General features: G+C 70.1%; 35 protein-coding genes. 20 read left to right on the top strand and 15 right to left on the bottom strand.

Annotated elements, in window-relative coordinates; all coding sequences use genetic code 11:
* The 3 genes from GOHSU_RS14065 to GOHSU_RS14055 form a co-directional block, all read right to left on the bottom strand.
* On the bottom strand, nucleotides 1–1,915 hold a 1,915-nt coding region (locus GOHSU_RS14065), incomplete at its 3' end, for a condensation domain-containing protein (protein ID WP_162138719.1).
* 5 nt (nucleotides 1,916–1,920) lie between these two features.
* Nucleotides 1,921–2,970: an ABC transporter substrate-binding protein gene (locus GOHSU_RS14060; protein ID WP_005943141.1), complete on the bottom strand. Its 1,050-nt coding sequence runs from the start codon at nucleotides 2,968–2,970 to the stop codon at nucleotides 1,921–1,923.
* 89 nt (nucleotides 2,971–3,059) lie between these two features.
* Entirely contained in the window at nucleotides 3,060–10,709 is a 7,650-nt protein-coding gene (locus tag GOHSU_RS14055) for a non-ribosomal peptide synthetase (protein WP_005943139.1), read from the bottom strand.
* A gap of 194 nt (nucleotides 10,710–10,903) precedes the next feature.
* Between GOHSU_RS14055 and GOHSU_RS14050 the strand changes: the two genes are divergently transcribed.
* The 3 genes from GOHSU_RS14050 to GOHSU_RS14040 are packed head-to-tail and all read left to right on the top strand — an operon-like array spanning nucleotide 10,904 to nucleotide 13,898.
* The gene (locus GOHSU_RS14050) at nucleotides 10,904–12,004 is read left to right on the top strand and encodes a FecCD family ABC transporter permease (protein ID WP_005943138.1); all 1,101 of its coding nucleotides are present in this window, start codon (nucleotides 10,904–10,906) and stop codon (nucleotides 12,002–12,004) included.
* Entirely contained in the window at nucleotides 12,001–13,065 is a 1,065-nt protein-coding gene (locus GOHSU_RS14045; RefSeq protein WP_005943136.1) for a FecCD family ABC transporter permease, read from the top strand. The genes GOHSU_RS14050 and GOHSU_RS14045 overlap by 4 nt, the downstream gene beginning before the upstream one ends.
* Nucleotides 13,065–13,898: an ABC transporter ATP-binding protein gene (locus tag GOHSU_RS14040; RefSeq protein WP_005943134.1), complete on the top strand. Its 834-nt coding sequence runs from the start codon at nucleotides 13,065–13,067 to the stop codon at nucleotides 13,896–13,898. Before GOHSU_RS14045 ends, GOHSU_RS14040 begins: the two co-directional genes overlap by 1 nt.
* Nucleotides 13,899–13,903: 5 nt before the next feature.
* Here the strand turns inward: GOHSU_RS14040 and GOHSU_RS14035 are convergent, their stop codons facing one another.
* Nucleotides 13,904–15,064, bottom strand: coding sequence for a lipase family protein (locus GOHSU_RS14035; RefSeq protein WP_005943132.1), 1,161 nt, complete (start codon nucleotides 15,062–15,064; stop codon nucleotides 13,904–13,906).
* A gap of 71 nt (nucleotides 15,065–15,135) precedes the next feature.
* Nucleotides 15,136–16,479: an MFS transporter gene (locus GOHSU_RS14030; RefSeq protein WP_005943130.1), complete on the bottom strand. Its 1,344-nt coding sequence runs from the start codon at nucleotides 16,477–16,479 to the stop codon at nucleotides 15,136–15,138.
* Nucleotides 16,480–16,545: 66 nt separating this feature from the next.
* On the opposite strand from GOHSU_RS14030, the gene GOHSU_RS14025 reads away from it, so the two are divergent.
* Nucleotides 16,546–16,779 (top strand): phosphopantetheine-binding protein, encoded by a 234-nt coding sequence (locus GOHSU_RS14025; protein ID WP_005943128.1) that lies wholly within the window; start codon nucleotides 16,546–16,548, stop codon nucleotides 16,777–16,779.
* 31 nt (nucleotides 16,780–16,810) lie between these two features.
* Here GOHSU_RS14025 and GOHSU_RS14020 read toward each other — a convergent pair whose 3' ends face one another.
* A complete protein-coding gene (locus GOHSU_RS14020; protein WP_005943126.1) occupies nucleotides 16,811–17,980 on the bottom strand; it encodes an isochorismate synthase in 1,170 nt (389 codons plus the stop codon).
* A 149-nt stretch (nucleotides 17,981–18,129) separates the two neighbouring features.
* Between GOHSU_RS14020 and GOHSU_RS14015 the strand changes: the two genes are divergently transcribed.
* Together GOHSU_RS14015 and nucS are read left to right on the top strand one after the other, a co-directional pair.
* On the top strand, nucleotides 18,130–19,416 hold the full coding sequence (locus GOHSU_RS14015) for a lysine N(6)-hydroxylase/L-ornithine N(5)-oxygenase family protein (RefSeq protein ID WP_005943125.1): 1,287 nt from the start codon (nucleotides 18,130–18,132) through the stop codon (nucleotides 19,414–19,416).
* Nucleotides 19,417–19,476: 60 nt separating this feature from the next.
* Nucleotides 19,477–20,160: an endonuclease NucS gene (gene nucS, locus GOHSU_RS14010; RefSeq protein WP_024332980.1), complete on the top strand. Its 684-nt coding sequence runs from the start codon at nucleotides 19,477–19,479 to the stop codon at nucleotides 20,158–20,160.
* Between the two features lie 55 nt (nucleotides 20,161–20,215).
* Here nucS and GOHSU_RS14005 read toward each other — a convergent pair whose 3' ends face one another.
* Both GOHSU_RS14005 and mce read right to left on the bottom strand, forming a co-directional pair.
* Nucleotides 20,216–21,187, bottom strand: coding sequence for a hypothetical protein (locus GOHSU_RS14005; protein ID WP_155821282.1), 972 nt, complete (start codon nucleotides 21,185–21,187; stop codon nucleotides 20,216–20,218).
* A 90-nt stretch (nucleotides 21,188–21,277) separates the two neighbouring features.
* Nucleotides 21,278–21,757 (bottom strand): methylmalonyl-CoA epimerase, encoded by a 480-nt coding sequence (gene mce / locus GOHSU_RS14000; RefSeq protein ID WP_005943116.1) that lies wholly within the window; start codon nucleotides 21,755–21,757, stop codon nucleotides 21,278–21,280.
* Nucleotides 21,758–21,884: 127 nt separating this feature from the next.
* Here mce and GOHSU_RS13995 point away from each other — a divergent pair, with 127 nt between their 5' ends.
* From GOHSU_RS13995 to GOHSU_RS13985, 3 genes are all read left to right on the top strand, one after another.
* On the top strand, nucleotides 21,885–23,078 hold the full coding sequence (locus GOHSU_RS13995) for an acetyl-CoA C-acetyltransferase (RefSeq protein ID WP_005943113.1): 1,194 nt from the start codon (nucleotides 21,885–21,887) through the stop codon (nucleotides 23,076–23,078).
* 77 nt (nucleotides 23,079–23,155) lie between these two features.
* A complete protein-coding gene (locus tag GOHSU_RS13990; RefSeq protein WP_005943111.1) occupies nucleotides 23,156–23,557 on the top strand; it encodes a DUF3817 domain-containing protein in 402 nt (133 codons plus the stop codon).
* Between the two features lie 53 nt (nucleotides 23,558–23,610).
* Nucleotides 23,611–24,483: a tetratricopeptide repeat protein gene (locus tag GOHSU_RS13985; protein ID WP_024332979.1), complete on the top strand. Its 873-nt coding sequence runs from the start codon at nucleotides 23,611–23,613 to the stop codon at nucleotides 24,481–24,483.
* Between the two features lie 45 nt (nucleotides 24,484–24,528).
* Here the strand turns inward: GOHSU_RS13985 and glgB are convergent, their stop codons facing one another.
* The 4 genes from glgB to GOHSU_RS13965 are packed head-to-tail and all read right to left on the bottom strand — an operon-like array spanning nucleotide 24,529 to nucleotide 30,393.
* Nucleotides 24,529–26,400 carry a 1,4-alpha-glucan branching protein GlgB gene (glgB, locus tag GOHSU_RS13980; protein WP_005943107.1) on the bottom strand — a complete coding sequence of 624 codons (1,872 nt, stop codon included), beginning with the start codon at nucleotides 26,398–26,400 and terminating at the stop codon, nucleotides 24,529–24,531.
* Entirely contained in the window at nucleotides 26,397–28,439 is a 2,043-nt protein-coding gene (locus GOHSU_RS13975; RefSeq protein WP_005943105.1) for an ATP-dependent DNA helicase, read from the bottom strand. Before GOHSU_RS13975 ends, glgB begins: the two co-directional genes overlap by 4 nt.
* Nucleotides 28,436–29,026 carry an isochorismatase family protein gene (locus tag GOHSU_RS13970; RefSeq protein WP_005943104.1) on the bottom strand — a complete coding sequence of 197 codons (591 nt, stop codon included), beginning with the start codon at nucleotides 29,024–29,026 and terminating at the stop codon, nucleotides 28,436–28,438. Before GOHSU_RS13970 ends, GOHSU_RS13975 begins: the two co-directional genes overlap by 4 nt.
* 35 nt (nucleotides 29,027–29,061) lie before the next feature.
* Complete coding sequence (locus tag GOHSU_RS13965; RefSeq protein WP_169317535.1) at nucleotides 29,062–30,393, bottom strand: nicotinate phosphoribosyltransferase; 1,332 nt, start codon at nucleotides 30,391–30,393, stop codon at nucleotides 29,062–29,064.
* Between GOHSU_RS13965 and clpS the strand changes: the two genes are divergently transcribed.
* From clpS to murD, 6 genes are read left to right on the top strand one after another with little or no spacing between them, the layout of a single operon-like run.
* Nucleotides 30,392–30,694 carry an ATP-dependent Clp protease adapter ClpS gene (gene clpS, locus GOHSU_RS13960; RefSeq protein ID WP_005943100.1) on the top strand — a complete coding sequence of 101 codons (303 nt, stop codon included), beginning with the start codon at nucleotides 30,392–30,394 and terminating at the stop codon, nucleotides 30,692–30,694. The two genes, GOHSU_RS13965 and clpS, sit on opposite strands and share 2 nt — an antisense overlap.
* Nucleotides 30,694–31,275 carry an oxidative stress transcriptional regulator AosR gene (gene aosR / locus GOHSU_RS13955; protein WP_024332978.1) on the top strand — a complete coding sequence of 194 codons (582 nt, stop codon included), beginning with the start codon at nucleotides 30,694–30,696 and terminating at the stop codon, nucleotides 31,273–31,275. Before clpS ends, aosR begins: the two co-directional genes overlap by 1 nt.
* Nucleotides 31,272–32,381, top strand: coding sequence for a P1 family peptidase (locus tag GOHSU_RS13950; protein ID WP_005943097.1), 1,110 nt, complete (start codon nucleotides 31,272–31,274; stop codon nucleotides 32,379–32,381). The genes aosR and GOHSU_RS13950 overlap by 4 nt, the downstream gene beginning before the upstream one ends.
* Nucleotides 32,378–33,016, top strand: a complete 639-nt coding sequence (locus GOHSU_RS13945; protein ID WP_005943095.1) for a rhomboid family intramembrane serine protease — start codon at nucleotides 32,378–32,380, stop codon at nucleotides 33,014–33,016. The genes GOHSU_RS13950 and GOHSU_RS13945 overlap by 4 nt, the downstream gene beginning before the upstream one ends.
* An 8-nt stretch (nucleotides 33,017–33,024) precedes the next feature.
* Nucleotides 33,025–34,398 (top strand): MurL-like N-terminal domain-containing, encoded by a 1,374-nt coding sequence (locus GOHSU_RS13940; protein WP_005943094.1) that lies wholly within the window; start codon nucleotides 33,025–33,027, stop codon nucleotides 34,396–34,398.
* Complete coding sequence (gene murD, locus GOHSU_RS13935) at nucleotides 34,379–35,731, top strand: UDP-N-acetylmuramoyl-L-alanine--D-glutamate ligase (protein WP_005943092.1); 1,353 nt, start codon at nucleotides 34,379–34,381, stop codon at nucleotides 35,729–35,731. Before GOHSU_RS13940 ends, murD begins: the two co-directional genes overlap by 20 nt.
* Before the next feature lie 25 nt (nucleotides 35,732–35,756).
* Here murD and GOHSU_RS13930 read toward each other — a convergent pair whose 3' ends face one another.
* The gene (locus GOHSU_RS13930) at nucleotides 35,757–36,842 is read right to left on the bottom strand and encodes a GNAT family N-acetyltransferase (RefSeq protein WP_005943089.1); all 1,086 of its coding nucleotides are present in this window, start codon (nucleotides 36,840–36,842) and stop codon (nucleotides 35,757–35,759) included.
* 119 nt (nucleotides 36,843–36,961) lie between these two features.
* On the opposite strand from GOHSU_RS13930, the gene GOHSU_RS13925 reads away from it, so the two are divergent.
* From GOHSU_RS13925 to rdgB, 3 genes are all read left to right on the top strand, one after another.
* Nucleotides 36,962–37,774 carry a cyclic nucleotide-degrading phosphodiesterase gene (locus GOHSU_RS13925; RefSeq protein ID WP_024332977.1) on the top strand — a complete coding sequence of 271 codons (813 nt, stop codon included), beginning with the start codon at nucleotides 36,962–36,964 and terminating at the stop codon, nucleotides 37,772–37,774.
* A gap of 69 nt (nucleotides 37,775–37,843) precedes the next feature.
* Complete coding sequence (gene rph / locus GOHSU_RS13920) at nucleotides 37,844–38,599, top strand: ribonuclease PH (RefSeq protein ID WP_005943085.1); 756 nt, start codon at nucleotides 37,844–37,846, stop codon at nucleotides 38,597–38,599.
* A gap of 7 nt (nucleotides 38,600–38,606) precedes the next feature.
* Nucleotides 38,607–39,221: an RdgB/HAM1 family non-canonical purine NTP pyrophosphatase gene (gene rdgB, locus GOHSU_RS13915; RefSeq protein WP_005943083.1), complete on the top strand. Its 615-nt coding sequence runs from the start codon at nucleotides 38,607–38,609 to the stop codon at nucleotides 39,219–39,221.
* 22 nt (nucleotides 39,222–39,243) lie between these two features.
* On the opposite strand, the gene GOHSU_RS16825 is transcribed toward rdgB, so the two are convergent.
* Both GOHSU_RS16825 and GOHSU_RS16820 read right to left on the bottom strand, forming a co-directional pair.
* Complete coding sequence (locus GOHSU_RS16825) at nucleotides 39,244–39,552, bottom strand: DUF3817 domain-containing protein (RefSeq protein ID WP_035740334.1); 309 nt, start codon at nucleotides 39,550–39,552, stop codon at nucleotides 39,244–39,246.
* Between the two features lie 92 nt (nucleotides 39,553–39,644).
* On the bottom strand, nucleotides 39,645–40,061 hold the full coding sequence (locus tag GOHSU_RS16820; RefSeq protein ID WP_005943079.1) for a hypothetical protein: 417 nt from the start codon (nucleotides 40,059–40,061) through the stop codon (nucleotides 39,645–39,647).
* 87 nt (nucleotides 40,062–40,148) lie between these two features.
* Between GOHSU_RS16820 and GOHSU_RS13900 the strand changes: the two genes are divergently transcribed.
* Together GOHSU_RS13900 and GOHSU_RS13895 are read left to right on the top strand one after the other, a co-directional pair.
* The gene (locus GOHSU_RS13900) at nucleotides 40,149–42,716 is read left to right on the top strand and encodes an ABC transporter ATP-binding protein/permease (protein WP_005943077.1); all 2,568 of its coding nucleotides are present in this window, start codon (nucleotides 40,149–40,151) and stop codon (nucleotides 42,714–42,716) included.
* Nucleotides 42,713–44,437, top strand: coding sequence for an ABC transporter ATP-binding protein (locus GOHSU_RS13895; RefSeq protein WP_005943075.1), 1,725 nt, complete (start codon nucleotides 42,713–42,715; stop codon nucleotides 44,435–44,437). Before GOHSU_RS13900 ends, GOHSU_RS13895 begins: the two co-directional genes overlap by 4 nt.
* Nucleotides 44,438–44,484: the final 47 nt, after the last annotated feature.

Genomic DNA, 44,484 nt, shown 5'->3' with positions numbered 1-44,484 from the left:
CGCGGTCGGCGCAGCGGTCGAGCACGTCCTGCGGGTCGTGGGCCGGCGGCAGGACCGGCTGCCCACCGTCGGCGACGGTCGTGAACGCGGCCGCCAGATCGTCGGCCAGCAGGGCGCTGCCGGCCGCATCGAGCAGCAGCGGATGGGCGCTGATGGTCAGGACACCGGGGTCCTGGCGACGACCGGGCAGCCAGGTCATCGACACCGCGCCGGGCACGCCGCCGGCGCCGGCAGCCGAGCCGGGGGCGAGCACCGTCAGCGCCTGCCCGTCGGGCGTCGGACCGGGGACGTACTCCCACAGTCCGGGAACGGTCCGCCCCACGCGCAGCGCCAGTTCGGGATGGGCTGCAGCGAGCGCATCGACGATCGCGCGGACCTGCGCCGCGTCGGTGCGCGGCGGTGTCGGGACGGTCAGGACCCGGGCCGCCGCCAGCAGGCTCGCCTCGTGGGCCGGATCGTCTGCTGCCGGGTCCTCGGCTCCCGGATCGGCTGTTGCCGGGTCGTCGTGGGCCAGGACCCATTCCTGCGCGCCCGGCACCGTCCCGGTCAGCGGGAGTGCGGCCGGATCGGCGTCTGCGTCGTCGTCGCCGGATCTGGAGGGCTCGGTTCCCGCTCGCAGCGGCGGTCCGAGCACCGTGTGCGGATCGGCCAGCAGGGCACGCAGGTAGTCGGCGTACTCCTGGGCGAGGGCGGTCATCGCGGGGCGCTGGCCGGCCGGACCGTGAAAGGACAGGGCCGCCTCGCCGGTGGCGGCGTCGACCTCGAAGAAGACGTCGATATCGCCGGTCGGTCCGGAGGAGAGGATCTCCAGGCGGGCCTGCAGACCAGCGGCGCTGAAGGCCCGGGTGGTCATCGGCAGGACGTTGGCTCCCACGCCGAGCAGCCGGCGCGGCGCACCGGCCTCGCGCAGACTGCGGCGCAGGTCCTCGCCGCGGAACCGGCTGTGCGGATGCACCGCGCGCAGGGTGGCGTCGATGTCGCCGGCCAGCTGCCGCCAGGTGGTGCCCGAACGCAGTCGTACGCGCAGCGGCAGCACGGTGGCCAGGGTGCCCAGCTGGGTGCGCAGCTCCCCGGTGATCCGCCCCGACATCGGGGTGGCCAGCAGCAGATCATGCCGGCCGGTGCGGCGGTACAGGAAACCGGCCAGGGTGGCCAGCAGCAGACCGGCCGTGCGCACACCGAGTTCGCGGCCGCAGCCGTAGAGGCGGACGCGCTCGTCCGCGGTCAACGGGACCGGCACGATGATGGCCCGGCGGGCCACCGGTTGCAGGTCGTCGAGCAGGCGGGGCGGCGGCGGTGCGCCGGCGATCTGTTCGAGCCAGAAACGTTCGTCGGCGACGAACTGCGGCGAGGTCCGGTACCGCTCATCTGCGGTGGCCAGGGTCGCCGCCTCCCAGGTCTGTTCGCCGGGTTCGGGGTCGCCGGCCAGGGTCCGGCCGTACCGGGTGAGGGCGGCCGAGAGCATCAGGCCCACGGCGGTGCCGTCGAGCACCAGGTGGTGGGCGCTGAGGTAGGCCAGCGTGTGCTCGTCGCCCACGCGCAGCAGGCTGGTGCGCAGCAGCGGTCCGGTGCTGGTGTCGTAGGGCCGCGCCAGCGCGGCATCGATCCAGGCGCGTGCGGCCGCCGGTGGATCGGTCTCCCCCCGCAGATCGACCACCTCGCACGGAGGCAACTGGTCGATCGTCTCCTGGAACACCTGACCGTCGGCGGTGACGAACCGGACACGGGTGGCCTGCGACCGGGACATGGTGTCCTCGATCGCCGACCGCAGGGCCGGGAAGTCCACCGGACCGTGGGCGTGCGCCACCAGGGCGGTGGTGTACGCGGTCGCGTCGTCGGTGGCTCTATCGGCCATCCAGATCTCGCGCTGGGCCGCGGTCAGCGGGGTGCGCAGGGCGGGGGGAGAGGTCTGCACGTGCATCAGGAGACGGGCTTGGCGGCCTTCACCGCGGCGGCGATGTTCTCGGCCTGACGCTCGACGGCGGCGGTGGTGTACGCGTACGGGGTCCGCAGCGGGAACAGGTTACCGGCCTTGACCGCGGGCAGCTGGGCGAAGGCGGGGTTGTCCAGCAGTGCCTGGGTGCGGGCGGTCGCGTTGCCCTCGTAGTCGGCCTCGTAGAACAGGATGTTCGCCGAGGAGAGCCGGTTGATGTCTTCCAGCGAGATCTGCTGGTTGTAGCGCTTCGGGTTGGCGTCGACGCCGCTGAAGTACTTCAGGCCGGCCAGGGTGAGCCGCTGGTACATCAGCGACTTGTTGGTGGCGATCTGGTACTGGCCCGGCTCGTCGGAGCCTTCGACGAAGGCGACGGTGCCGAGCTTGGCGATCGCATCCTTGTTGTCGGTGGCGATGGACTTGAGCTGATCGTCCAGCCCGGCCAGACGGTCCTTGGCGAACTGTCCGCAGCCGATCGCATCGGCGACGTTCTGGTAGTTCTTCCAGACGTCGGTGGGCTCCTGGATCTCGAAGGCGACGGTCGGTGCCGCGACCTCGTTGACCTCGTCGACGGCCAGGGTCTTGGCCATGTCCTGGCGGACGAAGGTGATCATCAGATCCGGGTCCAGTGCCAGGACCTGCTCCTTGTTGACCCCGCTGGTGACCGAGCCGATATCGGGGACGCCCTCGACCACGGTGAGCTCTTGCGGGGTGGCGTTGCGCTTGTAGTCGTCGAGCATGCCGACCGGGCGCACACCCATATCGATCAGCTGAGTGCCCACCAGCCAGCCGGAGATGATGCGCTGCGGGGCGGCGGGGACCTCGACGTCGCCGAGGAAGGTGCCGGTCACGGTGCGCTCGCCGGTCAGGTCGCCGGCGGCGCAGGGCACGGCCGGGTTGTCGCCGGCGGGGGCGGCGTTCTGGGTGTCGGTGTTGCTGCCGCAGGCGGCCAGCAGGGTGCCGGTCGCCAGGAGTGCGGCGGCCAGGCGGATGCGGCGACGAGGCAGCCGAGTCGCGGCCGGAGCGGTGGGAAGCATGGTGGGGTTCCTTCACATGATCGGTGCCGACGGGGCGGCGGTTCGGTGGCGGGGGAACGCAAGCGCTCCACAAGTGAGGTTAGGGTAACCTACGTCATTGTTCCGGTGCGGTCGGCCCCCGGGCAGGTCAGTTCCCGGTGCAGAGCCGAGGTGAGTGCGGCCAGGTCGTCGGTGCTCAGCACCGTCGACGACCAGGTCAGTTCCACGGTCAGGAGCGCAGTGCCGTCGGCGTCTCGCTGGACCCGGCCGTCGACGGTCAGCGGATGATCCACCGACAGATCGGGCTCGGGCGTGGTGCGGGTCCAGCGGGAGGCCGGCGCCGGGCGCCAGGGGCCGGCATCACCGGACAGATCGAGGACTCCCAGGTAGTTCACCAGCACCTGCGCGCGTGGTGAGCGAGACAGCACGCGAGCGGTGCGCGGGTTGGCGTAACGGGCCAGCCCGTAGCCGTAGCCCGGTTGCGCCAGCTGCGGGAGCAGCGCCGCCGGACCGGGATCGGCCGGGTCGTAGCGCACCGGCCACAGCGCCGTCAGCCAGCCGACAGTCTCGGACAGATCGTCGTCGAGTAGATCCCGGCCGTGGCCTTCGACATCGATCAGGAACGGCTCCGGCGCGTGACCGGTGGCGGTGCGCCAGCGGTCGATCGCACCGGCGACCGCGGCGACGAAGTGCGCGGTGACCGATTCTGCGGTCAGGAACCCGGTGGTCTCGGGCGCGGTCAGGGTGACCGTCGTACTGCGCAGCTCGTCCTGAACACCGGGTACGGCGTCCGGCCACAGCGGCGCCGCACCGGCCAGGGTGGTGCGCCAGCGGGTGGCCTCGGCGATCATCTCGCGGCCATTGGCCTTGGCGTGGACGGCATCGGTGTAGGCGGCGTAGCCGGTGGCCGGCGGCGGCAGAGCCGGGTCGGAGCCGGCGCTCAGGGCGGCATCGGCTTCGGCGAGGTCGTCGAGCAGGATCCGCCAGGACACCACATCGACGGCCAGATGATGAGCCACCAGGATCAGCCAGCCGGCCGCCGGGGTGAGGACGGCGACGGCCTGCAGGCAGCGGCCGGTGGCCGGGTCGAGCCGGGCCTGAGCCGATGCGGCCAGGTCCGCGAACTCGTCGGGCGTGGGCGTATCGGTACGACGCTGCACGGTGAGTACGTCGGCGGCGGCCGGGCTGCCCGGCGGGGCGCAGTGCACGGTCCACATGCCGGCGGCATTCCGGTCGACTTCGACCTGTTGCCGCAGCGCTTCGTGGCGGCGCAGGACGGTGTCGAGGACCGCGGTGACCCGCGCGGGATCGATCGCATCCGGCAGGACGACGGTCATCGATTGGGTCAGCGACTGCCAGCGGCCGCTGCGGGCGGCCAGCCGTGCGGTGATGGGGGTCAACGGCAGCGGACGGGTGCGCTCGATGGACGCGGCGGGCGCCGGCGCGACCGCCACCGGGCGTGCGGCGGCGGCCAGGGCGGCGACCGTGCGGTCGGTGAAGATCTGCGCGATGTCCACCTCCAGCCCGCGCCGGCGCAGCCGGTTGATCACGGTGATCGCCACGATGCTGTCGCCGCCGAGCGCGAAGAAGTCGTCTTCGCGATGCACGCCCATGGCCTCGGGGAGATGGAGCACCTGGCCGAAAACCTCGGCGACGGTCTGTTCGGCGGCGGATTCTTGGGCGGCGGATTCTTCGGCGGCACCGTCGACGGCAGCGCCGCTGCGCACGGTCACCGGATCGGGCAGCCGGCTGCGGTCGAGTTTGCCGTTGACGGTCACCGGCAGCGCATCGAGCATCGTGACGGTGGCCGGCACCAGATGCGCCGGCAGCGTCGCCGCCGCCTCGGCCAGCAGCGCGGGCACGTCCACCGCAGCGTGCGGATCGGCGGCCACACCGTAGGCGGCCAGGACCGTCCGCCCGTCGGCGGTCGTGTGCCCGATCGCCACGGCCTGGGCCAGCCGGCCGGTGGCCAGCAGGGCCTGCTCGATCTCCCCGGGTTCGACGCGCTGGCCGCGGAGTTTGAGTTGCCCGTCGCTGCGACCGGCGTATTCCACCACCCCCGCGGCGGTCCACCGGGCGATGTCGCCGGTGCGGTACATCCGGTCACCGGTCCCGGAGAACGGCGAGGCGACGAAGGCGCTCGCGGTGAGTCCGGGCCGGCCCGCGTAGCCGCGAGCCAGCTGGACACCCGACAGATACAGGTCGCCCCACATGCCCAGGGGCCGCTCCCGCAGGTCGGGGCCCAGCACGTGCAGTCCGGTGTTCCAGACCGGGCGGCCGATCGGGATCTGGGGGCCGGAGGTTCCGGTGAGATCGATCTCGGTGACATCGACCGCCGCCTCGGTCGGGCCGTACAGATTGTGCAGGGCGGCGGTGGGGAAGCGATCGCGCACACCGTCGCGCAGCGGTGCGGTCAGAGCCTCACCCGAGCACAGGATGCGCCGCAGCTGCGGCAGCGGCTGGGCGGTCTCGGCCAGGAACGCCCGCAGCATCGACGGAACGAAATGCACCGTGGTGATCCGGTGTTCGGTCAGCAGTTGCGCGAGCCGAACCGGATCCCGGTGCGCACCGGGATCGGCCATCACCACGGTGGCACCGGCCAGCACCGGCCACAGCAGTTCCCAGACCGAGACGTCGAAACCGGTCGGCGTCTTGTGCAGGACCGGCTCCCCGGGCACCAGGGCGAAGCGGTCCTGCATCCACTCCAGCCGGTTGACGATCGCTCGCTGATCGACGACGACGGCCTTGGGGGTGCCGGTGGAGCCGGAGGTGTACAGCAGATAGGCGGCGCGGCCGGAGGGCAGTGAGCCGGGGGCCGGCAGCGCCGCCGGACCGCTGGCCAAGGACGGGCCGCCGACCGGGGTGCCGCGGGTGTCGACGCGCACGGCCGGGATGCCTTCGTCGGGCAGATCCGTCCGGTCGGTCACGAGCACCGCCGGTGCGGCATCCTCGAGCAGGAACCGCCGGCGGGCCGGGGGAAGGTCGCGGTCCAGCGGCAGATAGGCGGCACCGATGCGGTGGGCGGCCAGGACCGTGACCAGCAGGGCCGCCGACCGGGGCAGGTCCACCGCGACCAGCCCGTCCACGCCGGCGCCGACAGCGCGCAGGCGGCGGCCCAGCCGGTCGACCGCGGCAGCCATTTGCGCGTAGGTCAGGCGATCGGTTCCGGCGATCACCGCGGGGACCTGCGGATGGGCGGCGACGGTGCGGGCGAAAAGGTCCGGCAGGTCGGTGTCGGCGACGGTCCGGGCGGTGTCGTTGAAACCGGCGATCTGCAGCCGGTCGGCGGGCGGGGTCAGGTCCAGGCCGGCCAGGGGTGCCTGCGGGGCCGCAGCCATCTGCTCCAGGGCCGTCACCAGCATCGCGGCGATACGTTCGACAGTCTCGCGCTGGAAAAGGTCGGAGGAGAATTCGATCCGCCCGGACAGCCCCGGGCCGCCGGTGTGCTCGAGCAGTTCGACGGTCAGATCGAACTTCGCCCAGCTGGGCACGCTCGGCTCGACCCCGGCCGTCAGGCCCGCGAACTCCGGCTCGGGCACCGGACCGCGGTACTGCAGCATGGTCTGGAAGAGCGGATTGCGGCCGTAGCGGCGCGGTGGATCGACGGCCTCGACGATCTCGGCGAACGGCAGGAGTTGATGTTCCAGGGCGGCCAGGTCCACCTCGCGGACCTGTGCGATCAGCTCGGCCACCGTCGGATCGTCGTCGAGGACGGTGCGCAGCACCACCGTGTTGGTGAACATGCCGACTACCCCCTGCAGATCGGGGTGGGTGCGATTGGCTACCGGCGTGCCCACCGGCAGATCCCGCGATCCGGTGAGCTGGTGCAGGACGGTGACGAGTGCGGCGTGGGCGATCATGAAACCGGTGGCGCGGTGCGCGAGCGCCAGCGCCTGCAGGGCTGCGCCGAGCCGTGCGTCGACGGTGAAGTCGACGGTGCCGCCGCGACCGGTGGGGTGTTCGGGCCGCCGGTGATCGTAGGGCAGGGCCAGCTCGTCCGGGGCTGCGCGCAGGGTCTGCGCCCAGAAGGCGCGTTCGCGGTCGCGAAGCGTGATGCCGTCGGGCCCGGGCCGATCGAGTTCACCGGTCTGCCAGGCCACCGCGTCGGCGTACTGCACCGCGGGGTCGGGCCCGGCCGGCGCGCCGCCGGCCAGCCGGTGCCGGTAGTGCTCGGCCAGGTCGTCGAACAGCAGGGGAGCGCACCACTCGTCGGCGGCGGTGTGATGCACCGTCAATTGCAGCAGATGCTCGTGTGCGGTGAGCTCGGCCACGTCGACGCGGAGGGGCAGGTCGGTGGCCGGTGCGAACGGCCGTCCGGCGGCCTCGTTCAGTGCGGCCGGGGCCTGCGGGCCGCGATGGACGGCGAACTCGGGGACGGTCCCGGCCGGCTGGATGCGCATGTGCAGCCGGCCGTCGTCGGCGGTGAACAGTACGGTGCGCAGGGCCTCGTGTCGGTCGACGAGATCGGCCGCCGCCGCGCGCAGCGCCGCAGCGTCGAGAGGGCCGTGCAGCCGCAGACGGAAAGGCAGGTGATAGGCGGCCCCATGCCGTCCGCTGCCGGCGGCGGTGAGCTGCTCGGCCGACCACACACCCTGCTGCGCCGGTGAGGCCGGCAGTGGATCGGGCCGGGTCAGCGGTACCGGCCGGGAACGGTCGGGTTCGGCACGCAGCCGATCGATCTCGGCGGCCAGCAGCGCCGGACTCGGCTGGTCGAAGACACTCCGGATCGGCAGTTCCACCCCCCATTCGGTGGCCGCGCGATGCGCCAGCCGGGTGGCCAGCAGCGAGTGGCCGCCCAGGGCGAAGAAATCGTCGTCCGCGCCGACCGCTCCGACGCCGAGCAGATCGGCGAAGATCTGTGCCAGCGTGTGCTCGGTCGGAGTGACCGGGCTGCGTCCGGGGGTGGGCGCCAGCGTCTGCGGATCGGGCAGGGCCCGGCGGTTCACCTTCCCGTTGGGCAGGCTCGGCAGCTCCTCGAGCAGCAGCACCGCGGGGACCTGCGGTGCCGGGACCCGCTCGGCGAGGGCGCGCTGGATGTCCGCGGCGGTCGGGGCGCCGGGGCCGCCGGCGACGGTGACGTAGGCCCACAACCCCTGGGTGCCGGCCGCATCGGTCCTGCCCGCCACCGCCGCCGCGGTGACTCCGGGAATCTGCTGCAGGGAGGCTTCGATCCCGGCTGTCTCGACCCGGTGGCCGCGGATCTTCACCTGCCCGTCGGTGCGGCCGTGGAACTCCAGGCGGCCGTCGCGGCGCCACCGGCCCAGATCCCCGGTGCGGTACAGCCGTCCCGGACCGAACGGGTTGGCGACAAACCGTTCGGCCGTCAGGGCCGGCCGGTGCAGATAGCCGCGCACCACCTGGCGCCCGGCCAGGTAGATCTCGCCCATGGTCCCCCGCGGGACCGGGCGCAGCAGGTCGTCGAGCAGTACGACGGAGGTACCCGGAACCGGACGGCCGATCGAGGCCGATTCAGCCGCGGTGACGTCTTCGGTGGCCAGCTCGGCGACGGTGACGTCCCCGACCACCTCGGAGGATCCGTACGAGTTCACCAACTGGGCGTGCGGAGAGACGCGGGCGAGATCGGCGACCACGCCGGCCCGCAGCGGTTCGCCGGACAGGATCCAGCGGGTCAGCCCGGCGCAGGCCGCCGGGGCGATACCTGCCAGGGTGGCGGCCAGCGAGGGCACCGCGGTCAGCTGGTTGATTCCCGCGTCGGTGAGCAGCAGGGCCTGGGCGGCCGGATCGGTGCGCTGCGCATCGTCGGCCATCACGATCGTCGCGCCGGCGGTGAACGCGCCGAGCAGTTCGGTCAGACCGTCGATGAACGCCAGGGAACTCTTGGCCAACCGGATCTCACCGGGCCGGGCCGGCCAGAGGCGTCCGGCCCAAGACAGGCGCACGGCCAGCCCGTCGCGGGTGCCGGCCACGGCTTTGGGCAGCCCGGTGGAACCGGAGGTGTAGACCAGATAGGCCAGATCGCCGGCCCGGTAGACCGGCGGCGCCGATACCGGCTGTGTGGGCGACATGTCGACGGACCGCAGCTCATCGACCCTGATCACCGCCGCATCGTGGTCGGGCAGTCGGGTCTGCGCCGTGGTGAGCACGACTGCCGGGCGGGCATCGGCCAGGGTGTAGGCGAGCAAGTCGCGGGGATACTCCAGGTCCAGCGGCAGGACGGCGGCTCCGGCCCGCAGGACGGCCAGGACGGCGGTCAGCGAGTCGACGCTGCGGGGCAGGGCGATCGCCACCACCGCATCGGCGCCGGCCCCGGCCTCGCGCAGCCGTGTGCTCAGTGCGGTGACCCGCTGTTCCAGTGCGTCGGCGGTCAGCGCGCGGTGGTCGTCGCGGACGATGAGTCGATCGGCCGCTGCACCGGCCGGCTGCAGCAGCGCCGCCAGCTCGGTGCTCTCCGGTTTCGGCCCGGTGCCCTGCTGCAGCAGCGCCGCCACCTCATCGGGTCCGTCGGCACGCAGCGCCGCTGCGGTGGCGGCGGGATCGTCGGCCAACCGCGTGAGCACCTCGATCAGGGTCCGGGCCAGCCGGCCGGCCCGATGCTCGGAGACGGCCGCGGGCAGATGGTGCAGCCGGATCTGCAGTTCGGGTTCGACGATGGCCTGCACGGTGAGCGGATAGTGCGTCGAATCGCGCGGGGAGATGCCGTCCGGGGTCAGCCCGGCGGCGGCGAAGGCCTGGTTCAGGGCGGCGGAGGAGGCCGGATGATTCTCTACCACCAGAAGGGTGTCGAACAGTGCGCTCATCCCCGCCGCACCGGCGATGGCCGGCAGCCCCACCCAGTGGTCGTTGAGGACCTGCGCCTGATCGTGCTGGACGGTGGCGGCGATCTCGAGCAGCGAGTGGTCCCCGTGCGCCCGCACCCGCACCGGGATGGCGCCGATGGTCATGCCGATCACCGTCTCGGCGCCGCTGAACTCGGGGCTGCGGCCCGAGACCGTTGCGCCGAACAGCACATCGCTGAGCCCGGTGTGCAGGCCCAGGGTCAGACCCCAGGCGGTCTGCAGCAGCGAGCCCAGGGTGAGTCCGGCGGTGCGGGCACGGGCGGCGAGGCGATCGCCGAGGTCGCCCAGGCCGTCGCACCGCACCTCCCGGGGGCGTCCGCCCAGCCCGGCGCCGTCGTCGTGGGCGATCATGGTCGCCGTGGCGGTGCCGTCGAGCAGTTGCGTCCACCGCGCCAGGGCGGCGGCGGTGTCCTGCTGATCGAGCCAGGCCAGATAGTCGCGGAACTGGCGGACCGCCGGCAGCGCCGCAGTCGATCCGCCGTCGGCGTAGGTGAGCACGATTTCGCGCAGCAGCAGCGGCGAGGACCAGCCGTCGAGCAGCAGGTGGTGGTGGGTGAACAAAAGCCGCCAACGGTCCTCGCCGAATCGGCCCAGCGTCAACCGCAGCAGCGGGGGGCTGGCAAGATCGAAACGGCGGTCCCGCTCGGCATCGCCGAGTGCGGCCCAGTAGCGGTGGGCTTGGGGTGAGCCGCTCAGATCGTGTTCGGTCCAGCCGATACGGGCGCCGTCGAGGATCAGCGCGACCGGTTCGCCGTTCTTGCGGCGGCGGAAGGCGGCCCGCAGATTCGGATGCCGATCGAAGACCGCCTGGGCGCTGCGCTGCAGTAATACCGGATCCAGTGCACCGTGCAGACCGATATCGGCCTGCACGATGTACGGGTCGGCGTCTGCGGGATCGAGCGAGGACGCGTAGAGGAGACCGTCCTGGACCGGAGTCAGCGGCATGATCTCGGCGAGTTTCATCGGGGTGTCCTCATCGGCTCGGGGCGGGGGACCGCACCGGACTCCGAAGACCCGGGCGGGGACGGCACTGTGCCGCATATAAGGTAAGCATTACCAAACTAAAGCGGTGTGTCGGGTCGGGTGATCCGCGGCACAGAGCCGTCGGACCCCGCCGACGGCGGGCACAGAGCGAAGAGGGTGAACCGAGACCGCACATGAGCGCTGCAGTCGACATCCACCAACAGGGCCCGACCCCGGGCGCCCGCGGTGCGCAGAAGGATCCTGGGCAGAAGAATCCTGGGCAGGGTCTGGCGCGCACCAATGCCCGCCGCGCACTGGGCTGGCTGCTGTTGCTGGCGGTTCTGGCCGGCCTGGTGGTCGCCAGCCTGCTGGTGGGTACCACCGGCATCCCGTTGAGCACCATCTGGGAAGCGATGGTGCACTTCGATCCGGGCCAGTCGATTCACCATTCGATCCGTGACGAGCGTCTGGCCCGCACGCTGCTGGGTGTGCTGGTCGGGATGTCCCTGGCGGTGGCGGGCGCGCTGATCCAGGCGATGACCCGTAACCCGCTGGCCGATCCGGGCATCCTGGGGGTCAACGCCGGGGCGGCGTTCTTCGTGGCCTTGGCGATGGGACTGTTCGGCCTGACCGGCATCTGGGCCAACATCTGGTTCGCCTTCCTCGGCGCGATCGTGGCCACGGTGGTGGTGTACGCGATCGGCTCGCGCGGAGTGACCGGTGCCACCCCGATCAGGCTGACGCTGGCCGGCGTGGCCGTGGGGGCATTGCTCACCGGGATCACCACCGGCCTGGTCCTGCTGGAGCCGGCGACCTTCGAACAGATGCGGTTCTGGAGTGCCGGCTCGATCGGCGGTCGCGGGCAGCAGGTTCCGCTGGCGATCCTCCCGTTCATCGCGCTGGGGATTGTGCTGGCCGCCTCGGTGGCCGGTTCGCTCAACGCGGTCGCGCTCGGGGACGACCTGGCCCGCGCCTTGGGTGCCGATGTGGTGCGCACCCGCGTGGTCGGCGTCGTCGCGGTGACGCTGCTGTGCGGTGCGGCCACCGCGGCCGCCGGACCCATCGGCTTCGTGGGTCTGATGATCCCGCATCTGTGCCGCTGGCTGGTGGGCCCGGAGCAACGGTGGATCTTCGCCTATTCGCTGGTGGCCGGCCCCATTCTGCTGCTGGGTTCCGATATCGTCGGCCGGCTGCTGTTGCGGCCCACCGGGCTGCAGGTCGGCATCGTCACCGCCTTCCTGGGGGCGCCGGTGCTGATCGCCTTCGTCCGCCGGAGTAAGGCCAGCGGACTGTGACCGACATCGATTTCGGCCGCCGGGTGGCGGTGGTGCGGACCGCGGACGGCCGGGTGAGTCTGCGCGCCGACCTGCGCGCGATGCTGGTGGTGGCCGTGGTGGTGGTGGCCACGGGGGGAGTCTTCGCAGCGACCCTCATGCTCGGTGACCTCTACATCCCGGCCGGACGGGTGCTGTCGGCGATCTTCACCGAACCGGCCACCCGCGCCGAGCGGGGGATCGCCCGGGTGGTGCAGGACCGGCTCGCCCGCGCCCTGCTGGCGGTCCTGCTCGGCATCGCTCTGGGGATCAGCGGTGCGGTGATTCAGTCGCTCACCCGCAACCCGCTGGGCAGCCCCGATGTGATCGGCTTCAACACCGGTGCCTACACCGGTGCGCTGCTCGTCATCGTCTTCGGCGGGGCGGGCGGTTACCTCAGTGCCTCGGCGGCTGCCCTGGCCGGCGGCATCGGGACGGCGCTGGTGGTCTACCTGCTGGCCTTCCGGCAGGGCGTGCAGGGCTTCCGGCTGATCGTGGTCGGCATCGGGGTCAGCGCCATGCTCGCCTCGGTCAACACCTGGCTGATCCTGACAGCCGATCTGGACACCGCGATGTCGGCGGCCGCCTGGGGCGCCGGTTCGCTGAGCCTGGCGACGATGGACACGGTGGCGGTGGTGGCGGTCGTGCTCGCGGTGGTGCTGATCCTGCTGGTGCCGTTCGCTCCGGGCATGAAGGTTCTGGAGATGGGCGACGACGCCGCCGCCGCGCTCGGGGTCCGGACCGAGCGCACGCGGCTGGGGCTGCTGGTGCTCGGCGTCGCGCTGACCGCGCTAGCCACCGCGGCCGCCGGGCCCATCGCCTTCGTCGCCCTGGCCGCACCGCAGCTGGCCAAGCGGATGACCCGTTCGGCGGGGGTGACGCTGGTCGCGGCCGCCGCCGTCGGCGCCCTGCTGCTGTCGGTGTCGGATCTGATCGCTAAACGCCTGTTCGCCCCGCTGCAACTCCCGGTCGGGGTGGTGACCGTCTCGATCGGCGGCATCTACCTGATCTGGCTCATCGCACAGGAAACCCGGAGGAACTGATGGTCTCGATACGAGTGCGCCGCGAGGCCCAGATCCCGGGACCGGTCACCGATGGGCCGCGCCTGGTCGCCGAGCAACTGACCCTCGGTTACGACAAGCGCGTGATCAGCAGCGAGCTGAGCGTGGCGATCCCCGACGGCTCGTTCACGGTGATCATCGGCCCCAACGCCTGCGGCAAGTCGACGCTCCTGCGGGCACTGTCCCGGCTGCTGACCCCCGAGCGCGGCACCGTCTTACTCGACGGTGCGGCGATCGCCTCGCTGCCGGCCAAGGAGGTGGCGCGCCGGCTCGGGCTGCTGCCGCAGACCTCGGTGGCACCCGAAGGCATCCGGGTGGCCGATCTGGTGGCCCGCGGCCGCTTTCCGCACCAAGGTCTGATCCGGCAGTGGTCGGCGGCCGATGAGGCCGCGGTGGCCGAGGCGATGGCGGCCACCGGCGTCGATGCGCTCGCGGGGCGGCTGGTCGACGAGCTCTCGGGCGGGCAGCGCCAGCGCGTGTGGATCGCGATGGTGCTGGCCCAGCAGACCCCGCTGGTGCTGCTCGACGAGCCGACCACCTACCTGGACATCGCCCACCAGATCGACCTGCTCGACCTGTGCGCCCAGCTCAATCGCAACGGCCACACCCTGGTCGCCGTGCTGCACGACCTGAACCACGCGTTCCGGTACGCCGACAACCTCATCGTGATGAAGGACGGCGCCGTCGTCGCGGAGGGGGCGCCGGCGCAGATCGTCGATGCCGGCCTGATTGAGGAGGTCTTCGGCCTGCCCTGCCGGATCATCGACGATCCCGAATCGCATACGCCCCTGGTGATCCCCCGGGTCGGCGGCTGAACCGGTCAGGACCGCGGCCAGGTGGTCAGGCCGTTGGCCCAGGCCCGGGCCTCGTGGACCCGCGGGGTGGTCAGCCCGTGCGATTCGGGGTAGCGGCGGTAGTCCACGTCGACCCCGGCTGTGCGCATCTGATCGACCAGGCCCTCGGTCAGCGGTGCGAAGGCGACCACGTCGGTCATCCCCTGCTGAATCAGGACCGGTGAGGAGTAGCCGCGCACCGGGACACGTGCGTAGTCGCGCAGAGCCGGAATCAGCGGACCGTCGGCCAGCGGCCGGGTCACCAGTGAGCCCACCGAGATCCCGCGGGTGGCCTGCACCTGCTCGGCGTAGCACCGGTGCCGTGCCTGTTCGACGAGCCGTCGGCCCTGCGGGGTCAGGTACGAGTCGACGCGGGCGTCCGGGCGGACCTGTGTGAGGCCGGCCAGCACATAGGTGAAGTAGGTCAGGTGATCCGGGACGATCGCCGGTGGGAAGCCGGGCGCGATGGTCGCGAAGTAGTCGGCCAGACCGGTGGGAACCGAGTGCGCGATGATCCCGGCCGGGTGGAGCTCGGGCGCGTACTGGGCAGCCAGGTGTCCGGCCCACAGGGAGGTGTGTCCGCCCTGTGATCCGCCGAAGCTCACGAAGCTGCTGGAGGCCTGGTGCGATGAGTACCGGGGGACCACCGTACGTGCGGCGCGGAGCATGTCCAGAACGTTCTTGCCGGCGGTCGCCCCGTCGAGGTAGGCGTGCTCGCCCGGGCCCCCGATACCGGCGTAATCGGTGGCCGCCAGCACGTAGCCGTCGGTGAGCCACGGGCCCAGCCAGGGGTCGCGTTTACCGCCGGTACCCAGTTCCCGGCTCAGCCCGCACTCGTCACCCAGACCGGTGGTCGAATGGTTCCACGCCATGAGCCGATAGCCGCCGCGGCCGGGAGCCTTCTTCGGGATCGAGACGCTCCCCTGGACGGGCACCAGCTTCCCGGTGGGATCCTCGGACAGGTAGGTCACGGCGATGACGCGCCCTGCTCCGGCGATCGTGGTGTCGGCCTGGTCGGTGATATCGCGGGTCGACAGAACGCTGCCGCGTTCGCCGTTCGGGGTGGCCTCGACCGCCGGGACCGGTGCCGACAGCAGCCCGCCGGTCAGCAGCGCCGCGGTCAGCAGGGGCAGTAACCTTTTTCGCACACTCTCTCCTCTTTGCGTCTCGGGGCCCGGTTGCCCGGATGGGTCAGACGGAATGGGTCAGACGGGATGGGTCAGACGGGGACCTGATCGTCGGTCCTGGGTCTACCGACTGCGCGCAGCGCGCCCAGTCCCAGGGCGGCCAGCAGCGCCGCGGCCAGCAGCACCAGACCGTAGTAGCCGATCGCGGTCGGTGCCGCCCAGACCGCGCCGAGGGCACCGGCGGCCAGCGACCCGACGGTCACGCCGGCGACCTCCTGGGCCATCCAGATCCCGTTGACCCGGCCCAGTAGCGGACCGGGCGTGTGCTGCTGGATCAGCATGTATCGCACCACCTCGCCGACCGCATCCAGGAAGCCGATGATCAGGAGCAGCAGCAGGGCGGTCCACAGGGCGGTCGCCAGACTCAAGGTCGCGATCAGACCGAAGGCGGAGATCGTAGCGATCAGCAAGACGATGCCCGGACGCGCGGCGGCCCCGATCCAGCCGCTGGTCAAGGTGGCGATCAGTGCGCCGGCAGCGGTGGCCGCCATCAGATAGCCCACGGCACCGGACTGGTCGCCGAATCGTTCGGTCACCAGTGCCGGCAGGAGGGCGACCAATCCGGCGCCCAGCATGGTGAGCACGCCCAGAAGCATCACCGCGCCCACCACCGGCGTCTGGCGGAAGAAGACCATCATCGACGGCGGCGCAACCGGAGCGGCCCGACGGCCGTCGGTGCCCGGCGGCTCGGGTGTCGCGGTGGGTGCGGTGTCGTCGGGCGTGACCTCGTCGGCTGTGACGTCGTCGGCCAGGGCGGCATGCGGCGGCATCGTGGGCAGACCCAGCAGGATCAGCACTGTGAGCGTGGCCATCGCTGCGGCCACCGAATAGGTCCAGGCGACGCCGCCGAGGCCGATCAGCACTCCGGCCAGGCCCGGAGAGACAGTAGTGCCCAGGCGGACGGTCAACGAACTCAGCGCGCCGACGGCGGCCAGATGCCGGCGGGGGATCAGGGTCGGAACCGCGGCCATCAGCGCCGCGGCCGACAGTGCGCCGATCAGACCGTCGAAACCGGCCAGCAGGTAGAGCACCCAGACCAGAGGCCGGCCGCCGAAGATACCGAAGGCGTTCAGTGCCAGACCCGCGAAGGCCAATGCCGCGGCGCTGCGCCCGACCAGGATCAGGCGCCGTCGATCGAATCGGTCGGCCGCCATTCCGCCCAGCAGCATGCCGGCGAAGGTGCTCACCCCGGTCACGGCCGTGGCCGCACCGACCTGGAACGACGACCCGGTCAGATCCCACATCTGCACCGGCACCGACACCACCAGCATGCCGATGCCGATCAGCGAGATGGCGCGGGCGACGAAGACGCGCCGGAACTCCACGCTGATGCGCAGGGGAGTGACGTCGATGAGGAACCGTCTGGGCGTTGTCATCCTCGTCCTCTCCGGTGAGTAGGCTGTCCGCCGACTACTAAAGTAAGCCTTACCAAAGGAGATGGAATGACTGCCGCCCTCGATCGTGCCCGCATCGTCGACGACCTGGCCCAGGTGCTCGACGTGCCCGTCGCCGACCTGCGCGACGACGTGAATGTGCTGGACATGGGGCTGGATTCGGTGCGGCTGATGGCGCTGATTGAGAGGTGGCGTGCGGCCGGTGCGCACCGTGCCGACATCGTCGTTCTGGCGTCCGACCCGACCCTGGGCTCGTGGGTGCGGGAGCTGACCGCGCACTGACGTGCGGTGCGATCGGCCGGGGCCGGGCGAGTCATCCGGCCGCCCCCGCCGACAGCCCGAGCGCCCGCAGGACGGTGGCCAGCTTGGCGCTGGTCTCGGCCACCTCGGCATCGGGATCGGAGTCGGCGACGATGCCGCCGCCGGCCCAGGTCTGGGCGCCCAGTCCGTCGGGGTCGACCCGGGCGGAACGGATGGTGACCAGCCACTCGCCGCTGCCGCCGTCCGGGCCGGTGCGCGCCCAGCCGACGGCGCCGGCGTAGAAGCCCCGCGGACCCTCCGCGGCCAGGATGTGATCGCGTGCCGCAAGGGTGGGAGTTCCGCAGATCGCCGGGGTCGGATGGACGGCCAGCGCCAGATCCAGCGCGGTGACGCCCGGATCGGCCAGTTCTCCGTGGATCGGGCTGCCCAGATGCCACATGGCCGGGGTGGTGGTCAGTTCCGGCTCGGGCGGGACCTGCAGGCGGCGGCAGAGCGGGGCCAGCGCGTCGGCGATCGCGGTGACCACGTAGGCGTGTTCGCGCAGATCTTTGGCCGAGCGGGCCAGGGCCGCACCCCGCTGCGCATCCTCGGCCGGATCCGGATGGCGCGGTGCCGAACCGGCCAGCGGATGGGCGCTGACGTGCCGGCCGCGTTTGCGTACCAGGATCTCGGGACTGGCGCCGACCAGGGTGCCGGTGTCCCCGGCGGCCGACAGATCCACGACGTAGACCGAGCCGGCCGGATCGCCGGCGCGCAGGGCTGCACCTAGCGCCCACGGGCACAGCGGGGTATCGGCGCGCAGCGACAGGCGGCGGGCCAGCACGACTTTGGACAGGTCGACGTCTAGATCGCGCAGCGCGGTCACCGCGGCTGCGACACGGCGGCGGTGTTCGGTCGGTGCGGGTTCGTGCGCCTGGACGCGCACCCGGGGGAGAGCGGCCTCGCCGGCGGGCTGCCACGGGCCGGGGCTGACCTCCAGTCGATCGGGCGCCCACAGGGCGGCGGGGTCGCGCACATCGAACGGAATCGCCCCGACCAGGGCCGGTACCGTCTCGCGGCGCAACGCATCGGCGGCGTCGCCGGCGGTCCCGAAGGTGTGCGAGCGGCCGTGCCCGAGGATCCGGTGGTCGTTGCGGCAGAGTAGAAAGGGGGGACGCGCGGACGGTTTGCCGGCGTCGGTCCCGATCGCCCGGCGGCCGGTGAGCGAGGGCGTGGTGATCACGGTTCGGCACTCTCCTTCTCGGCGGCGCAGTCGCGGCGGATGGACCGGCGGGCGCCCTGTCATCGCAGAAGCTTAGGTTATGCTCACCTACGTAGTTGATCCGGGTGGGTGTCTGGCCGAACCCGCCGAGCCGACCGAGGAGCGAGTCCGTGCGCAGTGATTCCCGTGCGATCCACGATGTGATCGGTATCGGCTTCGGCCCGTCGAATCTGGCGCTGGCCGTGGCGATCGAGGAATACAACGATCAGGTCCCCGGGGGATTGTCGGCTCGCTTCTTCGAGCGGCGCAGCCGGTTCGACTGGCATCCGGGAATGCTCCTGCCCGGGGCGACGATGCAGGTCTCCTTCTTCAAGGATCTGGCCACCCAGCGCAACACCCGCAGCGGTTACACCTTCCTGGCCTATCTGGCGGAAAAGGGCCGGCTTGCCGACTTCATCAACCTGCAGGACTTCTTTCCGCTGCGGACCGAATTCGCCGACTACCTGCGCTGGGCGGCCGACCGGGTGTCGGTGCCGGTGGACTACGCCAGTGAGGTCACCCGCGTGGACTGGGCCGACGGTCTGTTTCAGGTCCAGGCACCCGACGGGATCCACCGGGCCCGGCACCTGGTGCTGGGCGGCGGTATCCGGGCCAAGGTTCCAGACGGCGTCACCGAGGGGCCGCGGATCTTCCACAATCATGATCTGCTGACCCGGCTGGAACAGCTGCCGTCGCAGGTCAACGGGCGGTATGCGGTCATCGGGGCCGGCCAGAGTGCGGCCGAGGTGGCCGAGTATCTGCACCGGTACACCGACGCCGAGGTGCATTCGGTCTTCACCAAGTACGGATTCACCCCGGCCGACGACAGCCCCTACGCCAACCGGATCTTCGATGCCACCACGGTCGACGAGTTCTTCGGCGCCGAACCGGAGTGGCGGGAACGGATGATGGCCTATCACCGCAGCACCAACTATTCGGCCGTCGACCCCGGCCTGATCGCCGAACTGTATCGGCGCGAGTACGCCGAGCGGGTCGGCGGGGACCGGCGGTTCTTCGTCCACGGCGCCACCGAGATCACCGCACTGCACGAGAGCGGTCCGGCGGCCCGTCTTCGGATCGTCAACCGGCTCACCGATACCGCCTCGCTACTGGACTGCGATGCGGTGATCCTGGCGACGGGTTTCGAGTCCGTTCCGGTCGACGGTCTACTCGGGGAGTTGTCACGGCGCTGCCACGCCGACGAACGGGGTCGCCCGATCCTGGACCGCCAGTACCGGCTGCGCACCGATCCGGAGATCTGCGGATCGATCTTCGTCCAGGGCAATTCCGAACACTCGCACGGGCTGACCTCGACGCTGCTGTCCAATGTGGCGGTGCGCTCGGGGGAGATCGTGCAGGCACTGACGGCCGAACGGGTCGGCGCGGGGGTGCTGCCGGTGGGTGCGGCAGCCTCGTAGCGGTTCGAGCCGCCTGCCCCGTGGGTGGGCCGGCCCCGAGGCGATGGCTACGCTGAAGACGTGCGACTCGTGATTGCCGAATGCCAGGTCGACTATGTGGGCCGCCTGACGGCGCACCTGCCGATGGCCCGCCGTCTCCTATTGATCAAGTCCGACGGCTCGGTCAGTGTCCATGCCGACGACCGTGCCTACAAACCGCTGAACTGGATGAGCCCGCCGTGCTGGCTCACCGAGGAACCCGCGCCGCAGGACACCGATGCCCAGGCGCTCTGGGTGGTGGAGAACAAGGCGGGCGAGCAACTGCGTATCACGGTCAACCAGATCGAGCACGACTCCTCCCATGAGCTCGGTGTGGATCCAGGACTGGTCAAAGACGGCGTCGAAGCGCATCTGCAAGAGCTGCTCGCCGAACATGTGCAGACCCTGGGCGAGGGGTACACGCTGATCCGCCGGGAATACATGACCGCGATCGGGCCGGTGGACCTGCTGTGCCGGGATGCCGATGGGCAGACCGTCGCGGTGGAGATCAAACGGCGCGGCGAGATCGACGGCGTCGAACAACTCACGCGCTACCTGGAACTGCTCAACCGTGATGCGACGCTTGCCCCGGTGGCCGGTATCTTCGCCGCTCAGCAGATCAAGCCGCAGGCCAAGACGCTGGCCACCGATCGGGGCATCCGGTGTGTGACGCTCGACTACGACCGCCTACGCGGGACGGAAAGCACCGAGTTCCGGCTCTTCTGAACGGCAGAACCGGAACTCGGCGGGTGAACGCTATCCGGCCGAAGCGCTCAATACCTCAGGCGCTCGCCCGCGGATGATCCTGCTGCTGGTCGGAATCGAAGTCCTCAAGCAGATCCTCGGTGTACTCGTCGTCGACCGCATCGAGGACATCGGTGGTCTCCAGGCCGGGATGAAAATCCGCGGCGTCGAACCGGTCGCGACCGACCAGGGTCCGGTTGAGCAGATCCAGATCGTCGGCCTGGGTGGTCGCCACCAGGGCGCGCTCGTCGTCGGACAGCTCCAGTGCTGCCGGCAGTGCCTTGAGATGATCGCGCAGGGCGTCGAGGTGATCGAGGATCTGCTGGTGGGCGCCGTGTGCGGCCTGAGCCAGATCCCGCGAACGGGTCAGCCGGGCGGTGGCCACGTGATGGGCGGCGCCGCGCAGGCCGGCAGCATCGTCCTGTGCGGCGGCGACGATCTCGTCGGCCTGCTTCCGGGCCTGCTCCAGCGCTGCGGCGATCTCGCGATCGGCGGCGGCACGGTCGGCAGCGATGCGGTCGGTGGTCTCCTGCGCCTCGGTCTGCGCGGCGGCGGCCTGCGCCTCGGCCTCGCTGATGATCTTGTCGGCCTGCTCCTGGGCCAGCTCGAGGGTCCGCGCGGCCGCGCTGTCGGCCTCGGCGAGCGCGGACTGTGCCTCCTGGCGGGCGACCGAGAGGACCTCGGCGGCTTCCTCGTGGGCGGTGCTGCGGATCTCGCCGGCCTCCTCGGTGGCCAGGGTCAGCATCCGCGAAAGCCGCTCGCTCATCCCGGTGACTGTGGTCGGCGGCACCGAGAGGGCCTCGATATCGGACTGCATGCCGGCGATCTGGGCGCGCGACTGGTCGAGGTGACCGAGAAGCTCGTCGGCGTGGGCGTGCGCGGAATCGCGGTCCGCGGCCATCATCGCCAGATCGGCTTCGAGCTGGCGGATGTGGTCGGTGACCTGATCGCGGTCGTAGCCGCGCATGACGATCGAGAAGGGGCTTTGACGCTGACCGGGTGCTGACATGTGGGCAACATTAGGCGCACGACACGGCGATGTCGTGGATCATCGACGGCGTGTTGTGCTGCGTTTTGGTAACGGTGTGACTGGTGTGACTCAGTGTTCCGCGGGTTCGACCAACTCCAGCAGAACCCCGCCGGCGTCCTTGGGGTGGACGAAGTTGATCCGCGAATCGGCGGTGCCGCGCTTGGGTTCGGGGTAGAGCAGACGCACGCCGTTGGCGGTCAGCACCGCGGCGACGGCATCGATATCGGTGACCCGCACCGCCAACTGCTGCAGTCCCGGGCCGTTGCGATCGAGGAACTTGGCGATGGTGGAGGTCTCGTCGAGCGGAGCCAGCAGCTGGATCACCGCACCGTGGCCGCCGGCCGGTCCGACCATGGCCTCGCGGACGCCCTGCTCCTGGTTGATCTCCTCGTGCAGATTCACAAAGCCCAGATTGGCTCCGTACCACTGCAGGGCCGCGTCCAGGTCGGGCACGGCGATACCGACGTGATCGATGGCTACGACCAGATCGCCGGCGCCGCGCATCGCGGCAGTGGCCTGGTTCACGTCTTGAGGGGAGGAATTGCTCATGCAACCACGGTAGCGTTGAACGCATACTGCCTTATCGCGAGGTCGGCTTTCCCTGGCTTCGGGCAGTCCCTGGCCTCGGTCAGATCCTGTCGTCGGTTCGACCCCGTTCTCTAGGAGTACTCACCCCATGTCCGATAACACCACCGTCATCGTCTCCGGTGCCCGCACCCCGTTCGGTCGCCTGATGGGCTCGCTGAAGGGCTTCTCGGCCGTCGATCTGGGCGCGATCGCCGTCAAGGGTGCGCTCGAGAAGTCCGGCGTCCCGGCCTCGGAGGTCGACTACGTGATCATGGGCCAGGTGCTCACCGCCGGTGCCGGCCAGATGCCCGCGCGGCAGACCGCGGTGAAGGCCGGGATCGGCTGGGACGTCCCGGCGCTGTCGATCAACAAGATGTGCCTGTCGGGCATCGACGCGATCGCCCTGGCCGATCAGCTGATCCGCGCCGGCGAGTTCGAGTGCGTCGTCGCCGGCGGCCAGGAGTCGATGACGCAGGCACCGCACCTGCTGGCCGGCAGCCGCGGCGGCTTCAAGTACGGCAACACCGAACTGGTGGACCACATGGCCTTCGACGGCCTGCACGACGTCTTCACCGATCAGCCGATGGGCGGACTGACCGAGGAAGGCAACGACACCGACGGCTTCACCCGCGAGGAGCAGGACGAGATCGCCGCGCGCAGCCACCGGCTGGCCGCCGAGGCCGCCGCCAAGGGGGCTTTCGACGAGGAGATCGTCGCGGTCTCGATCCCGCAGCGCAAGGGGGATCCGGTGCAGTTCACCGTCGACGAGGGCGTGCGCGCCGACACCACCGCCGATTCGCTGGCCGGTCTGCGCCCGGCCTTCCGCAAGGGCGGCACCATCACCGCCGGCAACGCCTCGCAGATCTCCGACGGCGCTTGCGCCGTGGTGGTGATGAGCAAGGCCAAGGCACAGGAGCAGGGCCTGACCTGGCTGGCCGAGATCGGCGCCCACGGCGTCGTCGCCGGCCCGGACTCCTCGCTGCAGGAGCAGCCTGCCAATGCGATCGCCCGCGCCTGCGAGCGCGAGGGCATCAGCCCGGCCGATCTGGACCTGGTGGAGATCAACGAGGCCTTCGCGGTGGTCGGCCTGGCCTCCACCCGCAAGCTGGGCATCGATCCGGAGATCGTCAACGTCAACGGCGGTGCCATCGCCCTGGGCCACCCGATCGGTGTCTCCGGAGCGCGGATCGTGCTGCACCTGGCCAATGAGCTGCGCAAGCGCGGCGGCGGTATCGGTGCCGCGGCGCTGTGCGGTGCCGGCGGCCAGGGCGACGCCCTGATCGTGCGGGTTCCGAAGGCCTGAGCGCCCCGGGAACACCACGACCGAACAGAAGACGGCCGCACCGAGCGCGGCCGCCTGAACACCTGACTGATGAGAAGATGACTGAAACGAATACCGCGGACCCGCAGGTCCGCAGCACCTGGTTCCTCCGCTGGTTCGATGTGGCCCAGCCTGCACCGCGCTTCCGGCTGATCGCCCTCGTCGAGGCGATCACCTGGGCCCTGCTGATCATCGGCATGGGCTTCAAGTACGGGGCCGATATCGACAGCGCGACGATGGTGCCCGGCATGCTGCACGGCATCGCGTTCATGCTCTACCTGGGCATCACCGGCTGGACGGCGGTGGAGCTGGGCTGGAGCCGCAAGGTGACCGTCCTGGCGCTGCTCGCCTCGATCCCGCCGTTCTTCACGCTGCTGTTCGAGTGGTGGGCGCAGCGCAAGGGGTATCTGGACCAGACCCCGATCTCGGCGGCCGACGGTTATGAGAAGATCTCGGAGTGACTAACCCGAGGAATCGCCAGCAGGCGGCGGCCGGTATTCAGGCCGCGGCCGCCATGTCCGGAGCCGTTGATCTGTCGGCCCTCGCCGCCAAGGCAGAGGCCTCTCGCCAAGCCGCCGCAGGAGCGTCCGGCGCCGCCGCCGGCGGCCCCGGCGTGACCGAGGTGACCGAGGCCAATTTCGAGGCCGTCGTCGGTCGTTCGCAGGAACAGCTGGTCGTGGTCGAACTGTATTCGACGCGCTCGCTGGAATGCCTGGAACTCTCGCCGGTGCTCGCCGGGCTCGCCCAGCGGGCCGGTGGGCAGTGGCTGCTGGCCCGGGTCGATGTGGACGTCAGTCCGGCCATCGCGCAGGCCTTCGGGGTCCAGTCGGTGCCGACGGTGGTCGCACTGGCCGGCGGCCAGCCGGTCTCGGCCTTCAGCGGGCCGCAGCCCGAAGCGCAGATTCAGGGCTGGCTCGACGAGATCTTCGCAAAGGTGGGCGGCATGGTCGGCGGCGGTGCACCCACTCCGGCGGCCACCCCCGAAGATCCGCGGATGGTCGCCGCCGAGCAGCTGATGAACGACGGCGACCTGGACGGGGCGCTGGCCGCCTACCGTGCCGTCGTCACCGCCGATCCCGGTCACGCCGAGGCACAGGCCGCGGTGCGCAACCTCGAATTCATCCTGCGGGCCCAGGCCCACGACCCGGGCATCGTCGACACCGCCGCACCGCACGACGTCGATGCGCAGTTGGCCGCCGCCGATGTGCTGTTGCTCAGCCAGCAACCCGAGGCCGCTTTCGAGCGGGTGCTGACGGTGGTGCGCAGCACCGCCGGTGACGAGAAGGACCGTGCGCGCACACGACTGCTCGAGCTCTTCGAGTTGTTCGATCCGGCTGATCCCATGGTGGTGGCGGCCCGGCGCAAGCTCGCCGCCGCCCTGTACTGATCCTGCAGAACTGATCCTGGCGTCATCGAATCGCGGCTGCGGCGGTCAGTGCTGCGGTGGTCCGTGCTGCGGGGTGAAGAAGACAGTTGATTCGGCCGGCAGGGTCAACCGGGCGCTGTGCGAGCGTCCGTGGCTGCCGATCGGCTCGGTCCGTACCGCACCGAGGTTGCCCACACCGGTGCCGCCGTAATCGGCCGCACCGGTGTTGAGGACCTCGGTCCAGTTACGGACCGGTCCGGGCAGGCCCAGCCGGTAGTCGTGCAGATCACGCTGGGAGAAGTTGAACACACACGCCAGCGTTCCGCCGGGCTCGTCCGGATCGGCCGACAGCCGCAGGAATCCGACCACGGTGTTGGTGGTATCGAGCGCATCGAGCCAGTCGAAGCCGCGGGCCCGGCCGTCGAGACCGTGCAGCGCCGGAAAACAGCGATGCAGCCGGTTCAAGTCGGTCACCACGCGCGCGATGCCGGCGTGTTCGGACTGCTCTAGCAGTGCCCAGTCGGGGCCGTCGGTATCGGACCATTCGGTGATCTGGCCGAACTCCTGTCCCATGAACAGCAGCTGCTTGCCCGGGTGCGCCCACTGGTAGGCCAGCAGGGCGCGGACGCCGGCGGCCCGGTCGGACCCCTCGGGCTGCCGCGACCACAGGGTGCCTTTCCCGTGTACCACCTCGTCGTGGCTCAGCGGCAGGACAAAGTGTTCGGCACCGGCGTAGGTCAGCGGGAACACCAGCTGCGCCTGGGCGCAGCCGCGGCGATGATGCGGCAGGCTCACGAAGTCCAGGACATCGTTCATCCAGCCCAGGTTCCACTTGAAATCGAAACCCAGCCCGCCGTCGGCGGTGGACGCGGTGACCCCGGGCCAGGCGCTGGACTCCTCGGCGATGGTGACCGCCCCGGGGATCTCGCGGTGCACGGCGTCGTTGAGTTCGCGGAGGAAGTCGACGGCCTCGTCGTTCTCATGGGTTCCGCGGGCATTGGGCTGCCATTGGCCGGGTCCGCGCGAGTAGTCCAGGTAGAGCATGGCCGCGACCGCATCGACGCGCAGACCGTCCAGGTGGAACTGCGAGCACCAGTACAGTGCGCTGGCGATCAGGAATTCGCGGATCTCCGCGCGCCCCAGGTTGAAGGCGTAGGTGCCCCAGTCGGGCTGTTCGCGGCGCAGTGGATCGGCGTGCTCGTACAGCGGGGTGCCGTCGAAGCTGCCCAGCGCGAAATCGTCCTTCGGGAAATGTGCGGGCACCCAGTCCAGCAGGACCCCCAGTCCGCGGGTGTGCAGGTGATCGACGAAGAACCGGAAGTCGTCGGCGGTCCCCAGCCGCGTGGTCGGAGCGAAGTAGGAGCCGACCTGATATCCCCAGGAGCCGCCGTAGGGATGTTCGGTGATCGGTAGCAGCTGCACATGGGTGAAGCCGAGCGCCTGCAGGTAGTCGCCTAGCGCGACGGCCAGTTCCCGGTAGCCGAGCCCGGGGCGCCAGGACGGCAGGTGCACCTCGTAGATCGACAGCGGCGCGGTGGTCAGATCGGTTTGGACGCGGCGGGCGAGCCAGGCGTCGTCGTGCCAGCGGTACGACGACGCGCCGACGATCACCGACGCGGTCTCCGGCGGGCATTCGGTCGCCCGGGCGAGGGGATCGGCCTTATCGCGGACCACGCCGTCGGCGCCGGTGATCCGGTACTTGTAGCGCATGCCGACGGTCGCGCCGGGCACCGTCGTGGTCCAGATGCCGTCGGGTCCGCGGTGCAGACGATGACGGTCGCCGTCCCACCCGTCGAAGTCGCCGAAGACGCTCACCGCGCGGGCATTGGGCGCCCAGACGGCGAACACGGTGCGCGCCGGATCTCCGGGAGCTCCGGGGAGCGGGTGCGAGCCCAGGCGGGCCCACAGGGGATCGGCGAGCCGGGCGGGCCCGCTCACGACGCCGGTACCCCGGTGGTCAGGCGGCGCAGGGCCGCCCGCACCGCGGCCGGATCGGTGGTCCGCCAGAACGGGGGCAGCCCGGCGACCAGATAGTTGCCGTAGCGCGCGGTGGCCAGCCGCGAGTCGAGGACGGCGACCACTCCGCGGTCACCGTCGGCACGCAGGAGGCGCCCGGCGCCCTGGGCCAGCAGCAGTGCGGCGTGGTTGGCCGAGACCGCCAGGAAGCCGTTACCGCCGTGCGCATCGATCTCCCGCTGGCGTGCGGCCAGCAACGGATCGTCGGGCCGGGGGAACGGGATGCGGTCGATCAGGACCAGCCGCAGAGCCGGGCCGGGAACGTCGACGCCCTGCCACAGGCTCAGCGTGCCGAACAGGCAGGTCGGCTCGTCGGCGGCGAAGGTCTCGATCAACGCGGAGGTGGTGTCCTCGCCCTGGCAGAGGATGGGCACGCCCAGGCGTTCGCGCAAGGCCTCGGCGGCCGCGGTGGCCGCGCGCATCGAGGAGAACAGCCCCAGGGTCCGGCCGCCGGCGGCGTTGATCAGGTCGGCCATCTCGTCCAGGGAAGCTTCGGTGGGGCCGTCGCGCCCCGGCGGAGGTAGTGCTTTGGCGACGTACAGGATCGCCGAGCGGGGATAGTCGAACGGCGAGCCCACGTCCAGGCCGCGCCAGGAGGGCTTTTCGGCGCCGGCGTATTCGGCGACCACCGGCGAGCCCACCGCGCCGGTGTCCGCGGACTCCGGTGGTAGACCCCAGGCCCGCGCGAGTGCATTGAAGCTTCCGCCGATGGTCAGTGTCGCCGAGGTCAGGATCACCGTCGAATCGGTGAACAGCGAGGTGCGCAACAGCCCCGATACCGAGAGCGGGGCGATGTTGAGGGTGCGCCGGACATTGCCGCCGCGCAGACGCTCCTCGGCCACCCAGACCACATCGCGCCGTTTGGTCACCTCGGGCTCGGCGAACACCGACAGCACCCGGACGACGGTGTCGTGCAGATTCTCCGCGGCGCTGAAGGCCATCTGCCGGGCCGCCGCCGCGTCCGCATCGCCGGGCTTCTTCCCGGTCGGTGCGATCTCGGTGCGCGCCTCCCACAACCGGTCGCGCAGACCGGCGAGCAACTCGGCCGAGCCGGCGGGCAGCCGGATCCATTCGCCCAGCCGCGCCTGATCGAGCAGTTCTTCCCACTGCGCCGACACCCCGGCCAGCGATTCGGCGGTCTGCGTGGAGATCAGCTTGCCGGCGCGCCGACTGACCTGGGTGAGTCCGGCCGCCGAGATCTCCTCGGTGCTCACCCCGGTGATGCGGTCGACCAGCTCGTGGGCCTCGTCGATCACCACGACGCGGTGTTCGGGCAGGATGTTCGCCGGACTCATCGCGTCGATGGCCAGCATGGCGTGGTTGGTGACCACCACATCGGACTGGGCGGCACGTCGACGGGCGGCTTCGGCGAAGCAGTCCTCACCGAACTCGCACGCGGCCGCACCCACGCATTCGCGTGAACTGACACTGACCTGGCGCCAGGAGCGGTTGTCGACGCCGGGGGACAGGTCGTCGCGGTCGCCGGTCTCGGTCTGGCTTGCCCATTCGCGCAGTCGGGTGATGTCGCGGCCCATGCGGGACAGGTCGAAGGCGTCGAACAGTTCCGCATCGGGTTCGGGAGCGGCCCCGGCGTGGATCTTGCTCAGACACAGATAGTTGGCCCGGCCCTTGAGGATCGCGAAGTCCGGTTCTCGGCCCAGCGGCTCGGTCAGCGCCGCAGCCAGCCGCGGCAGATCGCGCTCGGTCAGCTGACGCTGCAGGGCGATGGTCGCGGTGGAGACCACGACGGTCTCCCGCGCGGCCACCGCGTGCCGGATCGCCGGAACCAGATAGGCCAGTGACTTACCGGTGCCGGTGCCGGCCTGCACGGCCAGATGATGATCCTCGTCGATGGCCTCGGCGACCGCGGTGGCCATCTCGACCTGGCCCTGGCGGCGGGAGCCGCCCAATGCGGAGACGGCGGCGGCCAGCAGCGCGGGAACGTCGGGCAGATCGCTCACTCGACGGGTGAACCGGTGTACAGCAGGTCCCCGTCGACCTGCACCCCGACCTCGCGGAAGCGTTCCTCGGCCTGCGCCCAGGTGGTCGGCGAGATCGCCGCGGTGTAGTTGAGCAGGACCCGGGCTTTGAATCCGGCGTCCACCGCGTCCAGGGCGGTGGCGGCCACACAGTAGTCGGCGGCCAGACCGACGACGTCCACGTCGGTGATGTGGTGTTCACGCAGCCACTGCGCCAGACCGACGCCCTCGGCCGTGGCACCTTCGAATCCGGAGTAGGCGGCGCTGTAGGCACCCTTGGAGAAGACCTCGGCGAACCGGTCGACGTCAACTTTGGGGTGGAACCCGACGCCGTCGGTGTGCACCACGCAGTGCGGCGGCCACGAGTCGACGAAGTCCGGGGTCTCGGAGAAATGGTCACCGGGATCGATGTGATAGTCGCGGGTGGCCACCACCATCGGGTACTCGTCCATCAACGTGGTGACCGCGCCGGCGACGGCGGCGCCGCCGCGGACGGCCAGCGATCCGCCCTCGCAGAAGTCGTTCTGCACGTCGACGACGATCAGGGCCCGGTGGCTGGGATGTTTCACACCTCCATGATGCCTGATGTGACCGGAATTGTTCGTTAAGCGCCGGGCCGACTCAGGTAGCGCGTCCCGATCGCCGGATCGCCATGGCTCAAACCGAGCCCCTCCCAGGGCAGGCTGACCAGACCGCGGGCCAGGAGTTCGCGCGACTGCGCCAGCGTCGGCACGTCGTCGACCCGCTTTCCGTCGCGGATCAGCGGGATCTGCAGGGGCCGCAGGTTCTCTCCTGCGCGCGGCTGTGGCGCCGGTTCACCGTCGCGGTAGAGGATCTCCTCGAGCACGGTACCGGTGTCCCGGGCCGCACGGACCGCACGTTTGGCCCCGCCCAGGCTCTCCTTCTGACTCGAGCGCTTGGCCACCGGCAGGCCGTCGACCTCGACGAGTTTGTAGACCATTCCGGCGGTGGGCGCACCGCTGCCGGTGACCAGCGCGGTGCCTACCCCGTAGATGTCGACCGGTTCGGCGCGCAGCGAGGCGATCGCGTATTCGTCCAGATCACCACTGACCACGATCTTGGTGCCCGTGGCGCCCAGATCGTCGAGCTGCTGCCGGACCTGCCGGGCCAGGACCCCCAGATCGCCGGAGTCGATGCGCACCGCATACAGTTCCGGGCCTGCCACCTCGATGGCATTGCGCACCCCGGCGGTGATGTCGTAGGTGTCCACCAGCAGCGTGGTGCCGACGCCGTGCCGGGCGATCTGCGCTGCGAACGCCGCGCGCTCGTCGGGGCCGTCGTCGCCGGTGAAGGAGAGCGTCCACGAGTGGGCGGCGGTGCCGGCGCTGGGTACCCCGTAGGTGCGGGCGGCCTCCAGATTGCTGGTGGCGCCGACGCCGCACAGGTAGGCCGCACGGGCGGCGGCGACGGCGGCTTGTTCGTGGGTGCGGCGCGAGCCCATTTCGATCACCGGCCGGCCGGCGGCCGCCGACACCATGCGGGCGGCGGCCGAGGCCACGGCGCTGTCGTGGTTGAGGACCGACAGGATCAGCGTTTCCAGCACCACGGCCTCGGCGAAGCCGCCGCGCACCGACAGGATCGGCGAGTTGGGGAAGAACAGTTCACCCTCGGAGTAGCCGTCGATGTCTCCGCGGAATCGGTAATCGGCCAGCCACTGGGCGGTCGGCTCGTCGACCAGGTCGCGGACCGCCTCGAGCTCGGCCGCACCGAACCGGAAATCGGCCAGTTCGTCGAGCAGCCGGCCGGTGCCGGCCACCACCCCGTAGCGGCGTCCGTCGGGCAGCCGGCGGGCGAAGACCTCGAATACGCACTGCCGATCGGCGGTCCCGGCGGCCAGCGCGGCGGAGATCATCGTCAGCTCATACTGATCGGTCAGCAGCGCGGTACTCGTCACATTCGCTACCCTATAACTCATGGGGCGCGAAGAAGCGGCACCCGGCGGTAGCACCGGTACTGCGGTGGCCGAACCGGAGACGATCATCGACAGACCCTGGGTGACGATCGTCTGGGACGACCCGGTGAATCTGATGAACTACGTTTCCTACGTCTTTCAGAAGGTCTTCGGCTATCCCGAACCGAAGGCCCACGAGTTGATGATGCAGGTGCACACCGAGGGCAAGGCCGTGGTGTCTTCCGGTGACCGGTCCAAGGTCGAAGCCGATGTCCGCAAGCTGCATGCGGCCGGTCTCTGGGCGACCATGCAGCACGATAAGTGATGCGTACCTGGACCCGGCACGGCACCGGTGACGACCTGCGCATCTGCTCGAACCTGGAGAGCTACGAGTGCCAGCTACTGGCCTCGATGGTCCATTCGACCACCGAGATGCTGGCCGAACGGCGCGGATCGGCGCCCCAGGATGCGCTGGCCGAGCTGACCGGGATCCGCACCGGGCACACCACGACCCCCCGGGATGCGACGCTGGGCCGGCTGCTCCCGGACTTCCACCGGCCCGACCAGGACGAGCTGCTGGCGGCCGAGCCGTTGGCCGCCGATCTCAACGGGGCCCTGCGCAGTCTGAACGAGCCGCAGATCATCGACGACAAACTCGCTGCGGCCGGGACCGTCCTGGACACGCTGCCGGTCGACGGCGGCGATGTGGCGCTGACCCCGGAGCAGGCCGACTGCTGGCTCACGGCGCTCAACGATGTGCGCCTGGCCCTGGGCGCGATGCTGGGCATCACCGACGACTATCACGTGCCCGGCGACGACCACCCCCATGCCGGCCACCACGACGTCTACCAATGGCTCACCGTGGTTCAGGAGTTGCTGGTCGAAGCGCTGATGGGAGTCCGGTGAGCCGCGACCCGGGAGAGCCGGCTTCGCCGGGGGACCGGATCACCGAGGTTTCCGGCCTGGCCGTGGGGCATCACCAGCGACTCGACGCGCAGGTGGCGGTCGGCACGCTCACCGAGGCCGGTTCCGGCTGGGCCACCGGCACCACGGTGGTGGTGGTGCCCGATGGATCGACCACTGCGGTCGATGTGCGCGGCGGCGGTCCCGGGACCCGGGAGACGGATCTGCTGGCCCCGGAGAACACCGTTCAGGGCGCCCATGCGCTCGTGTTGTCCGGCGGCAGCGCCTATGGTCTGGCCGCCGCCGACGGGGTGATGGCGGCGCTGGAGTCGGCCGGACGCGGACTGCCGATGGATCTGCTCGGCCACGTGGTGCCGATCGTGCCCGCCGCAGTGATCTTCGACCTGCCGGTCGGCGGCTGGGACCGCCGCCCGGATGCCGGCTTCGGCGCGGCAGCACTGGCCGCGGCCGGACCCGACTTCGCCGTGGGCACCGTCGGTGCCGGCACCGGTGCGCGTGCCGGTGCGCTCAAGGGCGGGGTCGGCACCGCCTCGATTCGCCTCGGCGAGGGACCGGCACAGGGGCTGACCGTGGGGGTCCTGGTGGTGGCCAATCCGGTCGGTGCGGTGATCGATCCGGTCACCGGACTTCCCTGGGGCGGTGACGATCTGGCCCATCACGGGCTGTCTGCGCCCGATCCGGCGCAGATCCAGGCGCATGCCGCACTGCAGGCCAAGGCCACGATGCTCAATACGACGATCGGGGTGGTGGCCACCGACGCGCAGCTGAGTACGGCCGCGACCCGCCGGCTGGCGATGTCGGGCCACGACGGGCTGGCCCGCGCGATCCGGCCCGCGCATTCCCCGATGGACGGGGACACCCTGTTCGCGGTGGCCACGGGGCAGACCGAGGCCGCCGCCGACCGGCAGCTCCCCATGCCGCCGGGGATGGATCCGCAGGCTCCGCTGGTGGCGCAGCTGTGCGAGGCCGCCGCCGTGGTGACCCAGCGCGCCGTGGTCGGTGCAGTCCTGGCCGCGACCGCGGTCGGATCGGTTCCCGCCTACCGGGACGTGCTCGATTCGGCGCTGAGCCGGCGAGACCGCCGATGACCGGAGCGGTGACCGGCCCGGTGACGCCGGGCGCTCCGGCGCCGCGGCCGTACTGGCAGCGCTGTCTGATCGTCATGGTCACGATCACCGCCGGACTGTTCCTGATCGAGGCCGTCGACGCGGCCGGCGGATACCGGCTCGATCAGCACGGCATCGTCTCTCGGTCGGCCGACGGCCTGACCGGCATCCTGTGGGCGCCGTTCCTGCATGCGGACTTCGCGCACCTGATCGCCAACGTGATCCCCGGTGCCGTGCTGGGCTTTCTGCTGCTGATGGCCCGACGTTTCCTGGTGGTGACCGCGGTGGTCTGGGTGGTCTCCGGGCTCGGTGTCTGGCTGATCGGGCCGGCCAATGCGGTGACCGTGGGCGCCTCGGGCATCGTCTTCGGCTGGCTGAGCTATCTGCTGGTCCGCGGACTCTTCAACCGGATGTTCGGACAGGTCCTGCTGGGACTGGTGCTGCTGGTGGTCTACGGCAGCGTCCTGTGGGGTGTGCTGCCGCAGCAGGGACCGGTCAGCTGGCAGGGCCACCTGTTCGGGGCCGCGGGCGGCGTCCTGGCGGCCTGGATGCTGGCCGGACGCGACTCCCGGGCGGCCCGCGGCCGGGCGGTCTCGCCGTCCCCGCAGCGGCTATAATCGACGCCATGCCGGTGCCTGCGGAATTCGTTCCTGCCTACTTCGACACGCTGGTGATCAGCGGTTACGACTTCACCGACGGGCAGGTGCGGAGTCACTACGCGCTGACCGGGCCCGATCCGGCGCAATCGCTGGAGTTCACCGAGACCTTCGACTTCCGCGAGCTCGGAGCCACTTTCGACGGCCCGGAGGACCGGCCCGACGAGCGGCTGCTGCGTCTGCTGACGATCACCGCCTGCGTGAGCTACTACAAGCTGGCCGCACCGTCGCGTCTGCATCTGGGATTCGCGGTCACCGACTTCGAGCGCGACTACCTGGCCCAGGTGATCCGCGGCGGTCTGGGCGAGTTCGCCTACGAGAACGATCTGCCGGCCGCACTGGAACCGGAGATCACCGCGGACGGCGCTCTGGAGCAGGTGCCGGGCGCCCAGACGCCGGACACCTGGCGGGTCGACGCCCCGGCGCTGGTTCCGGTCGGCGGCGGCAAAGACTCGATCGTCACCATCGAGACGCTCAAGGCCGACGGGCAGCAGCCGGTCCTGTTCAGCGTGAACCAGTACCAGCCGATCGACGACACCATCGAGGTCAGCGGGCTGACCGGGGTACGTGTGCGTCGCCGCCTGGACCCGAAGATGGGCGAGCTGAACAAGGCTGGCGCCTACAACGGACACATCCCGGTCACCGCGATCAACAGTGCGATCGCCCTGCTCACCGCCGACCTGCTGAGCCTGGGTTCGGTGGTGATGAGCAACGAGCAGTCCGCCGATATCGAGAACCTCGTCTGGCACGGCTTCGACGTCAACCATCAGTGGTCCAAGAGCATCGTCTACGAGAACCTGCTGCGACAGACGCTGGCCGACTACGGACTGAACCCCGACCGGTACTTCTCGCTGCTGCGTGCCCTGCCGGAGACCGCGATCGCCGACCGGTTCGCCTCGTGCACCCAGTACTTCGACGTCTTCGTCAGCTGCAACCGCTCGTTCGCTCTGGATCCGGAACGACGACGCTCCCGCTGGTGCGGCGAGTGCCCCAAGTGCCTGTTCGTGTACGTGATCCTGGCCCCGCGGATCGGCAAGGAGCGCATCTGCGAGATCTTCGACGGTGATCTGCTCGACGAGACCGAACACCTGGAGCTCTACCGCGAACTGGCCGGTATGACCAAACACAAGCCCTTCGAGTGCGTCGGTGACTACGCCGAGGTCGCCGAATCCCTGGTCTCGCTGATGGACCGGCCCGAATGGGCCGATGATGCGATCGTCGTGGAGATGACGCAGAACCGCGACGAACTGACCGAGCGGGCTGCGGGCAAAGCCCCGATCGTGCCGTCGAAGAATGTGCCTGCCCACTACGCCAGAGTCTTCGATGCCCTCCTCGCCCCGTGAGGCCGCGGCGTCCGGGGAACGCCGCGCGCACGGTGATCTGGCCGGTGCGCGGGTAGGGGTCTGGGGGCTGGGCCGGGAAGGCCGGGCGGTCACCCGCACCGCGGTCGCCGCCGGCGCCGCCCAGGTCGTCGTCGTCGATGCGGCCACGGCCGACCCCGGTGAGGACTTCGGTCCGAAGGTGACGCTGCTGTGCGGCGATGCGCACCTGACCCGCTTCGCCGAGTGCGATGTGGTCTTCCTGAGTCCGGGGGTGCCGTGGTTCCATCCGCAGCTGGTGGCTCTGCGGGAGGCCGGGGTTCCGTTGTCGTCGGCCACCGACCTGTTCCTCACCTCCGCTGCCGACCGGACGATCGGTGTCACCGGCACCAAGGGCAAGAGCACCACGGCCTCGTTCCTGGCGCACACCCTGCAGCGGCTCGGCGAGAACGCCCTGGTGGCCGGGAACATCGGACTGCCGTTGCTGGAGGTGCCCGACGATCCGGGCCAGACGGTGATCGCCGAGATGTCGAGCCAGCAGTGCGCGGCGATCGGGGCGTCGCCGCGGATCGCCGTGGTGACCAATCTGGGCGAAGACCACCTGGACTGGCACGGGGGAGTCGACGGCTATGTGCGCGCCAAAGCGCAGATCTTCGCCGGCGGGACGCAGGTGCTGATCTGCCAGAGTCGCGCTCTGGCCCAGCTGCGCGGGGTCACGCAGCCGACGGTGCCGTTCCCGGAGACGGTGATCACGCAGGAGGCGATCGTCGATCGCTGGCCGTCGGTGGATCGGATGAATCCACTCTCACCGATGATCTATCCGCACAACCAGGAGAACGGGCAGCTGGCGGTGCTGGCGATCGAGGCGCTCCTGCAGCGGACTCTCGACACCGCGGAGATCATCGATGCGATCGACACGTTCAGCGCACTGCCGCACCGGCTGGAGCCGGTCGGGCGGACCGGGCAGACGCTGTGGATCGACGATTCGCTGGCCACCACCGCCGAAAGCGTGGTCGTGGCGCTGTCGGCGATGCCCGCGGACCGCTCGGTCGCGGTGATCGTGGGCGGACTCGACCGTGGAATCTCCTACGCCGAACTCGACGAGTTCCTGCTGTCCGGGCAGCGCGACGTCCAGCTGATCCAGATCCCGTCGAACGGGACGAAGATCGGCGAAGCCTTCGCTGCGGCTGCCCCGGACCGGGTCCACCGGGCCGGGGATCTGATCGAGGCGGTCCGGCTGGCTGCCGGACTGCAGGTCGGCGCGGTGCTGCTTTCCCCGGGGGCGCCGAGCTACGACTTCTACGCCAACTTCGAGGAGAAGTCGGCGCAGTTCCGGCGCGCTGTGCTGCAGCTGTGAGTCCTCCCGGACTCCGGTCGGGGAGCTAGAAGGTCGCGAGAGTCCGGCGAACGACTACTCGCGGTCCGTAGGCGGTCTTCTCCTTGCCCACCTGGCGGTAGCCGAGGTCGCCGAACAGCTTCAGGCTGGCGGTGTTGTCCGGATGGATCGTCGCGCGGATCTCGTACTTTCCGCGGTCCATCGCCGTCTGCTCGAGTCCGAGGATCAGGCTGCGACTCAACCCCGCGCGTTTGTGACCGGGCCGGGTCATCACCAGTTTGAGGTTGATCGACTCGACGAGTGCATCGGCGTCGTCGGTCTCATAGCGGCGGATGCTCTCGGGACCGAGTCCGGCGTCGTAGAGGATCGCCAGCGAGACCAGGGTGCCGTCGGTGTCGCTGCGCCAGCCGAGGACCTGGTGCGCAGGATCGGCCAGACATTCGGCGAACATCGCGGAGTCGTTCTTCCGCAGGACAGCCCTCTCGCCCAGCGATGTCAGGGTCACCTGCTGCAGTTCCAGCACCTCGTCCAGATCGTCCGGGCCCAGCTGCACCCGGGTGAAGCCGGCATGGGAGGTGCGCAGGGTCTCGTAGTCGGCGTATCCGCGATGGGTCGGCACATCGTTGGCGAAGCAATACTCCATCCACTCGCCGATCAGCGCCCGGATGTTCCGGAAGGATTCGGGGCTTTTCAGGATGGTCTCTCGCAGGATCACCGGATGCCCGATCGCGCGGAAGAAGCGGTTGCGGAACAGATCGTCGGTGAGCGCGAAGTCCAATGCATCGCGTACGTGCAGGATGTGCAGCGTCTCGAAGAAGGTGAGGTAGTTGCTCATGTGGTACCGGTCGGCGGCAGTGATCTCCTCTTCGAGGAGGATCTTGCGCCACAGGATGCCGATCTCGGCGTCGCTGGTGAAGCTGGTCTGCAGGTCCCGGATGAACTCGGCCTGGGCGATGCGTTTGGTCAGACGCACCTCGTACAGGACCAGCAGACCACCGATACCGCCGCCGATGGCCAGGGCGACGGCCAAGGCGCCGGGCCAGAAGATGTGAACGACGATGATGAAGAAGAAGAAGAGCATCACCGAGGCTCCGGTGACCAGCACTTGTCTGCGGCGTTGGCGGCGAATCACGCGGGCCAGCCTAGCCCAACGCCGGACCCGCGCCTGTTCCCCGTTCGCCCAGATAACGGACCGGTCAATGCCGGGTGTTCTCGGCCGGTCGCGACCGGGGCCGTGGCAGAGTGACAGCTATGCGTTTGACGGTCCTCGGGTGCTCGGGAAGTGTGAACGGACCCGGTGCGCCGTGTTCGGGCTATCTCCTGCAGGCCGACGGTCACGATCCGGTCCTGCTGGACTGCGGGCACGGGGTCTTCGGCGAACTGCTGCTGCACGCCGATCCCAATAAGGTCGCGGTTCTGCTCTCGCATCTGCACGCCGACCACTGCTTGGATCTGCCCGCCATGCTGGTGTGGCGCCGCTGGGCCCCGGAACCGGCGACCGAACGTTCACCGCTGTACGGGCCGGCGGGCACCGCCCTGCGCATCGGCGCCGCCGCGTCGGAGTATCCCGGTGAGATCGACGACATCACCGATACCTACGAGGTCTACGAGTGGAGCGACCGGAGTGTGGTGACGGTGAACGGGCTGATCGTCGAACCGTTCAAGGTGGTGCATCCGCCGGCGACGTTCGGGCTGCGGATCACCGGCCCCGACGGCGAGGTCTTCGTCTACAGCGGGGACACCGGTGTCGGGGACGTGGTGGTCGAACTGGCGCGCCGGGCCGATCTGTTTCTGTGCGAGGCCTCGTGGACGCATGCGCCCGGGGTGCGGCCGGTCGGGATGCACCTGTCGGGGGTGGAAGCCGGGCAGATCGCGATGGAGGCTCGGGTCCGTTCGCTGGCCCTGACCCACATCGTGCCGTGGACCGATCCGGACGAGATCCTCGACGAGGCCCGCGCGGTCTACAAGGGGCCGCTACAGCTGGTCCACCAGGGTCAGGTGATCGAGATCCGGCCGCCGTTCAGCACCGAGACACCCGCCCACGGTATCGACGTCCGCCACTGACTTTCCGGTTCCGGACTCGGCGCCCCGGCCCGGGATGCCCGGGCGCGGCGAGCGGCTAGAGTTCAGGGTGTGACCACACGAGCAGACGGCCGCGCCGACGATGAACTCCGCCCCATCTCCTTCACGCGAGGTTTCACCTCCAATCCAGCCGGTTCGGTCCTGGTCGGCTTCGGGAACACGCGCGTGCTGTGCACCGCTTCGGTCACCGAAGGAGTTCCGCGCTGGAAGAAGGGCTCCGGCGAGGGCTGGCTGACCGCCGAATACGCGATGCTGCCCGGGGCGACGCACGAGCGGTCGAGCCGGGAATCGGTGCGGGGCAAGGTCGGCGGCCGCACCCACGAGATCAGCCGCCTGATCGGCCGCTCGCTGCGCGCGTGCATCGACCTGTCGGCGCTGGGGGAGAACACCATCGCGATCGACTGTGATGTGCTGCAGGCCGACGGCGGTACCCGCACCGCCGCCATCACCGGAGCCTATGTGGCACTGGCCGATGCGGTGACCTGGCTCAAGGCCGCCGGCAGGCTCTCCGACCCGCAGCCGCTGAGCTGCCTGATCGCCGCGGTCAGCGTCGGCGTGGTGGACGGCCGTGTCCGGCTGGACCTGCCGTACGAGGAGGATGTGCGCGCCGAGGTCGATATGAACGTCGTCGCCACCGATTTCGGCACCTTTGTGGAGGTGCAGGGCACCGGAGAGGGCGCCACCTTCCCGCGGGCCACCCTGGACAAGCTGCTCGACGTCGCCATGAGCGGCGTCGACCAACTGGTGCAGGCTCAGCGCGACGCCCTCGCCGCGCCCTACCCGGGCGTGCTCCCGTCTGCGGAGTAGAACGATCGTGACACGGCTGCTGCTGGCCAGCAACAATACCAAGAAGCTCGCCGAACTGCGCCGCGTCGTCGAGGGCGCCGGGATCACCGGACTTCAGGTGATCGGACTCGGCGACGTCGACCCGTATCCCGAACCGGTGGAGGACGGCGCCAGTTTCGAAGAGAATGCGCTGTTCAAAGCCCGGGCGGCGGTGGCGGCCACCGGACTACCGGCGCTGGCCGACGATTCCGGGCTGACCGTCGAGGCGCTCAACGGTATGCCCGGGGTGCTCTCGGCACGCTGGAGTGGTGGCCGCGGCGATGAGGCCAACAACGATCTGCTGCTGGCCCAGCTGGCTGATGTGCCTGCCGAACGCCGCGGGGCCGCCTTCGTCTCGGTGTGCGCGCTGGTCGATCCGGGAGGCGAGGAAGTCCTCGCCCGCGGGGAGTGGCGCGGAACGCTCGTCACCGCCCGCCGCGGCGCCAACGGGTTCGGCTACGATCCGCTGTTCGTTCCTGCCGACGAGATCGCGGGGGGCCGGACCTCGGCGGAATTGACTGCGGCGGAAAAGGATTCGCTCAGCCACCGGGGAAAGGCACTGGCCCAGCTGGTGCCGGCGCTGCGTGCCCTCGCCGAACACTGAGACGTCCGCTGACCCCGGGGAGTCAGATCCCGAAAGTGCTCTTCACTTCCTGAGCGCGGATGTGCTCGAACCAGAAGCTCAGGAACGGGATGGTGCCGGCCAAGCAGGTGATCACCGTCTTACCCGCCGACCAGCGGACCTTCATCCCCAGATCGACGGCGGTGATCAGGTAGAGCACGTAGATCCAGCCGTGCGCGATGGCGATCAGCGGGTAGCCGTCACGACCGAAACCGTATTCGGCGATCATGTTGGCCACCAGCAACAGCAGCCACACGCCGGTGATCCACGCCATGATCCGGTAGCGCAGCAGGGCGCCCTTGATCTTGTCGATGCCGACGGTGACCGCAGCGCCTGCCGGAGCGGTGCTCGGCTGGTCGCTGCCCTGCTGGGCGGGGCTGGACTGGGCGGGGCTGGGCTGGTCGGTCACGGAGCATCCTTGGGTCGGTGGGGCCGGTCGAGTTCGGCCAGATAGCGGTTGTATTCGGTCAGACCGGGCTCGTCGGCGTCGTCGTTCAAGGCTGCGATACCAAAGTCGGTGGCGGTCGGTCGCTCGGGCAGAATACCGGCCGCGATTTCGCTCGGACCACTGCGTTTGCGTTGGGCTTCGACCGCCTCCGGATCGGCCTCCATCACCACGAACCGGCGATAGGCCCAGAAGATGGCGACTGCGAAGACCGGCCATTGCAGCGCATAGCCCAGGTTCTGTGCGGTCCCGGAAGCAGACTCGAAGCGATCCCACTGCCACCAGCCCAGGGCCAGGCAGGCGGCGGAGGCGATGACGACGAGCACGATCAGCGCCGGCCGGTGACGCGTTCGAGTGGGTTGGGCAGTGTCTTCCACATGCTCGACGGTACCCGTTGTGCCGGTGTGACCCGCACCCCGCCGACTAGCTAAGCTGAGCCTAACCTTCTACAAGCGGGAGTTGGAATGGGTAAAGGATTCCAGGGCGCGGTGCTGCGCGCGCTCGGCGCCAAGGAGCATCTGGCGACGGTGGTGCGCACCGAACAGATCTCGTCGGCGGTGATCCGCGTCGATTTTGTGAGTATGACGCTGCTCTATCCGGACGGAGAGAAACCCTCGGCCTGGATCCGCGCGTGGTTCCCGGACGTCGAGGGCGGGAGCAAGATGTTCCAGCGCGGCTACACGCTGATGAACCCGAATCCGGCGACCGGCGAGTTCTCCCTCTGCTTCCTGATCCACGAACCCGTCGGACCGGCCTCGGCCTGGGCGGCTCGGGCGCAGCCCGGCGACGAGCTGGTGGCTCAGCGTATGGGCGGCGACGGCTGGGAGCTGAGCGGACTGCCGCCGGCGGGGTATCTGCTGGTCGGTGATGTGGCGGCCTGGCCCGGTATCCGGTCGATCCTGGGCGAGCTGCCCGGCGGCGCACCGGTGCGGGTGTTCATCGAATACACGAACGACGACGATCCGCAGCTGGATCTGCCGCAGCGCGATGACCTGGACCTGCAGGTGACCTGGGTACCGCGGCGTGCCGACGGGCGTGCCCTGGTCGATGCACTCGGGGAGCGGGACTACCGCGGATTCAAGTCCTGGGTGGCTGCCGAGAGCACCGCGACTCGCTTGGTCCGTTCCAAACTGAGCGGCGAGCACGGGCACAACAAGGGCACCATGGCGGCCCAGGCCTACTGGATCGCCGGCCGGGCGATGGGCAAGCAGGCCGAAGCCGACGAGCTGGCGCAGGCGGCCGCCGCTGAGCAGCCGCGTCCCGACGCCGCCGGCCCAGAGAATCCGGCACCGGTTCCGGAGCCTGCATCGGTGGCCCCGGCCGCGGTCCTGCGGCCGGCGCTCCCGGCGTTCATCCTGTCGGGCCTTGTCTCCCTGGTGCTGGCCGCACTCGCAGTGGTGCCGCTGATCCTGTTCGCGGAACTGGCCCGCCGGCTGGTCGCCGGTGACGGGCGTCAGGCGTTGATCGACGTCGGGCTGACCGGCGTGATCGTGCTGTTGGTCGGCACCGCACTCAGCGCACTGCTGATCACCGTCCTGCACTTCTACGACCAGTTCTTCGCCGCGGCCCTGCGTCGCCGGGTCCTGGAGAAGTTCACGCGGCTGCCGCTGGGCTGGTTCGCCGGCCGCCGCCGGGAAGAGGTACGCAAGCTCGCCCAGGACGATATCGGTGCGCTGCACTATCTGGTGACCCATGCGGTGAGTGATCTGATCACCGCGGTGGTGACACCGTTGGCCATCCTCGGCTACCTGTTCTCGGTGAACTGGATTCTGGCGCTGGCGCTGCTGGTACCGGTGGTGGTCTATGTGGTGATGGTTCTAAAGATGGCCACCGGCGACCGGCCGCGGATGACCAGGATGCTGCAGTGGGATGCGACGCTGCCCGGTGATACCGAACGCTTCATCGGGGCCCAGCCCGAGAGCCGGATCTTCGGGGGTGCGGCGACGGTCGACCTGCCCGGTGAGGTCCGGTCGATGACCGATTTCCTCAAGGATTGGCAGCACGAGACCATCGACCGCAAGGCGGTGATGATTCAGTTGAACCGGCCGATGACCTCCATGGTGCTGATCAGCGTGGTGGGTACCGCGCTCATCACCGGGGGTCTGATGCCGGCTGCGGCGATCCTGCCGTTCCTGATCCTGGGCACCTCGTTCGGTGACCGGCTGCTGGCGGCGTCGTATGCCGCGAACGGGCTGCGGGGCGGCCTGGAAGCGAAGGGATCCCTGGAGCTGCTGCTGACCACTCCGGAACCTGTCCGCGTCGCTGCCGGCCAGGGGCCCGCTGCACCGGAGGCAGGTGCCGGCCCGGCCGCGTTGCGGTTCGACGACGTCACCTTCGGCTACGGCTCCGGCCGCCCGGTCCTCGACGGTTTTTCGCTGCAGCTGCCGCCCGGCGGCACCACCGCGATCGTCGGCCCGTCCGGTGCGGGGAAGTCGACGGTCGCGGCGCTGGCGGCACGACTCTGGGACCCCGATGCGGGGGCGGTGAGCCTCGACGGCGTCGATCTGCGCGCGTACGACGAAATGGTGCTGCGCCGCCAGCTGGCGGTGGTTCTGCAGGATGTCCAGCTGGTACACGGCACCGTCGCCGAGAACATCGCGCTCGGGATGCCCGAGGCGACCCGCGAACAGATCGAAGACGCGGCCCGGACCGCCTACATCGCGGAGGTGATCGAGGCCATGCCGGACGGTTACGACACCGTCGTCGATCGCGACAGCCTCTCCGGCGGCCAGCGGCAGCGGATCGCGATCGCCCGGGCGATCCTGGGCGACCCGCGCGTGGTGATCCTCGACGAGGCGACGGCCGCCGCCGATCCGGACTCGGAATGGGAAGTGCGCCAAGGGCTCTCGCGGCTGCTGGAAGGCCGCACAGTGCTCGTCGTCGCCCATCGCCTGCACACCGTCGCCCATGCCGACCTGATCGTGGTCATGAAGGACGGCCGGATCGCTGAACGTGGGACCCGCGCCCAGCTGCTGGCCGCCGACGGCCTTTACGCCCGACTGCACGACCGCGCCATGGAGGCCTTGGCATGATCTACTCCGATCTCGTTGCCGTCACCGGTCCGGCAAGCCGGCGTGACCGCACCGTGTTCCTGGCCCTGACGGTGACGTCCACCGTGTTGCAGGCCGCCTCGGTGATGACACTGATACCCGTCCTGCATGCGCTGCTCGGTGACCGGCCGGCACAGGCGTGGCCCTGGGCGGGGCTGCTGGTGGCCGAACTCGTGCTGGCGTGGGCGGCAGACATTGTGGCCACCCGTGCAGGCCTGCGGCTGGGTTTCGCGGTGATCGACACGATGGAGCGGGCGGGGCTGGGTGCGATCCGCCGGTTGGATCCGGCCGAGCTGCATGGTCGTCGGGCCTCGAAGCTACGCGACCTGCTCAGCGGCTCGATCAGCGAATCGATCTCGGTGGTGGTTCTGCTGGGGTCACCGCTGATTCATGCGTTGCTGCTGACTCCGCTGCTGGCGCTGATGTTGTTGGCGGTGTCGTGGAAGCTGACCCTGGTGGCGCTGGCCGGTGGGCTGGCGATGTTCGCGGCGCTCGGTGCGAGCCGGCGGGCGATCGCGCGGTCCGAGGAGGCTTTTGCCGACGGGAACCGTGAACTCGACGACCGCATCCTCGAATTCGCTTGGGCGCAGCCGACGCTGCGCGGTGCCGGGGTGGGTACCGGCACGCTCGACCGTGTGGTCGCTGCGTCGCGCACTCGCGGCCTCAAATTGCTGGCCTGGCAGATCCCGGGTGAAACGCTGTTCTCGGTGGTCCTGCAGCTGGTGCTGCTGGCTTTCGGCGTGACGACCGGCGTGTTGTATCTCAACGACGACATCTCGGGAGTCACTGCGGCGGCGATGATCGTGGTGCTGCTGCGCATCGTGGAGAGCATCGGGTCGCTGTCGCTGTTGTCGACGCCATCGGCTTCGGCCGCCCGCGTACTGGGCGAGGTCAGCGAACTGGTCGAGGAGGGGGAGGCCGGGAGTGCCGGACCGCAGCCGCAGCCGCAGCCGGTGACCGGTTCGCCGCAGCCACAGACGGTGTGTCTGCGTGAGGTCGGATTCAGCTATCCCGACGGCACGCGCGCGCTGACCGGAGTCGATGTGAGCCTGCCGGCCGGCCAGATCACGGTGGTGGTCGGCGGTTCCGGCTCGGGAAAGTCGACGCTCCTGGATGTCCTCAGCGGATTGCGCGAGCCGCAGACGGGCACGGTTCTGTACGACAATGCTCCAGTCTCCGCGTCGCGGCGGCTAGCGGAGACCTCCGTCGTCTTCCAGACCACCCAGCTGCGGCCGGGAACCCTGCGCGCCAATATCGGTTCGCTCGACGACGAGGAGCTGACCGCTTTGGCCGACCGCGCCCAGCTGACCGAGCTGCTGGACGATCTGCCGGCCAGCTGGGATTCGCGCGTGGGAGAAGCGGGTAATGCCTTGTCCGGCGGTGAACGCCAGCGTGTCGGCCTGGCACGGGCGCTGGCCAAACCAGCAGGTCTGCTGCTGGTGGACGAAGCGACATCGGCGCTGGATGCGATCACCGAGCGTGCCGTGGTCACGGCGTTGGAGCAGGTGCGTGGGGAGCGGACGACAGTGATCGTCACCCACCGGCCGGCGCTGGTGGCGTTGGCAGATCAGGTCATCGTGCTCGACGAAGGCCGAGTCGCCGATTCGGGCAGCCTCCAGGACTTGCTGGACCGCGGCGGGGTCTTCGCCGACCTGTGGACCCGTTGGCGCGAGTCGGAAGGATGGCAGGTCGGCACCCGCTGATCTCGGCGGTGCAAGGGCTCAGCGCTGCGCCGAGTTAGAACGGTGGT

Source organism: Gordonia hirsuta DSM 44140 = NBRC 16056 (genome assembly GCF_000333015.1).
Lineage (GTDB): Bacteria > Actinomycetota > Actinomycetes > Mycobacteriales > Mycobacteriaceae > Gordonia > Gordonia hirsuta.
The sequence above is the reverse complement of the archived record's forward strand: the minus strand, read 5'-3'. Positions and strand labels throughout refer to the sequence as shown.

Bases quoted from the DNA above. Each gene is read 5' to 3' on its own strand.
- GOHSU_RS14060 (WP_005943141.1), bottom strand. From the start codon at position 2,970: ATGCTTCCCACCGCTCCGGCCGCGACTCGGCTGCCTCGTCGCCGCATC.
- GOHSU_RS14055 (WP_005943139.1), bottom strand. From the start codon at position 10,709: ATGAAACTCGCCGAGATCATGCCGCTGACTCCGGTCCAGGACGGTCTC.
- GOHSU_RS14050 (WP_005943138.1), top strand. From the start codon at position 10,904: ATGAGCGCTGCAGTCGACATCCACCAACAGGGCCCGACCCCGGGCGCC.
- GOHSU_RS14040 (WP_005943134.1), top strand. From the start codon at position 13,065: ATGGTCTCGATACGAGTGCGCCGCGAGGCCCAGATCCCGGGACCGGTC.
- GOHSU_RS14030 (WP_005943130.1), bottom strand. From the start codon at position 16,479: ATGACAACGCCCAGACGGTTCCTCATCGACGTCACTCCCCTGCGCATC.
- GOHSU_RS14025 (WP_005943128.1), top strand. From the start codon at position 16,546: ATGACTGCCGCCCTCGATCGTGCCCGCATCGTCGACGACCTGGCCCAG.
- GOHSU_RS14005 (WP_155821282.1), bottom strand. From the start codon at position 21,187: ATGTCAGCACCCGGTCAGCGTCAAAGCCCCTTCTCGATCGTCATGCGC.
- mce (WP_005943116.1), bottom strand. From the start codon at position 21,757: ATGAGCAATTCCTCCCCTCAAGACGTGAACCAGGCCACTGCCGCGATG.
- GOHSU_RS13995 (WP_005943113.1), top strand. From the start codon at position 21,885: ATGTCCGATAACACCACCGTCATCGTCTCCGGTGCCCGCACCCCGTTC.
- GOHSU_RS13990 (WP_005943111.1), top strand. From the start codon at position 23,156: ATGACTGAAACGAATACCGCGGACCCGCAGGTCCGCAGCACCTGGTTC.
- GOHSU_RS13985 (WP_024332979.1), top strand. From the start codon at position 23,611: ATGTCCGGAGCCGTTGATCTGTCGGCCCTCGCCGCCAAGGCAGAGGCC.
- clpS (WP_005943100.1), top strand. From the start codon at position 30,392: ATGGGGCGCGAAGAAGCGGCACCCGGCGGTAGCACCGGTACTGCGGTG.
- GOHSU_RS13965 (WP_169317535.1), bottom strand. From the start codon at position 30,393: ATGAGTTATAGGGTAGCGAATGTGACGAGTACCGCGCTGCTGACCGAT.
- aosR (WP_024332978.1), top strand. From the start codon at position 30,694: ATGCGTACCTGGACCCGGCACGGCACCGGTGACGACCTGCGCATCTGC.
- GOHSU_RS13945 (WP_005943095.1), top strand. From the start codon at position 32,378: ATGACCGGAGCGGTGACCGGCCCGGTGACGCCGGGCGCTCCGGCGCCG.
- GOHSU_RS13940 (WP_005943094.1), top strand. From the start codon at position 33,025: ATGCCGGTGCCTGCGGAATTCGTTCCTGCCTACTTCGACACGCTGGTG.
- murD (WP_005943092.1), top strand. From the start codon at position 34,379: ATGCCCTCCTCGCCCCGTGAGGCCGCGGCGTCCGGGGAACGCCGCGCG.
- GOHSU_RS13925 (WP_024332977.1), top strand. From the start codon at position 36,962: ATGCGTTTGACGGTCCTCGGGTGCTCGGGAAGTGTGAACGGACCCGGT.
- GOHSU_RS13900 (WP_005943077.1), top strand. From the start codon at position 40,149: ATGGGTAAAGGATTCCAGGGCGCGGTGCTGCGCGCGCTCGGCGCCAAG.
- GOHSU_RS13895 (WP_005943075.1), top strand. From the start codon at position 42,713: ATGATCTACTCCGATCTCGTTGCCGTCACCGGTCCGGCAAGCCGGCGT.